Source organism: Halohasta litchfieldiae (assembly GCF_002788215.1).
Classification (GTDB): domain Archaea; phylum Halobacteriota; class Halobacteria; order Halobacteriales; family Haloferacaceae; genus Halohasta; species Halohasta litchfieldiae.
In genome coordinates this window covers 1,463,324-1,520,522 of sequence record NZ_CP024845.1, presented here as the reverse complement: position 1 = coordinate 1,520,522, position 57,199 = coordinate 1,463,324, and the positions used below count along the sequence as shown (strand labels likewise).

The following is a 57,199-nucleotide window of genomic DNA, read 5'->3' as shown; positions in this document are numbered from 1 at the left end:
CCTCTGAACACAGCTGGGTAAGACTGTCGGCGGTTTCAATAACTGATTCGAGGGCTTCACGAGTCTGTTCGTTTTCTGCAGACTCGACGGCATGCTTACTGTAGGCAGTGATGATGTTCACGTCGTTGCGTAAGTTGTGACGGAGGACACGCTGAAGGACATCGAGGTATCGTTCCCGACGGAGCTTATCAGTAATATCACTGTAGATTGCAAATCCATGCTCCTCCCCTGTTGGGACGCCTCGGTACAGGAACTTTCGGGGACCATTGGAAGTCATCCGTTCAATAACCGCTCGGTTCGGCTTCCCATCGGCTGTTCGCTGATCAAAGGTTTTGGCCTCATCACGCTGGTCGTCCGGTACTATCAGTTCGTTGAGCGGCAGACCTGTGACCGACTCATCCGCACAGAACACCTCACGGAACGCCGCGTTCGCCTGGACGATGATCGGCTCGTCATCTTCTAATTTGAACTCCACAGTGGGGTCATTTAATTGATTGAATAGCGATTCGAAGTGATTCGTGGTCGTTGTCAATTGCTGGGCTGTCATAGGAATGGGATCAACACTCGATCGTATCTTTTTGGGTGCTGAGGGTATCCGCCTCGTGTTTCGAAGACGGAGTTGTCGTACTTGTTGAACAGATCATGACAATACTGACTGCCTTCCTACTTGGTCGGTGGTCTTCGATAGTGACGTCAAAACGGCTGGTTAGTGTCTTAACCGTCTTGATGTCACACATTGTGTCTTATTGACTAGCTTCGAACTCGGTGTCCCAGTCGTCGCTGAATGTATCGACAAGCTGGGCAATCTCGGTTACTTCGGCAGTCTGTTCTTCATTGGCGGCGGCGAGTTCCTCGATAGTGGCACTCAGATCAGAGGCCTCATCCGCAACCTCTGTCATATTATTCGCCTGTTCGCTAGCAACACCGCTTATCTCATCGGTGCTTTCGGCAATCTGTTCGGCAGCCGCAGTAAGTTCGTGGGTGGACGTTTGAAGTTCTTCGAGCCGATCACGCTCGATTACAACCTTATCACTATCGGCACGAGCACTTTGAGGCTGCGAAGATTGTTGGGTTCCGACAGGGGACTGTTGATTGGCGACCTGTGGTGCGGTTTCGGATTGAACTCCTCCATCTGATCTCATCTGCTGTGAAGGGGGATCTGTCACACCTAATCTGGAATTCATCTTTTGACCCACACAGCCTATTTTACTCGTGTTTGTCGATCTAGAACTGTCTTCAGGTTGGTCTTCGACACTACTTTTGCTACTATTCGGGACAAATGTTCGAATTATGCTTTTGAGCATATCTATGCCAAGACAGCAAATGATAATAAGATTACCTATTGGCAAATTATTCATTACAATAGTCATATTGAATCCTATGTATCTCAGTTTGTACATTGGTCTCTACAACTCACCTAGTCGAAATAAGAGCCATAGAGACTCGATCTGTTCTCACATCGCACCTGCACTTGGTATCGCTAAGACTGCTCGCTCTTATGTAGAAACGTGGAACGTTCCTATAGCTACGGTCTACGATCCCAAATGAGGAGATGCGCCCTCCTCAGATCCAGCCTTCGGCCGGATACTTCGCCAGCTCATTGATCTCGGCGTGATCACCATCACCACGGAGTCGCTCGATGCGCCTCATCAGCCATGACTATCGGCTGTCTTGATGGGAATCTCTGACAGTAAGTGTATAGAGACGTTTGCGGGCGTCCTGCAGTGATGTTCTCGATTCGACGACGTCGACTTGTTGTAACTCATTGAGACCGTACCGTACGGTTCGTTCTGAGAGGTGTGACTTTGTGGCGATTTCTCGTTGGGAGAGTGTTCCTTCATGTTTGAGAATAAGAGCAACTAACTTGGCACTTGGTGGGAGATCTTGAATCGCATCTCGTAACTCTGTAAACGATGCTATCTGGAGTTCCCCCTGTGTGGTCATTAGGTGAGGTTGTCGGCTTGATTGTATAATATTACTGACTTACAGCACTCGCGTGTGCGACTGTTCAAACAGTATGAAACAGGTCACTCGGTACCTCGCCTATTGCGAACTTTATCGGAGCCTCCGAAAGGTGTTCAACAGTTTTGGGACCTTGACACGGAGTCGACAGCTCGTCGGTCAGGGGGTGATGGGTAGACAGTCGCCACCCAACGAGAGACGACCAAGTCGAATCCTCAGATTCCAGCTGAGGGCACGATAGTCAAGAGATAGTCACTCGGTCGATTCCTCGAATTTCGCACACTGTAACTCGGTGATGAATAACAGATCGTCGACTTTGTAGAGCCAACCGTGGTTGTGTAGGTAATTGAGGGCGTGGTCGATATCGGTATCCCGAAAGTCTGGATTGGCTTCAGCGATGAGTTCTGTTGCTTGGTGGTGTGTAAATGCGTCTTGATCTGACTGTTCACAGAGATACCGCTCAAGAGGGAGATACGCATTTTCGATCCAGTCCGGGAGTGCTGGGTCTCCTTCGGATGGCATTTGTGAGCGTTCGTTTGAGATACTTTCTCCGGCTATTTAAAAATCTGATCAGAAAACTATCGAACAATCTCTTCTGAACACACGACAGAACTACCAGCCACAGAGAGCCGTTCAGTTCTCACATCGGATCTGCCTCTGGTATCGCCGGGACTGCTCGCTCTTGTGTAGAGCTCTGGAAACAGGTTGGTCGCTGACGAGAGATACTGCTTGAAGTGCTGCGTGAAAGACAATATCGACAGATTAGTACACTGCGCCACTGTCGGGGTATACCATCAGATGAGAGGAGTACCCATTGTACCGACCGAGACAACAGTAGCGAGTATTCTGTGTTGGTCCCCGGAACGAACCGGATCCCTGGTCAGTCTGACGATGAACTGGCGAGAGTAACCTGATCAGCCTCCAGTAGATCGGACACATACTGATTTTCCCATTTCAAGCGATCTGTGAGAAGTTGTTCACCACTCTCAGTAACTTCATAATAGTTGGTTCGCTGATCTTGGCTCCCTTTCTCGACCAGCGAGTGTTCGACCAACACATCGAGGTTTGGATACAGGCGACCGTGGTTGACGTTGTCGACATACTGTTCCATCTCTCGGCGGACCGTCTGACCCGAGGGCTGGTCAGAGCCTGCGACGACATACAGGAGGTCACGCTGGAAGCCAGTCAGTTCGAATGACTGTGTCTGAGACATTCTACTTCAAAATATATCTGACCACCTATTAGTTAGATACAAATTAATTGTTATCAAGACACCCCAGACTACACACAGGCGAGTAGGCAGAGCCTACCACCCGCTAAACCGGTAGTAGGATATTTATAATATAGACGATATCCATCTCGTAGCCTCTATGGATACTCTCCAAATCGAGAACAATCGTAATAAACATCACTCTCGGCAGCGTGTGTGTCAGAACTGTGGTGAGTACGTCACCAAACAGTTCGTTCGTGTCTTCGGTACAAATGACGGCTCGCTGTACGGCTGTATGAACTGTTCGACAGGCCGTGAGCTTCGTAATGGTGGCGGCAAGCGACCGTCACAGTAGCTAACTGCCAAACTGATAGCTTTCAAAAATGCCCAGAAGCGATAGGGAGACGTGAGTTGATCCCATCAGGCTAGAGGACGGCCATCTCTGAGATGAAAGAAGACAAATCTGGTTTCACACGGTATCTCAAGCAGTATCTCTCGTCAGCGATCAACCTGTTTCCGCAGTTCTACACAAGAGTGAGTCAGTTATTGAGACCGTTGGTGAGCCTGATCGCGTTGTTGAACAACTCGGTTATAACACACACCACTGCTTCCGCTGTTCTTCTCTATAATCGGAGGATTCTTATTGAGGCTGTTGACGGCAAAATTGAGCAGATGCTCTTCCTTGATCTGGTTGTCTACTTGGTTTGGTTTCTTACTACGTCCAAGCAGACACTTCCTCTAACCCTATGTGATCGACTGAGCCTAGGTATCCAACTATCTTTGAGGGAATGTGCAAGACATAGTGGATAGATCTATCAACACTGTCCAGTTTAAAATCCAAACAGTCTGATTGATCGTGTTTCTGGTGGCTATTTCCATCATTTCAGTTCTTCATCGAACTCATTCTCACAAGTATCACATCGGTAGCGATACATCGCATACGGTCGCCCAGTTTCTTCGTCAATAATGAAGTCCGCCATAAGGATGAGTTCAATATTATTTTCTTCGCCACAGTGAGTACAGGCAACCATTATGATAGTCAACGGTCTGAATACAGTTTGTTGTGTTGCTACCCCAGTACTGACTGTCGATAACACGTACGACTTCTGTCAACCCCCAGAGAGTGTACCATAGCGGCCAGTTAGTACGAAATCCGTCGTAACGGGTTTTATAATCCCGCTTACTGTCGGGGGCCAATATGGTCGTTGTCGAAAAGGTTACCCGATTAAGCGAGCGCCGCAATCAGACCTCGTCCGAGGCGTTTCCGGACGAAGCACTTGCATTGATTCGATCAGCGGTCGATGCCGTCCCATCAAGTGTATTCGATGGATCGGCGAAACACACGGAAGTCGGGGGGTTTGATGCCACAATCGCCAACGGCATCCCCCAGTACGAATACGAAGGGGACGCTGCTGGCGGCTACAACCCAAACTGTAAGCTCTGGTCGCACCTAGGATTTAATTACAGTGTCGACCTCTACGACGCCGACGCCCGGATTGCCATCGAAGTCGAGAAGACCGAACGGAAGAGCGTCAGCGACGATCTGATTAAGTTCCAGAAGGGGTATAGAACCCAGAAAGATGGTCGACCGAAGATCGAGTTCGGGTGCCTGGTCGTGCCAGTGAACTACCGGGGATCGGATAACCTCTACCAGCATAGCCTGACCAAACTCGACTTCATGAAAAGCGTCCTGTTCATTGATGATGTCGCCGTCATCGGTTATCGCGATCCACGACCGGACTGATGCCGTCCCCAGACCAAGTCGGTTGTAGGCGGAACGTGACTCACGTCTGTTGACGTAGAATGTGTGTGGAAGACTATAGGTGGGAGTCTCACACTTTATGTTTTTAGTGACAGAAATGTGGGAAATTGGCACTATAAATAAATAAGATTATATCTTATAGAAACAATCATTAAGAATGGGGGGTAATACAACCAAGTGTATTAAATGTTACAGAGTCTACAATACTACCGTGAATAATCACTGTCCACGCTGCAAAACCCCGCGACACCCTCCAACAGACAAAGGAATGATGGGGTGAGATAAGGCGACAAATTCAAGCTCTAAATATAATATGGCCGTCATGACTGCACTTCATGTGCCGAGTGAAATACACACCGGGTTTCCGCTGTTATCTCACACCCCACGTTCAAAGTGAAGACACACTCCGTTATCGATCCTGACACAGGAAGGTCAAGATTTCCACGATAACCAGACATCCTGGTTATCCGTTTTTCGTTGCTCGATCTGGCCGGTATTGGCCATCAGATGCAGTTGTTCTTGGACGATCTCTGTATCAGCCTCAACGACAGAGGCAACGTCGTCTGTAGAGAGGGCTCTGTGATCCACGAGTGCTGAAACAATAGCTCCTCGAAGTTGGATTCTGTCGTCTGTGAAATCTGGTGAGCTATCGTCCATACCTTGAGTTGCCAGTCGTAAAAATATCTGTATCGGTCCAAATATCAGTATCTGATAGACCAAAATATCGATACGTACGTTTGCAGCCTTGTATGTCAGCGTTTGATAAAATATCGCGTTGCGAGTGTGGTCAGTTCTGCTGTGACTCCATGAATTCTATCGCGGTCCAAATATCTATGATTCGAACTCTCCCCTCGTAGTATGTGTTCTCAATCACTCCAGAGATCGCTTTTTCGGCGTTTCTATCATCCATCAAAATCCCGACTGACTCATGTGATGTCGACCCGAGCAACATCACAGCGACTGCAGGCAGTTCTGAATCTGTCTTTCGTAACACATCTGGGTCGGTTTGTTCGAATTTAGCCAGCCGCTCGTGGACTCGGTCCATGACTTCTCCAGCACGAGGCCCATCGTGAACTCGCACCCCCAGTTGCACGTCGTCGACGGTAGTGATCCACTCTGTCGTTGCTGCTCGGTCGACCCAATCAATGCTAATGTATCCACGCTGTTCGGTCAGTTCTTCGACGACACCACGACTCAGGTAGAGCTGACGGTCCTCGGCCTGGACGTACTCGATAAACGTCTGGTACGGATCGCTATCTGTCCCACCAATTGTTCGCAGGAAACTCGTATCACAGATGAGTGCAGTCGGAAACGGCGATGGGTGGACCTCACTCATCGGCACGCTGGTATGGCCCCTGGTCGAGTGCCCGGTCGTGGACGTCGACGTCGAAGGAAACCCCGGTTAGTGTCGGATCGTGGTCTTTGACTACAGTGATGATACGTTCAATCACCTGGGTGACTGCAATTGCTTCTACGGCAGGGATATCAAGGTCATCTGCAACACCACGACGGGTAGTTTCACCTTTCAGATACTCGATTGTCGACATAACCACAGGAGCGAGGGCCGCCTTGCCGTGTCGGTCGACAAAGAGTTCCAGATCGTCGTCGACACTCGTCGCCCCATAGACGGCGATAAGGACGGGGCCGAGTTCGATGGTTGTTTGATCCGTCCAGTTACCGCTTACCGGTTCAGCACGCCACAGTGACGATCCGTTTTCGTACGTGTCTAGTTCCGTTGCGATGCCTAGCTCTGCTAGTGTGTTGGCGTATTTGTAGGCTGTACTCTTTGAGAACCCTTGTCGATCACGAGCTGCAACGACGGTCGTTGGCGAGTTGATCAGCAGATCAGTGTAAAACCGTGCGAGTTCGGGAATTCTCAATAGCTCCTGGACAACAAAGAACTGATGTGCTGTCTGTCCAGCATCCGGTGACGGTGTGGAGGGCGGAGCTTTCGACATAGTGCATAGTTCGCGGACTATAGACTAAAAGGTTTGCACGAGAGATTGCCAGTCAGTAGATGTCTTCAGTAGACGTTCCGGATTGGATCACAACCGCTATCGAATTCACCGCCCTGAGAATAGTTCATTGCTTGCCATTCAACGATAATTAGCCCCTTAATTTCGGTACAGCACAGTTTAGACTATGATCGCTTTATTGAATAACTCGGTTACGGTCGCTCTGGCTGTCTTTGAACACCGGTGAGGAAAGAGACCTGAGCAGGCACTGTCTAGTTAAGCTAGTTTGAGAAGTGAGCAGGTCGTTGCGATAATTGGTCAAAATGCTCGCAGACCTGCTCAGCGAGTCGTTAGCGGTGGATTATCAAGAATGTTGGGAGCGTGAGCGGACGGCGACACCCGTTAGGGTGTTCGCCGTCCAGCTCCACGCGACCGGCTGTTCACTTAGAGAAACAAAAGAGATTCTTCGATTGTTAGGCGTTCAACGCTCTCATCAAGCAATTTGGCAGTGGGTACATCAGATAGCTGACAGCGGTCACAATCCGCCTGAGGCGCAGCCGAAGCGGGTTGCCGTAGACGAGACCGCTGTCAAAATCAATGGAGAGTGGTCTTGGCTGTATGCTGCAATAGACATCGAGACAAAATTGATTCTTGATGTCGAGTTGTTCGGACGACATGGTACCGATCCGGCTGCGGCGTTCCTCCATCGACTGACCGAGAAACACGACCTCTCCGAGGCCGTTTTTCTCGTCGATGGCTACGGGTACCAGACAGCCCTCGCTCGATTAGGCTTAAGCGGTCGGCTTGACTACGTCAAGCGAAACCTCATCGAAAAATGGTTTCACACGCTCAAAATGAGGATCGACCGCTTCCATAATTCATGGGTGGGCAGTCATGGATGCGTCCGTGAGTGGTTAATGCAGTTTGCACAATACTACAACTTTCAGCGACCGCATCAAGCTCTTGATGGACGAACACCAGTTGAGGAGGTTATCTAGACAGTGCCCCTGAGCAAATTGTATACTCGATCTGTCATGCAAGACTGCGAGCGTGAGCTGATCAATGGCGAGACACAGTTAGCAAAGCTGGTTCTTTCTGCACTTGTACTGCAGGTCGAACAGCAAGATGGCACTGTACCTACCTAGGCGGTATACAATCAGTACACAGAAATCATCAAGTCGACCGAGTCAACCCCTGTCTCGGAACGACGTGTCTCTGAAATTCTCAAGCAGTTTAATTTCCATTCGGTAATCCGTTCAGCACGGATTGGTCGAGGAAGAGGCAAAGGAATTACCAATACTCACCGAATTCTCGAAGATCTCGATATCGTCAACCAAACACTCGCGGCAGATTCAGAGATTGACTACTTTTCATCGTGAGGAACACTTCGTAATCGAAGAGTATCGGTCAATGTATATTAAGATGTGAGGTGGCTTCTTTCGATTGCGGGCAAAATATCTTTGATATAGGCCTCTCTTCATGGCATATATCAATCTTTTTCGGGTACTTCTTCAGGAATAAGCTCATAAATTCCACTCCCGATATTTGTAATTATTCCTTCATCAGATAGTCGCTTAAATCGCTCCCGTATGTATTGTTTTGAATACCCTGTTCGATCACCGATGTTCGGAGCATTATTTCTCCCTTCACGGAGAACTTCTATAATTTCCCAGTCGGCATCGCGTAGATCGTCCGCATTCATATACGTAGGTGTCTACTCAATCATGTTAAGATGATTGGCTTGTGTCTATAGCCAGTAACCAAATACCAATAGCCTATTACCCATAGGTTTATGTTCTATCAAGATTTAATGCTAATCAGAAGCACGGACTGCCTCAGAAAGTGAGGCCGGTGCGACAACACCGACCCCGTGCTTCGCAGGACGAAGCATGAAAGACTCCGAATCTACGCCAGATGAATCTGTCGAACAGCACAGCGACCAACCGCAACTCCAAGCCTGTCCGAACTACGATGTGGTTGGCCTCCCAGAACGGATTGCAGCCCACGACTACCGTCCGAATCAAGCACGTAACTCAGCCTCCCACAAGCACACCAACACGGACACCACCACAACCCAAGGCCCAGCACTCAAACTCAACACATCCATCGCCCGCCAACGAGAAGCCGACTACACCACCGGCAGCCTCGAAATTACACGAGCTGCAACCACCGAGCCAACACTGACCCTCGGGTTAATCACCAATCGAGAGTCGACCACAATCGAACTGACCCCACAACAGGCACTCCAGGTCGCCGACACACTCCAGACCACGGCCACCGAAATAGTGGCCGCCGAACTCCCAGAAAACACCCCACAGACACCCACTGAGAACACACCCCAACACACCGAGTCCACACCGTCGACAGAGCCCACCCTGGAGGCATTCGAGACCGATGACTGACACAGCTGCCCTCACGGCCCACCTCGAAACCATCCCACCAGAATCGACGGTCGAACTCACCTGGCAGACACCCAACGGCACCGCCCAAACCAAAGGCCAGCTCGTCTCCTACGATCCTCACTCGGCGGCCAGACGCATCGAAGCCACCGGGAGCACGCTGCTGTTGGTCCCGGCCGAAGACGGACGCGAAATTTCGGTTGCCGAACTCACAGACGGTCAAACGACCTACCGTGGTGAGCTCTGTGAACTCTCGGTCAAAGACCACGCCACAGAACCACTCGAAATCACCGAACAGGGTCTCAACGTCCCGGCCTACCTCGTCGGCTACACTGGCTTTCTGGTCGTCGAAACCGACACCGAAAGTCACGAACTCCGGATTCCTGATCCGGGACTCGAAGCCTACGATGACCGCTTGCTAGCTCCCTGCAACGACCCCACAACAACTGAACTTCTCGTGCGCCCACGGGCAGGCCCACACCGACAATACGAGCTAGTCGACACTCGCCCAGACACCAACTCGACCACCACCGACCAACCGCTGGCCGAGTATGAGGGCCTCGACACAGCGATCCATACGGTCGCTGCACTCAACGAGACGGTCGCCACCGACGACGACCTCACCGACACTACACAGACAGAAGCCAGACGCCGTCTCCAAAACATCCAAACGACGCTGCTCGATGCTCACAACATGCTGTGTGATCCTCCAGCAGATCCCGACTGGCAGCCGACCGCCGACGAGGCCGATCCCATCACGGCCTACCACACAACACTCGACCACCTACAAAGCAACCTCGAACAACTGGAAACACAGGCCACCGACGAGACCGGGAGTTTGGATCGCCAACAGTGTGCCCTCAAATTCAGCAGCGCCCAACATGAAGTCGACAAACTGCGCTCGGTGTTGTGTACCTCTACCGACGTCCCACCACGGACCGACACGGACGGCCGCCAAAATGGCGATGGACGGTGGCTCGAATATCAACTGAGTAACTCACTGCAGCGGTGGGGCTACCGGACCCAACTCCGAGAACCGATCTACGGACTGGAGGTCGATGTCGTCGCGCGCCGCGATCCCAAACAAAACGACCCCACCGACTGGATCGTCTCCCAGTGCAAAGACTGGGAAAATCGACCGATCACCCCAGATGTGATCTTCCGGCTGTGTATGCTTGCCTTCAGCGCCAAAGCAATGCCCGTGTTGTGTCATACAACTCAGCTGACAGACCGTGCTAAAGAAATTGCCAACACGTGGGAAGTGCGAGTCTTAGAACTCGACGACCTCAACCGAGGAGCACTCCCAGCGCCAACCTCCTTGGCACTCAGCGACGATCTCATCTCGTTCCCAACTACCTCTACGGCCCGCGAAAAACGGAACCCGCTTCCTCTCTTGTTCCACGGTGAGCCAGACAAGCACTTCACCTATGTGCCGGGCTATGAGCCTGTTGGCCTGACCCACGAGTATCGACCCGTCGACGGGCAAGACTGAACACCAAATCGATAGAATATATAAATAGGGGGCTTTGTTGAAATCCTATTGAACTAACACTTTTAGCAGTGACACAGCTGCTACGTAGATGTGGGAATTGGCTGTTTCTTGAGCGATTACTCACTTACAACCCGTTTTTTATAGACTAGATATGCTAATGGAAGCATTAGAACATAGATGACGGTAGTCATGGCTAAAAATAGCTCACTAGAATCTACTGCTAAACTGTAGAATAGACCGAGTCCAACGAGACCATATGCTACAGCAAGTGTCCAAATTACTTTTGACATACATAATGGGTTAATGCCTGATGAGATAACGATTGTGGGACCTTTGCTCTGTACTGATCTTAGAGGGCTCGGTCGATATTGTGGACAAGACATCTAAGAACGAGTTCACGGAACTGTTTCCACCATTGTCGGGAGCGAACGAAGGCACCGTACTTTCGTTTGAGCGTTGAGTTGACCGTCTCTGATTGACTTCTCTGTCCGTAGAGATCAGCGTCTAAGCGTGCGTTCCATGCCTTGTGGAGAGATGTGAACTCACGATGCTTAATCAGTGGCCGAACCTCGTGGTGACGGGCAAGTCGTCTGATCTTCTGGTCGTCGTAGCCTTTGTCACCGAGCAGAATGTCGATGGTCTCGGGGTTGCGTTTGATCAACGATGGAGCGATCTGACTATCGTGTTTTCGTGTCGTCGTCACGTGCAGATCGAGAATTGCGTTCACTTTCGTATCTACCAACAGCGTCACTTTGAGCTGCTGAATCGTGAGTTCAGCCCGTTTCGTGTAATGTTTTGAGGCGTGACTGCGGTCGAACCCTGACGCATCAACTCCAACGATTCCACTCGTCGGAAGTAGCGTCGCTGAGAGAGTCAATACAACACGCCATACAGCCATATCAAGCCGATTGAACGCCTTACAGAGCGTTGATGGCGTAGGTAGTTCAGTTAATCCAAGAGCTTGACGAATGCGTGGCATCTCGATCAGTTCGTCAAGCAGACCACGATAGGTCGTGTTCTTCCGAACTTTGAGACACAGTAGAACAACGTGCTGCGGGAGTGTATAGCGGTGTTTAGAAAACTTCGAGGAGTATCGAGAGACTGCTCGGCGTGCTAGGTGGATCGCCTTCTCAGTAAAACGGAGAATCTGCGACTTCGGGAGGGTCTTCATCTCATGGAATTACACGACAAACATGTAAATCTTCAAGGATTTCAACAGAGCCTAGGGATTCTTAATTCTAAGTTGGGCGAATTTTGGGCAGAAAATAAATTGTCAAGTGTACGTGGTGGTTACTTGGAGTATCGTACTGTCCATCTATCTGAATTTCCTGTTATAACAGAGGACTCCTCAAGGCTCAATCAGCACATTGGCGACATAATTGACTATATAAGTACCCGACGTGAATTAAACACGTCACTCCTAGACCACCTTGGAAACTACGACGACGATCAAACCCTCGCCGACATTGGCCTCACTCAACCCCCACGTGGGGCCGCCGGGTCAGTCCTCCAGGAGACGGCCAAACAGAAACCTAACCTCCGAGTCGGAACCGTTCGCGTCGACCGCGACTCGGAGACCAGCGTCGAGATCCAGTTGAGTGCCCGCTACAAACCAGACGACGAGGACGCCTATGAGACTGACCAGTGGGGCTACACCGAAACCGATCTCGAACCGGCGTTGCAGATCACCGATCTCACACCCACGGAGGCTGACCTGATCGAGGCGTTCGTCCCGGTCGCCGTCGACGAAGCCGGTGGCTTTGCAGGCTTCCGTGAGACCGCAACCAAGACAAATTCGCTTGTCGACCGGCTCCGAAAACTCACACTCCCGGCCCTCAATGATGTCGAGGCGGGGCTGGAAAGCTACACCGAGACGAAACAGCGAGCTGACGAGCTCGAAGCGAAGATCGAACATACTGACGAGTTGATCGACGAAATCGTGTACGACCTCTACGGGCTGACGGACGAGGAAATCAAGATCGTTGAGGAAGCTGTCTCCGAGTGAAAATGCTGCCTCTGGTGCGTAATCGAGTTATGCTAGAACTCGATTGGAATCTCGGGAGACTGGCGTCCATGGCTGCTACATCAAATCTAATTAGCTCATTCTTAATCACGTTCTCTCGATTATCCGCCTATGACAACGGATTCAGTCGACGCTCTTGAGGCACTCACTGCCAAGGTCGACGATGAATTTACATCACACAGGCAGTCTGATGAGTTCAAAGCGATCTCACTCATGATTGACTTCTGTATTCTGAGCGTCCCACGCTGATCGTCCACGTTGATGGGGAAGATACCAGCTCGTTAGCTGCCGTGTTGAGGAATTCCTTACTAAACATGGTGCACATACTCAACGCGAATTCCATTCTGAGACCAATATCCGGGTATTGGCGACAGTTGAGTGAGGACTAGATCTCCTGCATAACACATCGATAGAGGAGTGTAGTCGACCAACGAATTCCATTTTCATACACTCACATAAAAATCGAAAAGATGGATAGCTGGCCTAGGCATCAGCAGAGCACAGCAAATCATGCTAACTATTCTATTTCTACATGAAGTAATGTGGCTACATCTAATACACTAATTAAGTCAACAACATTCGTGACTCTCAAACTATTATATAACGTAGTGAATGTGGTTCACTTCTTTAGATTACTTCCTTTATTCACATCCTGAACACTCACTACATTTTATACGGTGAGAGAATGATGGAGTACTATGGCTACAGAGACCGTCGGTGAAAAAGAACCCCGGGCAGTCGCCGTCAACGTTCTCAAGGGAGGATTTGGTAAGTCAACAACCGCCATAAATCTTGCACGAGAACTTGCAGAACGCAATGAACGCGTGCTTCTAATCGATTTAGATGACAACGGTCACACTACGTTCAATCTTGGTCATCAAGATCAATATGAAGCCGAGAACCACCTACAACAAGTCCTTATAGATGGCGAGGATCCGATTGACCACGTTGTATCGATCACAGACAATTTAGATCTGTTGCCATCTCATGAATCACTCGAAGACGTAGAGACTAATCTGAAATCAGCTATGGCTTCAAGCCAACGACTACACCGAAATGTCATTGACCCACTCCTTGGAGATACTTACTCATATATCGTTGTCGACACGCCCGCAAACCGAGGGAAACTAAACGACAACGCACTGTTCGCCACGAAGAATCTGATCATTCCACTGCGGCCCGAGAGCGGCTGGGAATCGGGTATCACCCAAACGAATAAGCGATTGATTAAGGAAGCACAGCAGTACTTCGACCTCCAGCTGCTTGCGTTAGTCCCGACTGATCTAAGCGAACGATTAGACCAGGATACTCGAGATAGGAATCTTCTCTATGCGATAAACAGTCGGGACGGGCTCGCGCCGTGCGTGCCAAACTTTGCCCGATTGACGTCTTCCGACTGGGAAGACATTGATAACGGCACCTACAGCAAAGAGCTACCAGGTATCCGCCACCGCGCTAGTATTGATAAAGCACACCGGGCTCACAAAACATTACGCGACTATGATCCCGAGTGTGATCAGCTCCATTGTTATGATGAACTGGCTCAGATCGTTGAGTACGGAGAGGTGAGGCGATAATGGCCTTCGATGATTTGGAGGACGAAGAAAGCGAAGAAGAATCCAGTCCAGGAGATGAGGCTCTTGATGATCTCGCTGGTACACTATCTGGCGACCAAAGTTCTGAGTCGAATAATACAACTGAAAAAACAAGCGAGGAAAATAATTCAGAGTACGATCTGCAGAATGATCCAGCGTTCCCGACGGCTAAGGCCCAGACGCAGCATTCAGTCTATTGTCTTCCAGACACGTGGGACACCATAGACGGGTCATCAGGACTCTTATTCGAAGCCGAGATCAAACTACGGCGTAGCGGATATGGCTCGGTTCAAAAACGCGAGCTACACAATGCTTTGCTACTGGCAGCAGCGAAGCAACTGACCGTAGAGGATATATCTGAAGCATTTATCCAGACGAGAGAAAACCGGAAATCTGGAGAGCTTATCGAGACAAAACAGTAGTCGGCGTATCAGATTCTGTCTGAAATCAGGGCAGACAGAAGTTGAGACCAGCCTTCTCAATGCATATGGGATTCCGACGTAGTTCATAAATAGTATGAATGCGTAGTTAGGGATAGAACAATGGCACGAATCACCGGCTCCTATCCAGACGACCTTGACCTTCTGATCGAAGGTGCTGTTGAGGCAGGGGTGTTTGGTGGCAAGAGCGATGCATTACGTGAGTTCGTCCGTAAATATTTCGAGGACCACGAAAACGAGCGTATTGCTGCTGCGGTCGCCCTCTACAAGCGCGAGCAGATCACGCTCGGTGATGCAGCAAGACTCGCTGATGTCGACCGCTGGACAATGCGTGATATCCTCCGTGAGCACGGCGTTGAACTCCGCCTCGGACTCGTTGATGAAGACGATGCAGCTTACGAGGTAGAGGCGGCGAGTGGACTCGAATTCAGTGATGAGGATTCAGGCGACGAGGAATCGCGTACGAAATGAGAGATGACGAGATACCAGCGAATCCAAGCGTCCTGAACACGACTGTCCTCTCGAATTTTGCGTATGTAGACCAGCTGTGGGTGGTTGCAGGACTCTCTGGAATCTGTGCGGTTCCAGTCGTTCGCAAGGAACTCAAACACGGCGTTGACGATCACCCGTATCTTCAGTCGGCACTCGATGTACTCGTCGACGAAATTCCAGTCGCGACGGTTTCGGACACTGTCGCAAACAGAGAAGCCATTGTTGGTGAGCATCTCGATCCCGGGGAAGCACAGGCGTTCGCCCTTGCCGACGCACACGACGGTCGACTACTGACAGACGACGGAGATGCCCGGTCGTTTGCGAAAGACCAAGGTGTGACCGTTATCGGGTCGGTCGGCGTTCTGTTGGCCGCAATCGATGCTGGAAAGATCGATGAAGCGACTGCTGACGAGTGGCTGTCGACGTGGATCGATGAGATCGGCTACTACGTCCCCTACCGAACCATCTCGGATTACCGATGAAGAATTGCTCGGAGTTCGAAACGATTGATTGGCGTGACTGTGAACACGTGTATAACCCATGACTGAGACCGACAGACGGCTGTCCGAGGAGAGCGAACAACGGTTTCTAGACCTGTACGCCCATCTGTTGGTGTATGTCAACGACCGATTCGAGGTCATCGGAGAAATCGAAACGGTCGCTGATCTTGAACAGCACTACACTGACGAGCTTCTCCCGCTCCGAAACACGCTGTACAACGAGTCGACGACAGACCTGATAGAGGACTTCGTTGAAGAGAACCCTCCCGACCTGTCGGAGGCTGATCTCGAACAGGTCACAGCGTGGACTGATTTTGTCGCCGGAGAGTTCGTCGTCGTCCGCTATCGAGAGGACGATGCGATCTTCCTCGATTGGACAGAACCACCGAAAGCATATGCAGTCCGCCCGGCTCGACTTCCGTTCGCCGAAGTGTGGGACGAGTCCGCACTTCCAGTCCCAGTTTCGAGTGTCGTCCTATTGCCGTTCGAGGACCAGATCGTCTACGACGGGTGGATCGGGGTCAAGAACATCATTTTCGGGGGGTCCCTCAGTACTGACATCGGTGACGAGTACGAAGAGGCCAAACATCGCTTCGGCATCATTGACTCGCTTCCAGTACCTGAGGAAGACGAAAAGACGGACGCCGAGGAATTGCGCTTCTACATGAAGAACAAGCGCAACCGAGAACGATACGCATCGGAGATCGAGCAGTTGCGGGAGAAAACCAACGAACTGGAGCGGATTTACCACCAGGAAATGGGGAAGGCCCGAGCCCGCAGCTTGGGTCGCGAACTGCGCGAGTTGGAACTTAACGAAGCCTATGTAGCGATCTACGATGATCGGATTATCACCAGTGCACCCTCCGAATCCGAGGTTCGCAAGCTACTCGAAGAGATTATGCCCGCTGGTAAAACTGACCACCCCTACATCTACCACTTCGATCCCTGAACGAGAGTCCACAGCCTATGACTGGAGTTGCGTGACAGTCGATGCGATTTCGCTTTTGGTCGGTTCGCTTGAGAACTCAAACACTCTGTCCCCGACACCGAAGGCGTATCTCCGGTAGGAGACGTCGACGTGAATCCAGCATTCGACATCGCTGTCTGTCGGGTCATACTCGGCTTTACCTGTATTCTCTCCGTGCTTCAGCACGTCGAGCAGGTACTCTTCGATACGTGGCGCATTTGCGATTCGTAAGAGATGATCGGCAGCGACGTTGTCCAACACGTCTGCTGGGGTCCCGTACCCTTCGCCAACGAGATAGAACTCGCCGTCGTATTCATGTGACTCGACCTGGACACGGATTGCGTACGTCTCAGCCATATCGGTAGTTCCGAAGTACCACGTATCAGACTGTCTGTTGAAGAGACGACCCGCTAGTGGCCGTGTCGTGAACAAGATTTAGTCGGAATGGCTCGCAACTACTGTATATGTCTTTCACTGCCAGCTGGCACACGCTTCTCGACGAACTTGACGACCTCCCCGAGAGTGCGACGCTCATCACGCCGCTCTCCCATCAGCGATTTCGTATTACTGACGTGCAGGACGCTCGCGTCATCATTCAGTTTGAAGACAGAGACGAGACGCGGCCGCTCCAGCGCGACCAGTTCGAAACGCTCTATCGACGAATCGAGGACGCTCCCGACGGGTTTGACCTTGACCGTCTCCCGCCGGATGCCGATCCGTACCCGACGGTGTGGAGTGTCCATCCACGATTCGAGGTCGATGAGGACGCTGGCATCATCACACAATCAGCGGTTGCGACGGCAACGCAGGTGATGGGTGTAGAGCAGGAACCAACGGACGATGAACGAACTGAGCCCGACGGACTTGATGTCTACTCGGACGCGCTCCTCCTCATCGACGCACTCGAACGCCACGATGTGACTACTCTCTCCGAACTGGAGACAGACGCGTTGGTGAATCTCTACACCCTGGTTTCGGATGTCCAGCGAGATGCTAACGAATTCCGCAAGGAGGTCGCGGATGTCCTCCTCGCCCGGCTCCATCACGACCGTCCGGTTTCTGGGCAGTATGGCTCTGTCCAACGGACGAGTCGCCGCAATCGCTCGCTCAAAGACGACGACGAGGTGCTGAAACACCTCGAGAACGCTGGCATCGACCGCGAACGTGTACTGAGTGTCGACCGCTCGAAAGTCGATGAAGCACTTGAGGTCACCACGCTCTCCGAATCCGATGTGTACGAGATCCAAGAAAGCGAGTACGTCCGCAAGGCAGAGGTCGATGAAGACGTGAAAGAGTCCCGGCTCCAGGGGTTGAAAGACCGCCTTGCTGCCAGCGAGGACGATGAGGCGAACCAGCTCCAAACGGAGATAGAGGAGCTCGAGCAGCGTATCGACGACCTCACCAGTTTCCGCACTGGAGCGGAGATATAAAAATGACTGCCTACCGCTTTCGCGTCAAATTCGACCCCGATCCGACGTCACTGTGGCGGGATATCGTCGTCGGCGCGGACAGGACGATCGCCGAGTTCCAGTCGGCGATCAACCCCGCATTCGGCCTTGATCAGAGCCACCTCTGGTTCGTCGGCGACGACGAGGACTACTGGGACAGCGCCATCAAATACCAGTGTCCGCAGGAATACGAGGAGTCGCTTGGTGGCGATCCGGTATTGCGTACGGAACGGATTGAGAACGCTGACGAGGTGACGATCGGCGAGATGACCCGACAGCTTGGACTCGAACAGTACGATCGCATCTGCTATCTCTACGACTACGGCGACGAATGGCGGTTCTACGCCATCTTGAAAGAGATTCTCAGCGATGAGACGAGCGACAAACTACCGGAGCTAGTGAGAGAGAAAGGCGAGTCTATCGGCGACCAGTACGACGCGCTGGGAACCACTGAAAGCGATTCGGCGCTCCCTGATCCACTCTATCTTTAATCAGCGAGAGAATCCCGCCGTTCACGGCGGGCGTGAATCGCGTCCGTTCCGTGACGCAACCGCCGCCAGTGGCACGGCCGGAACCCCCACCGAAACCGCTAAGTCGTCCGCAAACGTGTGTTTCGATAGGGTTACGCCACATCCCATTGCGAACGAGCGCGGGATGTGGGCCGCACTCCACCCATGTTTGCGGCGCGCGGGAAGCCCGGTTGATGGCCTTTGGCCGACAAGGTGTGAACCGTGCCGACACAGAACCGCGAGGTTCGACCGATTGGGTGAGAGCGGTCGGTTGAAAATCGACCGCGATGACACGCTTTCGGATGGGAGCGCCCGTGACAGCGCCACAAGACGCTCCCGGCCGAGGGTCGAAACCCGCCCCATCGACGCCGGGAGAGCCAGTCTTGAAACCGAACCGGACGACCGGGTTCCCCGCTGTGGAAGGGAAGCCCCGCCGTTTACGGCGGGCGAGGATGTCACTACTACTGAAACAACTTATTGATAAATAAGCACCCATCAGTGACTGGCTGTTTCAGGCAATAATATGTCTGAAGAATAGGGTTTCAACAGAGCCCGCCAGGACGATTCCGATAATCGCAAAGGTGGTTCGCAGCCGATTGCGCGTGAGCTGTGCGAGGACGATCCCTGCGGTCCCCCGGGCCCGTCGACCCCACCGAACTACGCTCACCGGCCTACCTCCCTCGCCCGCCCGACACGCGACAGCAACACGGCCAGATATGGCAACACAAGCAGACCAATCACACCAGAAATCACGAACCCGAAGCCGATCACGATGGGATCGGCTGATGCAACATCGCCACTCGTCAAGGTCTGCTGGGCGACGATATTCGTCACACGAATCCCGCCCGCCCCGAGAACGACACCGACGACACCACCAACCGCCGTAATCGTGAGAATCTCACTGGCCAACAGCCCGAATCGCGTCCGCCGAGAAATCCCAATTGCTGCAAGCGTTGCGATTTTCCCACGATCCGAAGCCACTGACAGTCCAGTTGTCGTCATCACAAACAGTGTCCCAATGACGATTGCGATGATAGCGGAAGTTACCGATAGTGCCAGTGGAAGCTCCTCTTCGAAGACAGCCTGTGCATTCAATCCTGCCCGCGTCGAGACAGTAGATCGTGGATAGATATTTGCCAACATCGGCTCAATATCCGGATCGGTCGAACTCACAACAATCTGTCCGGCTTCATCATTCACATTTCCTCCCGTGATCGCTTGTAGTTCGCTCAACTGCATCACAGCAATGGGAAACTGACTGCCCGACTGGGTGCCGGGGTCGACCGTGACGACCGAAAAGTTCCGCTCAGACCCGGCCTGTGGCCGTGTCACGTTCACTCGGTCGCCCTCGCTTGCCGATAATAACTCCGCGGCACCCGCCGATAGCACGACTTCACCAGTCCAGGTTCCATTCGCGTAGTAGGGATCTCCGGGGGTCAGCCCCGCTGTCATCGTGTCGGCGATTTCAGTGAACTCGGGGTGGCCGACGATCCCGACCGCAAGGACGTACTCGGCCCCCCCGGAGTCCGTTTCGAGACGGATCGGTTGTTGTAACACCGGCGATGCATACTTGATCGAGTCCATTGCAGTGAGATCGGCGGCCGTCGGATGGACTGAGCCGAACTGTGGGCTGTCGGCATCGACGAGTGCGGACGAACCGCCGTCGGTTTCGGGCGTGATCCAGTAGTCGACGTTCTCGCTGTAGACTGTCGACTGGGTTGCGATCCCGACACCGATCCCTGTGACGACGACCATCAGGCCGACCGCGAGAGCCACACCTCCGACACTCAGCCACGTCCGACCGGGAGCCGTTTGTGTCGCACGGACGTACGTGCGACGGAAACTGACACCGAGGAGTCCGACGACCCGTTGAAAGAGACTAGCCAGACCCATCTCGTTATCGCCCCTGATTCAGCTGTGCAGACTTCTTAGCTGGGCGATCGTCTTGCGGCCCATCGTCCTCAGAGAGTATCTCTATGTCTTCGATTCGACCATCACGCATCCGGACGAGTCGATCGGCGATCGCCAGCGTCGGCTCGTCGTGTGAGGCGATCACGACCGCAGCGTCGAGTTCGGTTGCGACCTCTCGAAACCGCGAAAGAACACGCTTGCCGGTCTGGGTATCGAGCTCGCCGGTCGGTTCGTCGGCGATCACGAGATCCGGCTCAGTCACCAACGCCCGCGCGATCGCAACGCGTTGTTGTTCGCCGCCGCTGAGCTGTGTCGGTCGGTGTGTCACCCGGTCGCCAAGCCCCATCGCTTCTAGGAGCTCTGTCGCCCGCTCGCGGCGTTCTGATTTCGGTCGACCAAGTTCGACAAGCGGGAGGGCGACGTTGGCGCGAGCCGACAGCGACTCAAGGAGATGAAAATGCTGAAAAACGATCCCGACGTGGTCGAGTCGGTGGCGGGTTCGGGCCCGGTCGGACAGCGAACTCAGGTCGGTCCCGTCGAACGAGACGGTTCCCGTGGTCGGCATATCGAGACCGGCCAACAGATGCAAGAGCGTCGATTTGCCACTCCCACTTGGACCTGCACAGCCGACGATCTCGCCGCGTTCGATCTGTAGATCGATATTCGAGAGGGCAGTGACAGTCGGCGTTTCAGTATTTCCCCTCCGAAACCAACGACTTCGACTACCACCACGTCCGTAGGACCGACTCAGATTCACACAGTCAATAAGTGGCAAGCGTGTCATGCGAATTCAATCAGTTATCTGTTATACAGAATGTCACAGATGAAAGTGTTTCGACACTGGAGTACTCCGCCGTGAACGGGGAGTCGACTGACGAGTCACCGTCACTCGACAGGGGATCGGTGTCAATCGGCGGGCTTTGTTTGTGTGTGCTCCGTCTCGGTGGGCTCTTCGGATGCGGCTGAGTGCTGAGTGGGGAGTTCGTCGGTGACTTCTTCGAGACCCCGACCCGGCAGTTGCTCGTGGAGTCGACGCCCGATCCCACGGGCCTCTGTGAGTTCGACTTCTCCGAGTGCTTGGATGAGCGTAACTGCGCGGTCGACCTTGGTCTGCTGCCAGGACTCCTCGCGGGCTTCGTAGGTCCGAATGCCACGGAGGAAATCGACTTTCGAAAACTCCGGCCAGTAAGGCGCACAGAAATAGACCGCGGCCTCGTTGCCGTTGGCGTGCCACGGCAGGAAGTTCGAGGTCCGCTCGTCGCCGCCGGTTCGGATAATGAGGTCGACATCCCGGATCGGCTGACGGTAGAGATGGGATTCGACTGTTTCGACGTCGATCTCTTCCAGGGCGAGCTCACCCGCGTCGACGGCGGCGGTCGCCTCGCGGGTCGCCCGGAGCAGTTCGTTGCGGCCGCCGTAGGCCAGCGCGACGTTGAGTCGGAAGCGGTCGTAGTCGGCCGTTTCGGCCTCCGCGTAGGTGATTGCCTCCTGAACGCGGTCGGGAAGCCTATCAATCTCGCCGATGGCCCGAATACGGACCTCAGTGTCGTGAACTCGTTTGCTGTCGGCGAGTTCGTACAGTTTCGATTCGATGATGTCGAACAGTGGTTCACGCTCTTCGGGCGGCCGATCGAAGTTCTCGGTCGAAAACGCATACAGTGTCAGCTCCGCGATATCGAGTTGCTCACACCAATTAAGCACCTGTTCGGAGGTACTGGCCCCCGCCCGGTGGCCCTCTGGCGTCTCGTCGCCTTGCTTGCGGGCATATCGCCGATTCCCATCTTGAATAATTCCGACGTGGGTCGGCCCCTCGCCGATCTCACGGCGGAGCACCTGCTCATATGCCCGCCGTAGTTGTCGACTCAGCCACGAATACATCTACTCGTGATTGTCTTCATATCGTATAATATACTTTCTCAATGAAATCAGTCGACTTCACTGGCGGAGCTAAAGCTGGTGAGGTCTTCAATGCGGGCTTCGAGCTCTTCGATTTCGTCTTGGAGTTCCTCTGTTTCTGGTTCGTCGACAGCGGCGAGTTGGTCTTTGAGACCCCGGAGGCGAGATTCTTTGCGCTCTTCGTCGACATCGGCTTTGCGGACGTACTGGCTTTCGTCGATCTCGTAGAGCTCAGACTCCGAGAGATCGGTGACTTCGAGTGCCTCGTCGACTTTGGCGGTGTCGAGAGTAGTGACACATTCGCGGTCAATACCTTGACCTTTGAGTAGTTTAATGACGGTTTCGTCATCTTTGAGGGTTCGATTGCGTCGACTGGTAGGCAGAACGGTGCCGTACTGGCCGTAGACGGGTTGGTTGTGGTGGAAGCGATCTAAGAGAAGCGAGCGGATCTGTTGGCGGAGACCATCGGCATTGCGCTGGATATCCGAGCAGAGCGTATAGAGATAGACGACCCCAGCGGTCTCCATTGTTTCGAGGTCGGGCGGCTCATAGCGTTCGAGGGTATTGATCAAAAAAAGGAATGGTTGGGCAGAGTACTGGAACCGGTTTTGAAACCACACGTTATTGAATACAATTATGTTCTCCGAGTTTGAAAGTTGAGATGCGCTTCGTCTTGGAGGGCCGAAGCGCAGCGGGGACCCGACTGACTACCATATCGTCGTGCCCCGTTCGTGGGACACTACTATGTTCATTCCCCTTTATTTCTCGTGTCCGACTACGCTCAGAATTCTTTCTCTGTGTATTGTGTGATCATCCCTGAATATTTATGATGGTTGGCGATGTCATCAGTCGACAATGAATGTCGACGCTGTGGGTCGACAGTAGAAGCAGAAACGAGTATGTATCGACACTGCGGGCAACGGTCTGTGGCTCATTATAGATTGAATTGATAACAGTAGTTCCATACTTATCAATCTCTCTCGTCGATGAGTTCTACAGTCGTCTATAATATTCTCTGAGCCGACTCAAAAAATAGCGAGAGTATGTTGAGAGGCTCTACAGGCTCACAGCGCTTTTGTCAACTAACGAGTCGGGGACTCGGAGTTCGGCAACTGTCGAAGCTCCAGCAGCAGTTGTGAGAGTTACCCGAACCGATTCGCCGCCTTGGAGAGCAGTGCCAATAATCTCTTGATCAGGGTACGTAGGAGCTCCACCGACAGTACTGATATTGAATTGGACCTCATACCGGTCTGATCGATCAGTGATCACGTTATCAGGGGTTTCAGATGTGATAGCCCCAATTACAGTTGCGTTACCACTGAGTACACCGGTTTTGACCGCCCCATCTGTGACGATCTGGTAGCTAGTCTCATTGAGTTGAATATCACCCGCGCCCGCAGATTTCGTTAGGGTGAGATTGAACTGGTCAATATCACCACTATCAGTTACATTTCCTGTTGCACTCTGGATATTGATTCGGTCACTGACCTGCTCGGTGGATTCTTCACCAGTTGCTTCAGCCTGCGTTTGGAGGAGTCCAGCAGTATTAATCAGGACGCCCGCTGCGATCGCGGCGACAAGGACCATCGCGATGAACACGATGAGCGTCCCGATACCGACCTGACCGCGATCCTCGTTATTGAATAGTTTACTGAACATTGTTCTATAGACTCACCGCCGAGCGGCTCACCAGCGAATCCGGAACTCGGAGTTCCGTCACCGTTGAGGCACCTGGGGCCGTTGTGAGGGTTACACTAACTGACTCTCCACCTACCAGACCCTGACCTGTGATGTTGGTACTACTTTGATTCAGATCGAACTTGATATTGTAGCGATCTGATCGCTCAGTGATGACGTTATCGTTGGTGGCTGAGGTGACATTTGCAATAGTCACTTCACTCGAATTTAGAATCCCCGTTTCAACTGCCCCATCTGTGACTATTTGGTAGCTTGTCTCATTAAGTTGAATATCGCCTGCACCGGGTGATTTCGTCACAGTGAGGTTGAAATAGTTGATTTCTGTAGGGGTAACAGAACTGTCAACATTTCCAGTTGCACTCTGAATCTGGAGTCGGTCAGCAACCTGCTCTGTAGATTCCTCACCAGTGGCTTCAGCCTGCGTTTGAAGGAGTCCAGCTGTATTAATCAGTACGCCTGCTGCAATCGCGGCTACGAGGACCATCGCGATGAACACGATCAGTGTTCCAATCCCGACTTGACCTCTGTCATTGTCTATATTCATTGTCTTGTGACTGTCTGTGAGTTCACACTCCAGACCTATGTTGTCGAACGTATAGTCACAAATTAAAACTGTCTCTCTAAATATCAGAACCAATAATAAGATAGTCTTTTAACCTGTTAGAACAAAAGCGTAATTGAGGCACCTGCCTCGACCGACTTGGCCTCGGTCTGTTGAACATTAGGGTGATCTCCCACCCTATCTTTGCGATCTTGCCTACCCTTACTCGAGTAAACTTGAGTATCAAAGGATGGACCACGAACGTGTTGCCACTGTCGACATCTCTAAACTTGATGAGGAACTCGAAGTCACCGACCTTTCTAAGTCAGACCTCTACGAAAACGAGATGCGAGTGCTGGTAAGATTTCTACAGGCGGAGCAGGCCGAGTGCCTCGGGGCTTGACCCCGAGGCGGTTCACGAGATCGAAAAAGCCCGGAAGTGGTGAAAGGGTGACGAGACGACGGGATACCCCCAGAAGTGGTCGATCCATTAGGGCTAGAGGATCAACCAGTTGCTACTATTCGTGTTTCTAACTAAAATCTATTGACTGAATGCACCGGCTACAAAACGGATTCCAAAAGTCGTACTCGTAAGCTCAGTCGGAGCTCTCTGTCTCTGTAGTCCCTGATTTTCGGCTATAGAGAGTAGCCATAATCGCTGCCACAGTAACAACCACGAGGAGTTTCTTTCGTCCCATATCTCGATATTCATCCGAATCCACTAATCTCTACTGTTAGACAGAGATGGATTCACACACAGTGAGACTCTGTTGATCCACAGATTCAGGCAACTTCCCAATTCGGACCGCAGTCTCCGAAGTTGTGGCAACTTCAGCGGTCGCTATCTCGTCTCTATCTGCATATGCCCCCCACAAGAACGCCCACTACCTCGATAACCGACGATGCCTTCCAAACAATGCCTCTATATGATCTTCTGGAGCGATCGGATACAACCCACTCATATACAATACACCTCTTCTAACTCTGGGAGATCGTAGTGTATAATGTAGTGACACATCACACGACTCCCTACGTCACGGGCGAACTCTGCGTCGATGATTGCGGTATCCGGATCTGGATCGCCGAACAGTTCTTCGCGATGACTCTGGGGGCTCCACCATGGCTCTAAGTGGCCTTCCCAGCGCCGTCGACCCTCCGATTCGGTCGGCTCGATGATGTCTCATGCCGCTAGCTCGTTGATATGGCGGTCGTAACTGCTCCCAGAGATCCCAGCGGCCTCAATAATGTCGGAGCGCCCCATCGGCTCGTCTGCATCCAGCATTGTTTTCAGCAGTTTCATCGCTGTCGGCGGCAGCTCAGGTAACAATCGCTCTGCTGGCAGTTGCGACAACCCGTAGGCGATATCTCGAATACTGATGAAATCGAAGCTCTGAGTCGAGCGAGCGATATACAACATTACTTCGGTAACGTCCGATGGATACGCTCGGTGGGCCGATCAGCAGTCCCTAACCGGAGGAAGAGCCGAACCAAACGCTCTAGGTACACGATAGAACGCTCTTCGCAATAAGAACCGGTGCAGAGTCACTCCTCTCAGAACGGACTGTCCGCCTAGGTCTCAATAAGTTACAACAAGTAGACGCCGTCAAATCGAGAATATCGCTGCAAGACGCCGGAAAACACCTCTATACACTTACTGTGGAGTCAACCTCTGAGAGTAGTGAATGATAGCTACTAATGACCTTACATTTGTCTACTTCACGTCAATCGGTACAAAGAGAACAGCGGACATGGTGGTGTACCAAGCGTTTTATATCAATTTAACAACGGACATAGTGGTGTAAAACTGTGTATATCAGTTATTATTGAGACATATCACACACCACTATGTCCGCAGTAATTCAGATGAGAAGCCTGCCGATTCAAAGAACGGCGGACATAGTGGTGTATTGTTCATCGAAAGAAACGGTAGTGTGATTTAGAGAATACCGAGCTCGGCACTCTTTGTGGCACATTAGTCGATCTACCTGAATTCAAACGTTCTGATGAAGGGTCAAACACTCTCCCCCCACTTTGTCCGCTGTTCCGTATGAAATACCCTATAATAGAGAGGAACAACGATGAGTAGACAGCACCTCTGTATGCCGCTATCGCAAATAGAGATACCTAAGACGGTCTCTTCCCGTGAATGTGGTAGTATCCACACACATTCACGTTAGTTAGATCTACTGCGGACTAGTACAGACAAATATAATATAAATCTTTCTTTATGAAGAAGACCATTTGAGCTGTAGAGCCTGTCCACCCTTTCGATGGTTAAAGAACAGCGGACAAAGTGGTGGGGGTGTGACCGTGCTTTATTTAAATACTCTCAGAACAGCGGAAACTCCGGACGCAGTGGTTTTATAAAGAATGCGTGTCTACTGCTGCACAATCAGACTACGTCCATGGGAATCTTCGAACGAGATACAGACATCTACCGTGACCGAGACGCCCTTCGCGAAGATTATCAGCCGGAAGAACTCGTCGGTCGAGACGAGGAACTCCGAGCTTATCAGACTGCACTTCAACCCGTGATCAACGCCGAACAACCGAACAATATCTTCCTCTACGGTAAAACAGGGGTCGGGAAGACTGCCGCAACACGGTATCTCTTGTCTCACCTCAAAGAGGACGTTAAACAGTACGAAGACATTGATTTCAATCTCGTTTTCCTGAACTGCGACGGATTGATTTCCTCGTACCAAATCGCGACACGGCTCGTCAACGAACTTCGTGACGATTCGAATCAGATCAGTACCACCGGATATCCACGCTCGAGCGTCTACGAGATGTTGTGGGAGGAACTTGACGAGCTCGGTGGCACCGTTCTTGTCGTACTTGATGAAGTCGACCATGTCCAGGACGATTCGATCCTGTATCAGCTCCCACGCGCTCGGGCAAATGGGAATCTCTCGTCGACAAAGATAGGAATCATTGGGATTTCCAATGATTTCTCCTTCCGTGACGATCTTTCGCCGAAAGTTAAAAGTTCCCTTTGCGAACAGGAGATTCATTTCCCCGCCTACGACGCAGATGACCTACAGAAGATACTCACCCAGCGAGCTACGGTTGCCTTCTACGATGATGTCCTCGACGATGCTGTCATCCCACTCTGTGCAGCATACGGTGCGAAAGATGCCGGAGACGCCAGACAGTCAATCGATCTGCTCATGAAGACCGGTGACATTGCTCGCGATGATAACAGCGAAATCGTTACTGAGGAGCACGTGGAACGAGGTCGGCGTAATCTCGAACGCGGTCGTATCGAGGAGGGGATTAATGGTCTCACCCAGCATGGCCACCTCGTGTTGTATGCATTGTTGACGCTCGATCTCGAACAGGAGACACCGGTTCGTTCGCGGGACATCCGGCCACGGTACTCTTTATTTGCGGAACGGGCGGGACGTGATCCACTCGTACCACGCCGAATGCGTGATCACCTATCGGAGCTTGCGATGCTTGGACTGATCTCGGTCACCGAACGAAACGAAGGGCGCCGTGGAGGAACGTACCGTGAATACGACATGGACATGAGTCCAGAACTGATTCTCAGCGCGTTAGATGACGTTCTCAATGATGTTGGTGTTCACGAATCGGTGAAGCAGCACCTCATTTCGGATACTGAATCCGAAGAAACGACCGCGTTAACCGATTTCTCTTAGGCAAAACAGGCTACGTCGTTATTACCTGCTACCCCTCCGTGTCCGCTGTTCTAATTCCTGCTTCGCGCACCATTTTACCACACTCGAACACCACTCTGTCCGGAGTAAATCTCGGACTGAAGCTCTCTACTCCGTATTCTAGTAGGGTAAGTTAATCGACATTTGAGCACACCACACTGTCTGCTGTTCTGGTATTCACTTTGCACATGGTGTGTTCTCCCGGGATGCCGATAGTTCTCAATCTACTCGTCGGGATTGACTGGTGATTTATATTTTGACTTGACCTTCTCTCCCTCTCTCCACTGCCAGTAGTAGTAGCGATTGTCGTTGATCTCCTTGATGGTAATCGTGGCTTTTGTCGGAACATCATCTGGGAGGTCGTCCAGCCGTTCCTCGATCTCGTCGTCATCCGACTCCTCCTTGAGGCGGGCCTTGCGAGCTTTGTGTTCGGCTAGTGCCTCGGCGTAGCGGGCAACGTCTTGGAGTTGGTCTGGAGAGAACCTGTTGAGTGTGTCGACAGTTTCTGTCGGAAGCTCTGCTGGTGGCGTCGGTGGCTCGTAGGACATCAGCGGTCGCCTCGTGTTAACCAACAGTATGGCCGACTGCATAGTTTTGTTGGTTAAGCAATCTCTCACAGAACTTGATCCGACTTGGCTACAAATCGTAACACTACTCGAAACTTCTTTATAAATATGTTTCTTATTATGTTACACTGTGCTCCGGCGTATCGAACTTGAAGTCCTCGCCATCGTCGAACGCGGCGACACAATCTCCGAGCTTGCAACGAAGCTCGACCACAGCGAGAGCTATCTCTCTCGTGCCGTGACGGACCTCGTCGAAAAAGGGTTGCTCTACACGGAACGGGACGGCCGTCGGAAGCGAGTCGTTCCCTCGGATGCCCGGGCTGTAGAAATCTACCAGGATCTCGTCCGGCAGCACTCCCACATCGACTTCTCGGAACTGTTGACGGGGAAGACCTTCGAGGTCCTCTATTATCTCGATCAGCCGCGAACCGTCACGGACCTCGCTGCACGGACTGATAACTACCGTAACACCGTTAATCGGGTACTCAAACGGCTCCGTAACCGCGGCCTCGTCGGGACGACCGACAGTCTGTACCAGTTCAACGGTGACTTCGACCGACTCCACGAGTTCGCACGTGAACTCGCACACCGTCTCCATCGTCGACGGCTTGAATCCGTCGCCCCGAACGGGACCATTCTTTGGGAAGACCACAGCGAATTTCTCGCACAGACCCAAACAGAGGTCGACGCAGAGGGATTCCACGAAACTGGACTCGCTCGATTCGCGGCCTTCGATCTTCAGTTTCTGTTAACCAGTCACCGCTACTACGTCTATTCTGAGGATCACAGCTCAGTCTCGCCAGCAGAGTTATGTTGTCACACGTTGCTGATTGACGACGATACTCGCCATCGCTCGTACTGTCTCCTGTTGTTCAGTCATGTCGACGTCGACGGGAGCGACCTTCGTGAGCGAGCGGCGAAATACGGGCTCGTCGACGAAATCGACGCCTTGGTCCGCTACCTCGATACGCATGGTGAAGTCGACGACGACCGCTTCCCGGAGTGGGACGAGTTCCAGGAGCTGGCGGCTGATTACGAGGTTGACCTACCACAATGAGACCAACATTCGGACGAGAATATATCGAGAACGAGTTCCAGCGAATCACAGAAGAGCTGTCTAACCCGCTTACAGTCTACTTAATTGGTGGGGGCGCGATGTCGCTGCGCGATCTCAAGGGGGCGACGAAGGATATCGACCTAGTCGTCGCTGACGGCGATACGTACGGCCAGCTGTGGGCTGTTCTGATGGATCTCGGGTATGCGGAGGTGCAACCGCTGGATGCTGATTATCGGGCCCTAGGTGCGACCAGCTGCGTTGAGAACGACGATAGATGCCGCCTCGACATCTTCAACCAGCAGGTAGCGAATAAGCTCGTGCTCACCGACGGTATGCAGGAGCGTAGCGAGCCGTTCCTCAACACGGACCGATTGACGGTTCGGCTGGTCAGCAACGAGGATATCTTCCTGTTCAAACTGATCGCAGGCCGCGACGACGACATTGAGGATATGAATATGCTTGTACAGGCTGGCCTCGACTATGACGTCGTCCGGGATGAACTCGAAGCCCAGATCGAACGCCTAGACGACGATCAGTTCGCCACGTTCGCGAACGAAGCCTTGGTCGAACTTGAGGAGCGGTACGGGGTGACCACGCCAATTGAGGCCCGCGTTCAGGAGCTCACGAATAGGTATTACCGGGGGCTTGAAGTTCTACAGGCACTCGACGAACCGATGACCGTCGACGAACTGGTCGTTGAACTGGAGCTGGATACGAATGAGGTTCACGATCGGATCGCGTATCTTGCAAAATTTGACCGGGTACGCCGAGATGGTGACACAGTCAGTCTGGTTGAGTAATTTTGTTTTCGACTCTTGTGTTGAGGGAAGTCGACCATCCGGCCGGAGAATGTATTCCTGCTTGATCTCATGGTCGACGCGGCGCAGGTGCTTGTAGTCACTCTCTGGTGCTCGCTGTTGTCAATCGGAACAGGTACAGGATTCGCCGATGATGTCGACTTCGTACACCTACAAGTCGACGATTGGACCTCCACTAGTTTATATTTTGACAATACGCGAACTTCCAATATATGCTATACATCATTATAACAATGATCGACCGAACCAAGCGTTAGATAGTCGAACTCCTGTTGGAGAGGTGCTCAAATAGACAGTGCCTCTAATCGCATGATTCGATCCTTTGTTGGTGGTGAATATATTGATAGCACAGGGGGCGAACAGAATAATTCAAGATAACCCCACCACCCTTGGTCGATTTCAGCTTTTATTTTTGACTTATCGTTGGTTTGCTTCAATGACTCTGCCTTTCGAAGTGCATCTATGACCGTCTCAGCACTGACCTGCTGGGCAGCAAACTCATCTGCACGGTACTCATCGTTATAGATTTTCTCAAGATTTGTGAATAAAAAGAACAACAGGGTTCCAATTATTGGGGTCTCAATTCGAGTCTGGTACCTGATTGAGTCGTGGTTGACGTGGTACAATTCGTGATAACAGATTGCTTTCATTTCGTCATCGGACAGTTTATTACAGAGTTGTTGGTCTACTATAATCACTGGTTTGCCCGAATTCGGTAACACAAACGCTAATTTTCCTTTTTTAATAATATCTTTGACTACTACGGGAATGCTCTCAATTTCAAACTGATGATTACCCACGTCAATATCATTGATTGCTGTACGATCGCTGCGATGTCGATACCACACGGCAATGCCTGCTGGGAGAATTATACCTAATGGCCAGAAAATCAATATTCCACTGGTCACTGCACCGATTGGAATGAATGGATACCCAAACAGCTGTGAAAGTAAAATCCCAAGCGAAGTCATGATATATACGCATAATATCAGTGACATACCGATTCGTAAATATTTTTTATCGGTAATATTTGGTGGGTGAGTGTACATCCCGAACGGGTCGCTCGGCGAATCAAGATTTTGTTTGAGGTGGGTCAAAACATATAATATCAGCAAATTTGTTATAATGAGTCCTACTAGCGGAGTTTGAGATATTGCTGCGAGTAACTCACTCACAAACCGCAAACTTGCTATCAAATTTCTGGTAAATTCAGCTATTATTTTGCCTTGGTCTGTATTGAGGCCTATCAGCGAGACCTGGACTATCTTGGCCACCAACTCATTGGTTAACTGTATAGTTCTCACCCAGACATCAATAACATCGATTATCATCCTTTCCCACTGTGAATAGATTAGAAGATTCAGTGTTGTGATTCCATACGGGAATAATGCGAATACTGATAAAAATACGGTTTTGTCCGTTGCTGGGTCATGGGCGTTTTTTTGAAGTAAAATAATGGCTCCGATTCCGAGAAAGTAAACAGGGCTAAGAATGTGTATGCTATTAAATATTTCACTATGCAATAATATCCCTGCGGAAATATAATTCAGATAGACCAGTTTTGAGAATGTAACCTTGTTCAGAAATGCAACTGGTTGCATATCCGGTAATTTATTATCTGGATAATTCGCAGTTCGGAACCCGTTGGGCTGCCTATTAATTATCATTTCTGGTACAAACGCAACTATTATTGCTGAAACCGGTAGTACTGTAGCGAACAACTCTCCAAAGAGATCGGCTAGACTTGTTTCAAATCCAGTCAACAAGAGGATTGCTGCATAACTCACTAACAACACTGAACTAAGCGTGTAGAGTGGATGTGCTACGTATATTTCTATAATTTCGTTAGTGTCAGTATCAAGTATGTATGCTTTTCCTCCATAGTAACTGTAGTCTTTGGTGAAGATCTCTAAGGCACCTTGTGTTTGTAACTGTTCACACTCGTATTCTAGAGCCGGTTTGGGCCCGAGTCCTTCTTGGGTCTCGTAGTGTGCTTGGTAAATTTTCACACAAACTCTGGAACCCGTAGGTAATCGTATGATTGGTCCTTGTTTCCGCCTATGAGTATCTCTTCCATACGTTCTAATGTCCAAAATAATACTGCAGAGATTGGATACTCTCCATCTGACATTCCAATAAAGTATACATCATCTCCTTCCTCATTATTCTCTTCCTTATCTTCCGCATTCTCTATGTTGAGCAAATTCCGAACCCTTTCTGGGATTACGACACTTGTCTCTGTTTCATTTATTTTGGTAAAATCTTTGACTATTGTAGTATTCTCCTCCATGTCTTCCGTTGATATCACAACATCCTTATTGTCTTCATTGAGGTTCCAACGTGCTTGCAGTGCCTCTCCCTTTTGATCAGCACTCAGACGGTCTGCAACCTTGTTTGGTAGAGTCACCTTGTATTGACTACGAACTGTATTCTGCTGTATGAAGTCTATCTGTGGTGGCATAGGTTCATTCTATATAGTATAGATATAACGTTTTTGATTAATGGGTATCAACATAAAAACAAAATATTTAACATTAAATTAAGTATATTCTAATAATATTCTAATAATCAAAAAATCTGCATAATTTATCCAAATATGCAGGAACGTAACAAAAATCAGAAATGAATTATATAAAATTATGGTTTGTGCTTATGATATTATAAATATATGTGGTGTTGCCATCAGAAATAATATTCAAATATCAATAACATCACCACATATCTTATATCAAAATTTTAACTACATATAATACAACAAAATCACGACACAGGGGTATGCACTTCGAGAAAATCACGGAATGCATAGAGGGGTTCAAAATATAATGAGAGTCGACATACCCACTCTCCGAATCGCTGTAGGGTCGAACCTACGCGCCTACGTCTCGGCCTTCGTCCAGCTCGTCAGGAGTATAAAAAGTATATATAATACGAAACACCTTACCCTGGACATCACACCTATAACTTAGGGATTTATGAAATGTAGAAAGATAGAACACAATGCGGTGTTCCAGCACCGCAGATTATGTTCGGTTCTATCTCTCTGTATGTGGCGGCGATGGCCGTAACCATCGCAAGTGTAGTCCTAATGCTACACCTGACACCTAACGAATGGAACTACCTGAAAATAAAATTTTGGGTCTTCTCGTTCGAGGCCGACAAGTCGACTGACGAGTGATCGTTGGCTTGGCTGTCGTACAATACTCGCTATTTTTTGGTAGTCGTCTGATCTGGGTCGACAGGGTTTGGACTCACTAACCAACATTACTACCTGAAAACACCTCTTTTTCGTTAGTAAACTCAGAGGTCGGATTGACCCATCCGTCGACTACGACTGGCCAGCCGAATGTTCTGTTGCGCGCTCTTGAATTGTGCTGAGATCGCGATCATATGTCTTTTTGCGTTTTCCAACACCGATACAGTACAGTGTAGCACCATCTCGAATCAGGTAGCTCCGGAGATCGCCTGCCCGGCGGCGGTAAACTGTAACCGACTCAAATCCGCGAAGTTGGTCGACGCATTTGTGCAACGACCGATCCCACGTAACGAGCTTTTCTTCCATTTCGTCAAGGTCATCTAGTACGCGCCGCTTTTCGTCTGTGCTAAATGCCGAAGAAGACAGGTCGCGGAATACCCACTTTTCGACGAGTTCAACATTCTCGATCTCGCCCATCAATCAAAAAACCGTTATAGGCCGAGGCGCTCGCGCATCTCGTCTGTTGAGCACGTCTCGTCTTCTTCGAGGTCGAGCTTTTCCAATCGGTCTTGAATAGTGTCGCCGTTGGCTAACTCGCCTTCTTCTGTGTGCTCGACTGCCATATTCGTAGGTTAAGGCTCTATAGACATAAGTCATTAGGTCGTGTTGCAGCTCTAATCTCACTTACCAAGATTCGTCTGCTAAAGTGCTGTTTTCAAGGGTTATTTAGTTAGTCAGGTTAATCACCTCTACCCTCTAAATTCCATGTCTAAACCTGTCAGAATCTACTTTTTAAAATCTCAAATCACCATACAGCGAGCACTTGCCAGCACAAGGATTAATATGCTGAATGAAAATTAATCTAATAAGTTCGTCGCAGGCGACCGCACACGCGGATATAACAGCAGGGTCGTGGGATGGAACCGCCACTCCGACGCTGCTGTGAAACCACATATCGTGGTTCTCGCATTGGATCCCGGTTTCGACCGGCGCGGCGGTATAGTCTAGACACCAGCGTCTGCTCTATACCGCCACCTGCGACACCTTCTCTACTTCACACCCATGTCCCAATCAGCACCCAACAGCCGTGTAGCTGAAGCACTGTCCGACGACCAAGACCTCGGCAGCCGCGAGGATTGGTGGGGCGACCCTCGAACAGAGGACGAACGCCGCAAGGAAGTCGACTGTGCTGATCCAAACGATCCAGCAGAGATCATCGCCCATAAGCTCCTCCGAGAGACAGCGACAGTGATCTGTGCGGCAACTCTACAAGATGACACATGGAATGGTGGTCGGATGGCCGAACTATTCGCGTTCCATCTCGGTCAGGAAGATGATTTCGAACGCAATCATGCCATCCACCACCAAAACGAAGCCATCGAGCTCACCGATCCGGCGATTCGGCTCGGGAACCACGACCCTAACTCATCGGTAGTTGGTGAGTCTCAGTACCTCACAAAGCATCCTCGGCTAGCTGTTTCTGCGGCCTGAGTTCTGTGTCGAAGCGGTTGTACTGACGGTCTCGACGAGAGAATTACGGACGGATCGACGGAGAGCTGTCGCTGTCGGCGGCGGTCAGCCGCCGACGCGACAGCGTCGCCACTCACTCCGCTGGCTTGCTCGGTCGGTGGTTAGCGGTGGAATCGGTCGTCAGGTGGCCGATTCGCGGGGACGGCCCGACGCACCGCGAGGGCCGTCCACGCAGCTCGTCGAATCATATTGACGAACTCCTTGTACGGCCACCACCAGAGGCGACGCCCGCCTCGGCGGGGCGTCGCCACATACTCGTAGTGAAGGTACCGCCAGACGTTCTGTAAGAGGAGACTCACCACCACGTACAGCAGCCGTACCGTTGGATCTCGTGTTGTCGTTGTCGCTATCGCTTGCTCAAACAAGCGATAGCTTGACTCGATACCGAAGCGTTTCGAGTAGTGGTATCGAGCGTCCCGTGGTGAGTCGATGAACGGCGCGTCAGCGGCGTAGCCGTGACGCGCCACACCGTTCTCGTCATACTTCCCATTTAGGTACGTACAGTCGATGTAGACGGGAAAATCGACGGTCCAGCTGTGACCGTCGAGTTTCCCCGTCAGATCATGCTGAATGACGCGACTCCATCCTTCCGAGAGCTCTTGCTGAATCGCCTCACCCCACCGGATGATCGGGATCACGTACGCGTAATTGTGCGCCTGAAGCAGCGTGAGACACTTACTGTCGTAGAATCCGCGATCAAGGTAGACGGCCTTGACCCCGGCGTCAAGGCCGTCGAGGACACCGAAGAACTCAGCGAGGACACTACTTGCGGTATCGCCGTCTTTGAGACGGCGTACCGCCAGCGTGTAGCGTTTGTTCTTCACACGCGCGTAGAGTGTGGCATAGGCGTGGAACGCAGTGGTTCCACGCTTCGCTACCGAGTGATAGAGGCCGTCTGTGTCGTCTTCGTCACCGTAGTAGGGCCGCAGGTGGAGGTCTGCGCAGACCTCCACCTGTTCGGGGAGCAATTCATCGAGATCCTTTCGCAGGAGCGTGTTAGCGACTCGTTCGAGCCGTTCCGGCTCGAACTTCGTCCGAAGATGGTAGAGGACCGTGTTCCCAGCGGGTGAGTTCTGGCTCGACGCACAGAGCGTAGAGACAGAGGTCCCGTCGGCGCAAGCGCCGACGAGGACCTCATAGATGTCTTCAGCAGTGATTTCAGCGTTATTGGCTAACGAGAGCGAAACTTCCTCGTCAAGGCGGTTGACGAGAAAGTTAAGAAGCTGGTCCTCGTGGATCTCACCGTCTGCTTGTTTGGTTTTAGACACACCTTCAGCAAGCAGACGTTCTAACTAAGCGGCTTTGTGAAGTACTGAGGATAGCTGCCTCGCCCCTCTCGGGGGCGACAAACTCCACCGCGGATCGCATCGTCAGCCAATGAGTGAATCCTGATATATCGGTTAAAGACACTCGTCGTTTGATGGCCCCTCTGCCGGAGAGAGCCAGCGGCGTTTGCACCTGTGTACCCTAGCCTTCCTTTGGATGGTTTTGGAGGTGCAGAGTGAACTGAAACAGGCTTAGATTTGGTAAGAGTTCCGTCGGGCTGTTCTCAGTCGTTACTAATGTCCTCGACGAGTTCAAAGATCGGTAATTGGATAGAATTGTGTTCGACGGGGTAGTGAAAACCTCGAAATCCACTGTCTGAGGGTAACGTGGTAGTTGATATTGATAAACCGTTGCTGACAATGAGCGTTCGAAACAGTGTCGATATTCGTGTATTCTCCTCCGATTTTAACCAAAATCAGTAGTTCAGGGTCTAAAAACTGCGCGACGGAGGTCTCTAATGTCACCAGTTGAGCTATCTGGATTGACTCTAATTTAATGTGGGAATTCGGACACAGTCCGATATAGATACCGTCCGTAAGTATATCTCCAAGAGAAGAAATCCATGTTCGCGACCTATAGTTTCTTTCCGGTGATCTCTTTGTTCTTCGAATCTCCTGATGTGAACGGTGAATTGCCAGTGTGACTTCGACCGATGTTTTGACCAGTTGAACCCAGACTCAGGTATCCATTCACTTTGCCGAGGATTTGTTTCGCGGTCACGGAAACTAGCCTCACTCTTACATCGGCCGCTTTCTTTGCCTGTTCAACTAGGTCTATTCTGTAATTTCCTTTGTCGGCATGAGCAACGGTGAAATTATTACTATCTACTTTTGCCCTAACAGTTTCTCCTTCCTGAAGGGTGGGGTAATCGATTAGCTCTGCCCGTACTGGGGGACCTACATCAAGGACTCTAAGTCGAGATTTTAATTCTCCAACTAAGCTTGGTGGTGAGAACTGGACCGGGACACCATCGATAGTAACTTGCGATGTCCCACGATCGACACGACAGTCAATTATCTCTCCGACATCTGGTAGTCCGTGATACTCAGTAATCTGTCCGATGAACGGAAGGCCTCCTTCAACGATTTCTAGAGATACTTTCCCATTGATTTCAGATTGTGATTCCAGTTCAATTGGAACGCCGTCAATAATCACGAAATCCTGTCCCTGACGCATTGTTACCATTTTGGAGGTCCCTACGTCAGGAAGACCGTGGTATTCGGTGATTCGGCCAGCACGCGGCACCTCACCGCCAGTCACTTCGATTGTTGCTTCTCCCGTGACCTCCGATTTAGACACTAATTGGATTGGGATTCCATCGAGAAATACAGTCTTTTGGCTACGTTCTACCGGAAGCCGATGGTAAGTGCCTACCTCCGGCACATTCTGGTACTCGGTAACTTTTCCAGTAACAGAATCTTCTACTTCCGTAAGCTCAACCGTCGCTGTTGTGGAAGCAGCTGACGGTTCATTCAAAGCTACGGATTCTACTCCGATAGCCTCATCCCATGAAGGAATGGCCTCACTTATCCCTCGGTTGACCATCATTTCGTATCGATCACCGATTTGAAGCTGGCACACCGTTTCCTCCAGATCACATTCGGTACCTTGGGTTGAATATCCAGTCACACGAGCGACTCCAGGGCCACCCGCTGTAGGTTCCCTGTCCAGCCTGCACCCAAATGGTGCAAGATTATCGTCAATAAACTCAGCAATCGAAGATCCACGTGTAAGTTGAACATCAACGCGGTCGTTGACATTAACACCTGGGTCAAGTATTGATACCACATCTGCATAGGCAGTTGAGTTAGAAATCTGAAAAATCTGAACCTGTAAGGCAGCACCTAGATTGCGATGAGATATGGGGTAAACGCAGTTGATATTGGCTGCTGTAGAGACGTCTGCAACAAGCGTATCCCTTGATGTGATGGTGTCGATTGTTACAGAGAGTTCATCGCCAGGGAGAACCAAACGCTGTCCCTGAGGTGAAACTTTCTCTGCTCGGATTTTCCCGTTCGATATGGTCGTGACCTCCGCGATGAAAGAATTAGTGAGAGCGCCGTCCTCGTGATGCGTTACAGAAATGGTTTTAGCTTCAGGCCAACGTGACGCATTCACTTTGACTTGCCCTTTCGAAATCTGAATGGGTTCTGCTAGAAATAGATTGCCGACATCGAGGAATTCAGATCCTGTCATACCCTGCTCACTCCAACTCGTCACAGTGTAAAAACAGTTGCCCCGACGAAATATTGGCACCTCGTGTGTCACGGAGAGACTAGCCAGCGCCTTGCGGGAAGGACTGCATGATCAATTTCGTCCCCTGATTTTATACACTGAGAACTTCAATACAGGCTTCGTCAGTCCTAACTCCTGATGATTCCCCCAGAAGGATTAGAATTCTTCCCCCGTAGAGCCGTCTTTATCCAATTGGTCATACATCTCATCCGGGAATGGAAGGCTCCCCCAGATCGAGTAGGGGCACTGCTCCTGACCGATGCAGTACCGCTGTATATCGTCGTTGTCGCAGTTCATCGGAAGCGGGGTGTCGCCCCAAATCGTATTCGAGAACTCGTAGCGAATCTGGTAATCGGTGACCTGCTCGTCGTACCAAGGCCATCGCGAGAAGACGTCCTTGAGGTCTGTGACAATCGTTTCGAGTTCACTATCCTGGTACTGGGGAAGCCACATCACCATCCGGGCGAAGTTGTACAGGTCCTTTCGGACTGGCTTTTTCTCGTGGAGGCGTTCGGCCATATTCGCCATACAGGGGAGTTCGAATAGGTCTTCGATTGCCTCGACGTCGAGGGGCTGGACGCCACGCGAAGACTCCTGAATCCGGTAGTGGTTCGTATTTCCGTGCTGTCGGATAGTGAGATTCCGGTGATCGCGTTGAGATGCAAGGAGATTCCCGAGACTTCGAGGACTTGAGATGCGATTACACACGTCTCGCTTCCAGCCCGCTTCTGGATCGTACGCCTCCACTGCTTCAAACAGCTCCTTCGCCGAGTGGAACTCCCCTAGTGAGACGACCTCGTCTGGAGCGTCTCGAATCGCGTCCCGGAGCACACGGATGGTCCGTTCACCGGGGTTCCAATCTCTCCAGATTCGTTCGTGGTGTCCCGTCTCGATGAAGCGATCGATACGCTCTGTGATGGCCGACTCATTCGTCGTTAGCCACGTCAGCTGGTCTTCAGAGAGGTTCTCCTCCTGGACCCGCAGGAGCTTCTTGAACGCACGTCTGGCGTACTCGCGATACTTCGTGTCGAAATCACCGACGGGCACATAGAGGCAGTTGTTCTTGACGCGAGTGAGCAGTTCCCCGGCTTCTCCGGTCTCAGTATCGGCGTGAACGAGGCACTTCCTCGATGCTGCGGCCATCGGGATTTCGAGATACAATCCGTCACCGAACTCGGGCATCTCTTTGATCCCCGTACAAACGCGACCGGGGTGTGGTCCGTCCTCTCCAGGGTCTTTCGCGTACAGCACCTCTGCGATATCCTGTTGGAGACTCCCGTCACCGAATTCTCGAAGGAGAGAGGCGAGATTGTTGACGTAGAGCTCGCGAATATCGTAGAGGACCTGCACCGTTCGCGGTGGGGCGTGCTCGAACTTCGGGTGCGCCTTGACGCAGACTGCGCTCAACGTCGCGAGAACGGCGAGTGTTCCAGGTTCGTCGACGAAGGGTCAGTACCTCACAAAGCATCCTCGGCTAGCTGTTTCTGCGGCCTGAGTTCTGTGTCGAAGCGGTTGTACTGACGGTCTCGACGAGAGAATTACGGACGGATCGACGGAGAGCTGTCGCTGTCGGCGGCGGTCAGCCGCCGACGCGACAGCGTCGCCACTCACTCCGCTGGCTTGCTCGGTCGGTGGTTAGCGGTGGAATCGGTCGTCAGGTGGCCGATTCGCGGGGACGGCCCGACGCACCGCGAGGGCCGTCCACGCAGCTCGTCGAATCATATTGACGAACTCCTTGTACGGCCACCACCAGAGGCGACGCCCGCCTCGGCGGGGCGTCGCCACATACTCGTAGTGAAGGTACCGCCAGACGTTCTGTAAGAGGAGACTCACCACCACGTACAGCAGCCGTACCGTTGGATCTCGTGTTGTCGTTGTCGCTATCGCTTGCTCAAACAAGCGATAGCTTGACTCGATACCGAAGCGTTTCGAGTAGTGGTATCGAGCGTCCCGTGGTGAGTCGATGAACGGCGCGTCAGCGGCGTAGCCGTGACGCGCCACACCGTTCTCGTCATACTTCCCATTTAGGTACGTACAGTCGATGTAGACGGGAAAATCGACGGTCCAGCTGTGACCGTCGAGTTTCCCCGTCAGATCATGCTGAATGACGCGACTCCATCCTTCCGAGAGCTCTTGCTGAATCGCCTCACCCCACCGGATGATCGGGATCACGTACGCGTAATTGTGCGCCTGAAGCAGCGTGAGACACTTACTGTCGTAGAATCCGCGATCAAGGTAGACGGCCTTGACCCCGGCGTCAAGGCCGTCGAGGACACCGAAGAACTCAGCGAGGACACTACTTGCGGTATCGCCGTCTTTGAGACGGCGTACCGCCAGCGTGTAGCGTTTGTTCTTCACACGCGCGTAGAGTGTGGCATAGGCGTGGAACGCAGTGGTTCCACGCTTCGCTACCGAGTGATAGAGGCCGTCTGTGTCGTCTTCGTCACCGTAGTAGGGCCGCAGGTGGAGGTCTGCGCAGACCTCCACCTGTTCGGGGAGCAATTCATCGAGATCCTTTCGCAGGAGCGTGTTAGCGACTCGTTCGAGCCGTTCCGGCTCGAACTTCGTCCGAAGATGGTAGAGGACCGTGTTCCCAGCGGGTGAGTTCTGGCTCGACGCACAGAGCGTAGAGACAGAGGTCCCGTCGGCGCAAGCGCCGACGAGGACCTCATAGATGTCTTCAGCAGTGATTTCAGCGTTATTGGCTAACGAGAGCGAAACTTCCTCGTCAAGGCGGTTGACGAGAAAGTTAAGAAGCTGGTCCTCGTGGATCTCACCGTCTGCTTGTTTGGTTTTAGACACACCTTCAGCAAGCAGACGTTCTAACTAAGCGGCTTTGTGAAGTACTGAGTCTGTGCTGCTGTCGGTGCGTCACCCTCAAGTCGGGCGGCGCTCGTATCTTCGATTGCTGTCATACGTGGCAGCGCGTCGTCCGAGCCTCAACTCGGGCGGCTTTCTCTGGAAGCCGATCTCCGCGCTTACTAACCAGTCTATACTCTGGGGTCTTTAGTGTTTTCCTACTTGTATAAGAAGTCGGCACGAACAGAGCTAAAATAGGGGTCTATTCGGCGTGATCGGCATGGAGAAGTATGCTTTTAATGCAAACTTGTACGTAGAAGGTTACATGAGAAAGGAAGCGACCCAGAAAGAGGACCAATACAAGATCTGGATGACTGACGACGAGCTCGAGGAACTCCGTCGACATGCCAAGAACCACAGGGACGATATCATTCTCCAACTGGGCGGTTATGTCGGCCTCCGTGCTTTCGAGATACCGCAGGTGCAACCTCAGCACGTCAAACGGACCTCTGACGGCGACCACTATCGGCTCCGGATCCCCGAGGGGAAAGATACGACTGGCAACGGTGGAAAGCCGAGAGACGCCTATCTTCCCGGTCCTGTCGAGTCTGACATCCATCGGTTCATCAACTCTGAAGGGATTGATCGTTCTGAGCCGATTGTCGATCTCACACCGCGGGCTGTCCGCGCGATCGTGAAACGGACGGCTCGACGAGCTGCCGAACAGACCGGAGTCGAAGATTTCAATTATGTATCAGCGCACGATCTCCGTCGTCGGTATGCACAGCGTTTGCTCGTCGACAATCAGATGAACCCCCGCGTGGTGATGTCGGTCGGTGGGTGGGACTCTTTCCAGGCCATTGAGCCGTATTTGAACAGCCCCAGCGAGGACGTCGTGAACCGCGCTTTCGAGGAGGCAGATCTATGACCGACGATGTCGACCCGGAGAACCCACGTCCCAAGGGACATTATCCCCGGTTCAGGGACAACGAATGGCACTACATTCCGGACGAACTCGCACAGACGATATCGCTGGGTCCTGGAGGTGACGGCGAGGAGGGCCAAGACTGGGTCCTGACGTACACGCCGGAGAAACGAGACTCAGAGGACCGGGAGAAGGTTCTCGTCCGCCTGACGCCCCGTGCGTTGCACGAGCTATACATCGAGGTGAAGGACATCGGTACACAAGATCGGCAGATGGGACACCGCGCTGAATGTGACCTCTGCGGTGAGTTTGTCGACATGGAACGTGCAATTCCCAACCCTCGCGGTGAGCCGTGTCACAAACGTTGTTGGGCGGAGTACACCGGCGCTCCGGATTGGTTCACCGATTATGAATAAGACCCATCTTCAACAGTCAAGATAATCGTATCAGTGGGAGTATCAGCCACTCAGTCCTCGAAAAAGCTCATAGCAACCTCTCCAGGACTGACGACGATCCACACGACAATGACACCCACCACGGGCATGAGAAGAAAACTGATCTCTGAGAACGGCCCCTCTTTTGGCAGACGTGGCCATGTGAACAAAAATAAGACAACAATCAGACAAGCGCCTACACTACTCGCCAAAATTTTTTTGGCCCAAACCATACTGAACTGTTCTCCCCATCGAAAATAAATACCCACGCGCAACGAGAATCTTAGAAGTCGGTGAGTTTCTGAATCTCTCAGTTCTCAACGCCCAACCGATCGGCGAGCTCGTCTTCGTGTTCTATGGCGAAGTCGACCAACTCGGCCATGAAATCCCGGTGTTTCTCGATCCCACCGTTCCCCGCGATCTTCGATCTTGCGTCGAGCTGCTCATACAGATTGTTGAGCTCCTCGGCTCGCTCGTCGGAGAGATACATTGGCACTTGTCGGCGGTGCCGAGTCGCGTCTTCGTCTCGGTCGGGGCCGGGCTTGCTACCTGCGTCACTTGTGTCACTCGTAGTTTGCATGTTATCTGTATTATCCGTGTTATGCGGTTTGTCGGTGTCGTCTTTCGGCTTCTTTTCCCCGGGTTTGCGGTCGCCGAACCGGGCCCCAAGTTCGTCTTTCGGGTCGCTCATGCTATTTCCTCCACGTGCTTCGCAATCTCAGTATACTTGTCGCGTAGTGCTTCCGTCTTATCCGCATCCCACGGGTAACCCGCATCATCCGGGTTATACGCAAACACTGATGTACGATATTCGATCACGTGCTCGATCACCGCCCAGTCGGGGATCTCGAATACGTACTCCTCGCCAAATGTGTCGACAAACCATTGCTGCACTTCTGAACTCAGCCCATCGTGGCTGACCTCGTTCAACACCGCCGCGACCGTAGTGATCTGGACGTCGTCGAACTTGTCTTCGAGCGTATCGATCTCGTCGAAGAGGATCTCCAACGACTCGCGGGCGATAGTATTCGGATGACTCGGGAACACGACGTTCTCTGCGGCGAGCAGAGCGCCGTCAGCGAGTGGCCCGAGGTTCGGAGGCGAGTCAATGACGACGTAGTCATACTCTTCTTCGAGGCGGTCTAACGCGATCCCCAGGGCTTCGACGCCGCGTGCCTCTGAGTAGAGGTGCTTCTCAAGCCGGAAGTTGCGTAAATGAGAGGGGACTATATCAAATTCAGAACCCTCAACGATCAATTGGTCCAGGTCGTTCAACGTGAGCTGCCCGATGTCAGAGAGGACATCGTAAAGCGCGAACTCTGCTTCTCGGTAATGATCGCGATAGCCGAGCTTCAGTGTGAGGCCGCCTTGTGGGTCAGCGTCGACTGCCAGTACGTCGTGGCCTCGATCGGCGAGCGCACCGGCGAGGTTGATGCTTGTGGTGGTTTTACCGACACCTCCTTTCTGCATCGCGACGTTGATCCGCATCAGGTCACCACCTGTGCAATGCGGGTTTTATGAATCATACGTGTTATACAGGTTATCCGGGTCAAATAAATCTACGTCAGACAATAACAACTCCGACCTACGAGGGTTGGTCTGAAACGTGACTGACTGTATTATAACCCCTTCGGCTGTTCATCCTCCGGCCCCACGAGGGTTGGTCTGAAACGCAGCTTGCTCCACAATTGTTTTGTGGCTGGGATCCTCCGACCCCACGAGGGTTGGTCTGAAACAGTGGTAGCCCGTTGGTAGTTATGTAGCAATGGACCCTCCGACCCCACGAGGGTTGGTCTGAAACGATCAGGGCCTTTTCCCAGTCTTGGTAATGATCCCTCCGACCCCACGAGGGTTGGTCTGAAACATTTCTACCGAGTGGCAAATGACTCCAATTCGACCCCTCCGACCCCACGAGGGTTGGTCTGAAACCGACGACGGACGCCGACGTCGCAACGCGGTGGTCCCCTCCGACCCCACGAGGGTTGGTCTGAAACGGGGATGCAGCCGACGTCGCCGGCAACCCATTGCACCTCCGACCCCACGAGGGTTGGTCTGAAACGCGTCGGTACGTCACTCGGTTTGACGATATCATGCAGCCTCCGACCCCACGAGGGTTGGTCTGAAACTCGATTGCGGTGATGGGCGACGTCGACGGTGCGATGCCTCCGACCCCACGAGGGTTGGTCTGAAACAATTGGGTAACGCTACCACGGACGCAACACTCACCCCTCCGACCCCACGAGGGTTGGTCTGAAACCGGCGACGGCCCCGCGAAGTACCACAAACTCCCGGTCCTCCGACCCCACGAGGGTTGGTCTGAAACAAGACGGTGGACCTTGCTGTTAGTGTCTATTATTCCCTCCGACCCCACGAGGGTTGGTCTGAAACTATTACGCCACTTGTGCCATCACCATCGGAATCTCCTCCGACCCCACGAGGGTTGGTCTGAAACCCACTGATGGTTGCGTAGTTGGCGGCTTTGTTCACCCTCCGACCCCACGAGGGTTGGTCTGAAACTACCAGCGACCCGTCGTGAAACCCCGCAGGAAGCGCCTCCGACCCCACGAGGGTTGGTCTGAAACTTCATATCATTGATTATCTCGTTGACGGTAACTTACCTCCGACCCCACGAGGGTTGGTCTGAAACTAACGCGGGTCATATCGCAGTCCGAAGCTCGGAGCCTCCGACCCCACGAGGGTTGGTCTGAAACCATGCCTAAAGTGGCGGTTTCAACCTCTCTACCAGGGAGTAATAGGTTGACAACTCAGTCGACCATCAATACACCTCAAAGGTGTGGGGGTCGACTACAGAGTTTGTATGAGTATGATTTTCTTTTTCCGTTTTTCGGCCGGTTGAAGTACCAGCCTGTAATACGGTGGGGTGCCTGCTCATGGCGTGACGTGTTCCTTCCCCCCAGGAGAACTGGGCACACGGTTTGTAATTTCCGAGGCCGCGTTGGGTTGTGATCCCTGTGCCTCAACCGTTGTTGGTATAGTACTACCTTGAGCCGACTGCTGTCTATGCAGTTCTTTTCGCCTATCTCGGCGTGGCAACGCGGACAAATGATCCGTGTCCATGCATTCAAGCCAGTCGCGCACTGGCCGAGCTTGACGGCGGGCAGGCTTCATCCGGTAACATCAACCGGACTGCGGGGCGAAGTGCCCCGTTGCGAAGTGTGAGATATACCCACTTCCGCTTGCTCTCATTGTATTGGAGCACCTACAATAAACTTTTCCATATGTTGACTCAATAACAAGCAATGACTGACGGACAGAGATCAATAAACAGTTTCTCTGCGGATACACATACTGAAACGGTCGTTCAGACAGTGGTATTGGATCTCGAAACGAGTGAGGCGAAAAACAAGAAAGTCACAATTGGCATTGAGGAATTTCAGAGAATCGCGGGGTTCTTTGGAGATATCATGCCGTCTATCCCGGAGTACGAACGGACACGGAACAATCCAGCATTCTACAACCTTGTCAAGCGTGAATTTGCCGACTCAGCAATCAAGAGTAGCGTAGCCCGGGATGCGGCTTACCATGCAATCGCAATGTACGATTCCCACAGCTCAAACGGATCGGCGGGTGACCGGCCCGACCTCGGTAATGGGTCGTTCATGCAGTTGTGTAGCCAAGATTTCGAGATTGCCGATAATGGATCTGGATACGGCCTGAAAGCGAGTTTCATCCCATATGACGCAGTCTGGTTTGGTATCTCATTGAACCCACACACCGAGAAATACCTTCGACGGGTGTTCGAGGATGAAGCAGAAACAGGATCGTGCGAGTTGCACTTGTCCGATGATGGCGACCTCCGCGCCCACGTTGCTATCAAGTGGGAGGTTGAGGTGTATGAGGCAGAGGACGTGTCGACAGTGATCGGCGTGGACATCGGTGAGAACGTGCTATACAGCGTTGCAGCAGTCGACGGCGACAGTGATGTAGAAAGCGTTGAAATGGAGTCTGGTGCTGAGTTCCGACACTACCGCGAGCAATTCAAGCAGAAACGTACCAGCCTCATGGAAAAAGGTGATCTCCGCGCTCTCAGCCAGTGTCGGGATGAACATCGTAGATACACCGAACAGACACTCGATACGGCCTCTCGGCGTGTCGTTGAGTTTGCCGTCGAGCACGAACCTTCGGTGTTGGTTCTTGAGGATCTCACTCACTACCGCGAGACGGCCGACGATCCGATTCACGATTGGCCGTTTGCTGACCTGCAGGAGAAAATCTGCTACAAGGCAACTGCCGAAGGGATTCCCGTCGAGACCGTCGACCCCAAGGACACGAGCATCACCTGTCGGAAGTGTGGTCAAGCAATACCGGAATTTCGAGATGGAACTGAGTTTTCTTGTCGACGATGTGGATATGAAGTCCACGCCGATGTGAACGCCGCGATCAACATCGCGAAGAGATACGCCGAATAAGCATCATCGTGGTCGAGGCGAGTTCGTCAGAGGATATCGTCGACGTCGATACTGAACCCACGATCTCGCTTTTCTTTTCCCGACAGCATCTGAGCCTTCACGTCTGGGTGCCAGCCATTGCCCCGCTGCTCAATCCACTCGTCTTCCTGGAGCTGGTGAAGCACTCGGTAGACGGTCGCCCTCGAGGGCGGATCGTCGACGCCGCGGCGGACGTCGTCGGCAGTGAACGGTTCCCGCTGCAGTGCGAGCTCTATTCCACGACTGGCTACAGCGGCAGCCCGGTGTTCCATAATCGTTGTAGGACGTGGAGATGCTTCAATATTGCTTAGTCATTATACAGACAGGACAGATAGAATAGCAAAATAAATCAACCATTCGTGTTAATAATCTAATCGCCGGTCAGAGGCATTCTACGGCCCCTTTTGAGATTACTTGGATCGAGAGTCTAGTATAGGACTCACGAATAAGCAAAAACATTATAAAATTGTAAGATAGTCTCTCTGTACTGAAAATGAGAGATTTAGAATTACCCCGGAACACAGCGAGTGGCCTTCTATGAGCCAAAATCGTCACAATTGGAGTCAGATGTCTCTCGACGAGTTCCTCGGCTTCTATCGCGGGACGATCTACCCGGAGATGCTTCAGGACGATCTCGACCCCACTGAAACGACTCCAACCTACGAATGGCTCACTGAGCAAGGCTACTCCGGTATGGCGTACGCCCTTCGCGAGCATCACGACCTCTCGCTCAACGAGTTCTTTGTCGAGGTCGTCGGAGACGTTGATGACGACGAAGGAGACGGCTACGACTGGGGTATTTGCCACGAGCCAACCGTCGACGCGATTCAAGAGTTCCTCGAAGCGAAGGCCGATCGGCGAAACCTCGCCGACAGCACCACCCGCAGCCGGAAGTACAAGCTGGCCCAGTTCGCTCGAAAGTACGAGAAACATCACGGGTCGGCCGATCTCTTGGAACACCTGGACGATCCAGATAACGAGTCAGACGAACTCCGCCGCTGTATGCAGGTGTTCGATGAGTTCAACGATGAGCTCTCAACCAACGGTACGAAACTCAAGTACTGCGACGTGGTCCGGCAGTTCTACGAGCATCTCGTGGAGTTCTTCGGGGCGGAGTTCAACCCGATTGATCGCGTCTCGAAGCAGTACGACTGGGAGCGAAAGGACAGCGACAACCTCACGGTTGATCGGGCTGGTATGCGTGATATCTACGAGTCGACCGGCTCGAACGAGGATCGACTGCTGGTTCTCGCGCTCGGAGCATGGGGTTTACGTCCTAATGAGGTGGGGTCTGCCCACGTATCTCAGTTCGTTCTCGGCTCCGGCGACCTCTCCCTGGATGCAACACTGGATAACGGAATCGTGCTGCTGGCTGTGACCACCGACGGTACGGCTGTCGAGAACGCGACGGTATCGGTTGACGGAGAAGAGATCGGGACCACAGACTACGATGGCCGGCTCCGTTTTCCCCTCGACGGTCGCCCTGCAGTAGAGGTCCAAGTGACGGCCGACCGAACCACCCAGACTGTCGTGTACGCAGCTGAAGATGGAGACCTCGACGCAGTAGATGATGCCGTCGACCCGCACATCACCTTCGATGAGCGGAAGAATGGGCCGGGATCTGTCTCGCTGCTATTCGGTCAAGATGTCCTCGAACAGCGTATCGAGACTCTTGCCACGGAGGACTGGAACGGATATCTATTCCCCTCGAAGCGATCCAGCAGTGGGCATATAACCGCCGAGACAGTCAATAACCGGTTCAAGAAACTGGCAGAGGATGCTGGTGCGACCGTCGACGGAGCGACACCGACGGCGAAGATGGGCCGTAGGTTTTGGTATTCGATCTACAGTGACGCGACGGAAGCGTTCGTCGAACAACTGGGCGGCATTGCTTCTGATCAGGGCTCGTCGAGCGCCGAGATTGTCTACTCGAATTACCTCTCCGAAGAAGACCGCCGAAAGGGTCGCCGTGCCATGCGAGAGGAGTTGGCACAAGTATTCGGAAACTGACTCCGTTCTAATCATCGGAAACCACCACACGCTCAACGTGTCGTAGAGGTTGTCTACCTCGCGTTCAGGTGCTTTTTGGAGATTGTATATTGTATGTTGCTATACGGAGATCTGGAGTTAAGTTGCGAACGACAGGAAACGTTCATGACCTCTTTTCGAGATGCAGTTTGTGTGGAATTATCTCAGAGGACTCAGTCTACCATTCGTTGGTAATGTCAACCGTCTCGACATCTTATGTATGGTCGGTTCTAAGTCCTGATATGGGGAATTTCGACCAACACCTCTCGGCTGGTAAAAAGTACGCACTGTTTGTTATTGTCATCAGTAGCTTTACCGCGTTCCAACTACGTGCGCCCACTGACTATATCATACTTACAGCACTTGTAGCATCGGCTTACGCGTTGTTAACATCGTTGGTCCCAGATATAGATCATCAAGACTCGATACCACGACAGACTGCTGGAAAGTACGCTAGTATAGGTATTATTGCGTTGATCTTACTACTTCCTACGGTAGCTCCTCGTTTTGTTGATGGGATTGGAAGGGTTGTCGGTATTGCTATTTCAGGGGACCCCAGCGTATTAGGGAGTGGTGTTATCCTTATCGGAGGAGTCGTAGCACTTCTTTTCGGAGGAGATCTGTTCGATAATTCTTTGACTCATAGAGGATTCACACACTCACCAGCTTTTGCGTTCTTTGTCGGCATTGTATCCTATTTTTCTCTTGGCCTGCTCAAGGGATTTGTCCCCCAGTTGAGCTTCTTATCTGGTGAGCTTGGTGTGATCGTTGCATTGGCTGCTGTAGGCGGTATATTCGTCCACCTGTCTGTTGATGACATAATCTAAAACCAACAATATAAGACTTTCTTCCAGCCTCTCAAAATGCTGTCTAAGGTCATGAATGTGAAACCCACCATTCGCAACTCCTCTGGACGCTCGAAATTTTGTTAGCTACAAACTGGTTCTATTCAGAGTCCCCTTTCGGATCGTCGATACGGCTCACACTCGCTTCATTTCCTCGGAAGTTGACCACCCATTGCGTGTGATACTCCATTGTCAGCGAGTCTCCGTATATAATCGATCCTGACGTTCCTGCGAGAATCAGATTGATGACCGCCATCTGAGCGCAGACACGGCTTATGTCGACGCCCGTCACGAAGACCGGTGCTGTAGGGTCTCTCTTGTGAATGGCCTTCGCGTGGGCTATCAGCATCCGACCGCTCCCGCAGGTTGGGTCGTGAGACTCGATTGGGTTGTCAGGAGTGGCCGCCTCTATATCGGACGATTTGATATCAAGCCCAGCCGTCAATTCACAGAGCCTCCACGGTGTGAAATGCTGTCCCAACCGATCCGAGTTCGCTCCTACGGCCTCATAGATGTCCCCTATCACTGGTCTCTGCTTGTCGCAGGTTACCGACAGTAGATGCCCAAACGCTTTGGCGAACTCCATCGCAACCATCTCTCGATCCTCATCGCTACAGTGATCCGGGACAATATCGTCGAGAGCCTCCACATACTCGCCACTGTTTCCTTGGAAGGATAGTAGGACCATATCGACCCACCCGATGAAGATCTTCGGCAATCCGTACCCTGTAACGCGACTTGCGGATTTTAGACACCCTACAATCGGTTCTATGCTTTCACTGTCGCTGCTCGAACTAGAATTTGCTTTGCTCACCTGTTTTACTCTCCGGCGATTGAATAGCTGGCACTACCGCTCGCCGCACATATCAGGGCAAAAATGGAACCAGTGATTGGTTTTAGAACTTCAGTCGAAGTGCGACACCGAGCGCCACACACTACGCAATAAAATTTCTGTGAATTCGCATCACTGTAGAGGCATTTTTATTTTCCCCTTGCGAAGCGTTTGGGAGTCGACAACCTGCTTGTATGGAAATGCGGGAGAAAAAACTTATACATAGTGGTGATATATTACGACAGTAAGACTACTTTAATCAAATTAGATGTAGTCAAACGGAGATCGTAAAATCACAATGTCACAAAAGACAAGCGAGATTGAAGTCCACAGTATTGAAATGCCCTATGTAATTGTGCCTTTTGAGGGGCATCATCAGCGCAAAGAAAAATTACTGGAAATCCTGGATAATTCTATTGCTGCACAAGATGCGATGGATGGTTCAAACCTCCTTTCTACAGATTATCATATAGCTGACCAGCATAAGGGAGAATATATGGATTTCATAGGTGAGGATTTAGCCAAGTGTCTTGCTGCAGGACTTGAAAAAATAGTCTTACATGAGGACAGCGATCAGGACGTAGAGCTTGAAATCAAAGATTCGTGGTTTCAACGGTACAGTAAAAATAACGCCCACGATTGGCATATCCACAAAAAGTGCGGTTGGGCCGCTGTATATTATGTCGAACTGCCAGAGGATTCTAAACCGACACTATTCCAAACGAATGATGGAGCTGTTATAGAGCCAAACGCCACTGAGGGAGATGTGATTATATTCCCGGCCTATCTCTGGCATTGTTCGCCTAAAAACAAAGATGAGGATACGAAGACGGTAATCGCACTAAATATCGAGTGACTTCCTCTCAGCTGTAAACGGCGTGGTTCTTTCTCGCAGAATATATAGAGAAGCGCATTGGTATTGGTCCGACGCCAACTACCTATCCTAGAAAATGGAATTGAAGGTGTAACGGCCTTCTACGGTGATTTTAGTCGCAGTGCGACACCGAGTGACGACAGCGCGATGATGGCGGCCACGAATCCGAACCCTGGTGTGTCGTCGTTAGTCTCTTCTTCTTCTTGACTGGTCTCGGTTTCCTCTACGATTTCGCCTTCCTCTGCAAGAGCGTTTGTCACTGCAAAGTGCGAGAACCCGTCAGTTTCAGCTTCGACTACGAAACTGTCCTCGGTGTCCTCGACCACCGTTGTCTCCAGTGCGCTCCACTCACCGTCTTCTTCGTACCACACAGTCAGCGTATCTCGATCCAGTTCGTCCAGATCGAACCCTGGATTTTCGAGCTTCATCAGATTGAATCTGAGTGTTGCTTGCTTGTCTCTGAGCGAGTACGGAACCATGACCTCATTGGCAGAGATGATGTCTCCCGGCGGCCGACCTGCTCTGGATGGTACATCACTGTAGTCTCGTACTTCGATCACTCCGGCCAGACCCGGCTCATTGAAGATCACGGTCTCGATGACAGGGTTGGTGACGAAATCACCCGGTTCAGAGACGCTGACCTCTTCGCCGCCATTGATCTTGCCTTTGGCTCTGACGATGGTGTGGACGTCGTCCGGGATCGGCGTTGGCCGTGCAGACGGAACACCACTGCCTCCGCCGCCTCCGCCGCCCCCACCGCCTCCGCTGGCACTTCCGCCACTGCCACCGCCACCCCCATTGTTGTTGCTGGCAACCTCAATGGTCACTTCTTGCTCTTTCGAGTTCCCGGCTGTGTCGGCTACGGTCAGTGTGACGACGATCGTTTCACCGGCCGATAGGCCACTCACGTTGAACGTTCCCTTTCCGGCGGTGATACTCGTCGTATAACGGCTGTTGCTAACGTCGGCAGAGATGCTTGTCTCGCTGACGTTGATCGACGAGTGCTGATCAGTGTACTCGAAACTGATGTTCACTGGACCCTCGTTGGCTTCAACGGAGGTACTTGGTGAAACGTCGATGGTGTCGACTGTTGGTGCAGTGGTATCCACTCCACCCGCACCGAATTGGCTGAATCCATCAACGACTGCAACGAGTTCGTTTGAGGTCGCGTTGTATTCGGTATTGATCTCGCGGTAATCTGAGCTACCGTCTTCGGATTTCAGGATCACCAGCTCGTTTTTGTCGAAGCCGCTGATGGTGTTCTGGTTGAGTTCGGAGACTGGGATTGTGATAGTCGCGTTCTCAAGCTCCGAGTCACTGAGGCCGATATCGTTGACGTTGACGAACCCGCCACTGAATTGATTCGCTGCGAGCTCTGTTCCAATGGGTGACGTTCGGCTGCTACTGACTGTTGCATCTCGACTCGTCGTACTACCAATCTGCGTTGTATTGCCGAGTACATCGATCTGACTCGTAGTACCGGGGTTGACTGTTCCCTCCCCGTTGATGATCTGGTAGTTGTCGATGGTGGCGTTGAGCGTTTCTGTGACGGTATTATTGTTGCCGTCTTTCGCATCGACTGTAACGTTGAAGATACTGATTCCGGCAGTCGCCGACTGGCTACTGTCGAAGGTGATTCTGACCGTATTCTCTTTAGCGTTGAGCCCATCGGGGACCGCACTGGCCGACGGGCTTCGGTCTGTCTGATCGTCTGCTTCGATCACGACATCCGTGATCTCGAAGGCTTCGTTAGCTTCGATTAGCAGGTCTCCGTTGCCTGTCGAAAGACTGTCTGTGTCGAGTTGCACCTTCGGTGGGGTGGTATCGACGGCGACTTCCGATCCAGAGGCTGTGACTTCGTAACTGACGTTGTCGACTGCCATCGCGATAGCCGTGTAATTGCCGTCGCCTACGAGGTCGCTTGTTGGGATCTGAGTGCTGAACTCTCCGCCATCGCTCACATCACCATTGACAGCCTTTTCGGTGCTGTAGGATGTGAATGTCGCCTCTACTCCGAGAAGTACACTGTCGACCGGGAGACTCCCCGGTTCGACCGTTCCATTGACCACGACTACATCGTTTGCGGTGTCCTGTTCGGCTTCGACAGCTGTGATCGTCGCCGGGTTCGGATCGTTGACCGTGACGGTCTTGGAGACGCTTGTGTAGTCAGTAGCGGCCGTGAGCTTCACGTCGCCAATGTCATTGATACCAGTCTCTCGCTCGAACGTGAGGGTACTGTTGTCTCCGGCTGCGAGTGTCACATCTTCCGACTCAAGGACTCCGCTCGTTTCATCCGAGAACGAGACGGTCTGTGTATCGGAGACGTCCCCGATATTCTCGACATCAATCTCTGCGACAATGGTTTCTCCGGCGCTCACAGAGGTATTGATGCTCTCAACCTTGGCATCGAACGTTGCCTGTCGGTCGATGATCAGTGGGAGTGAATCGGTGCTGTTCGGCGTTGAAGCGTTGACTGTATAGCTTCCATAGTCACCCGTGCTGGTCGGGATCGTAAGCGAGACCACAGCAGAATCTCTCCCTGCAACATCGACGAGCGTTGAGTTCGACCCAATCCCGTCTACGCTGACCGTAGCGTTCTGTGATAGCTCGAAGTCGCCCCGGTTGGAGACCTCGACGGTCACGTTGACATCCTCAGATTCAACGGGCGTGTTTACTGAGGTGATCTTAGTGACTGACTCCGCTGGTCGCAATACGTCGATCATCGTCTCATTTTGAGCCGATGGCGTACTCGCAGTGACGTTCAGAACAGGGTAATCATCGTCGGTCACCTTGTAGGTGAAGTTCACTGTCGACGTTGCACCAGCGTCGGTTTCAGGGATGTTTGAAGATCCATCCACGATTCGAGTCTCGTTGATGTAGAGGTCGAGATCACCAGTTCCGGCGACTCCACCGGTATTGAGAACATCAACGCTGACCGTTGCGTTGTCACCGGCAATGAAGTCGCTTGTGGCTACCGTATTGACTGTTGGCTCGAACGCCGCAGGTTTGGCTACCTCGACCCACTGCTCGGATTGTCTCGTGTCGGTTGCTGCTGTAACGTTTATTTGTGGTTGGTCTGCCTCGATTGGCGTGTAATCAAACTCGATATCTGTGCTTTCTCCAGGAGCAAGTGAAGGGATATTCGAATTACCACTCACGACGAGCGAATCGTTGATGTAGAGGCTGAGGTTGCCCGTATCAGCGATATCTCCGACGTTCTCGACCGAGACGTTGAACTCAGCTATTTCGCCGATGACAAACGGACCAGCGACATCTGAAGTATTGAGAGTCGGTTCGAACTCGGCTGGCCCTGCGACCGTTACGTTGACCGTTCTAGTTACGTCCCCTGTCTCAATGACGACTTCGTTGACGCCGGTATCCGCCTCACTGGTCTGATATTCAAAGATCAGTTCCTTGTATTCTTCAGAACCGAGATTGACGTTTTCCGATCCGATTTGAGTTCCATTGACGGAGTAGGTCACCGTCCGACTCGCTGCATCCCCGACGATGTTCACGTTAGTCACATTGGCCTTCGTAACGATTGTGTCTCCATACTCGACAGTATCGTTCGTATTGACTGATTCGACTCCCACGAAGCCATCTGGATTACTGAGTGCTAGTGAGGTGTATGCATTGGCTACTCCGTATCCAGATCGAGTGTTTCTCCCATCGGGCACTCCGACTGCGTCAATGGCCCCCCGTCGTAGTACTTCCTGGACCTGTGCAGGAGTGAGATTGGGGTTGTTTGAGAGCATGAGGCTGATGATTCCACTAACGTGTGGTGCGGCCATGCTCGTCCCGGACTTCAGTGTGAGGCTGTTCGGGTTCTGGTAATCCGCACTGTAAACACCATCCCCTGGTGCGACAACGTAAGGGGTCAGTTGAGTGTCGTCCCATTCACCGACCTTCGCGGCTGTTTTCTCATACTCACTGAGTTGGTATGTTCCACCGCTCGAAAAGTACGGAATCTGCCCTGAGCTATCCGTTGCGCCCACTGCAATGGCTGTTTCGTACCCTGCAGGGAAACCTATGTGGCCGTTCCCACTGTTGCCGGACGACGAAACTACTGTAATACCCAACGATCGGAGTGTGTCGATTGCTTCAATGTGAGTACTTATTGGGCTATCTAGGCCCAGACTCATACTGACGATATCGGGTTCCTCCTCAGCCATCCACTGCAATGACTTACGCACATTGAACGCATATCCATCACCGTTGTACAGCGCGGTTGAATGAATGAGCTTAGCATCGGGTGCAACTCCGATTGCAGTTCCGGTCTGATTCCCACCGACAACCGTGCCTGAGACGTGAGTGCCGTGACCACTACTGTCGAATGGGGCAGGTGCAGACACGCCTTCACGTTCACCAAGACTAGTAAACGATCCATTGGGGTAATAGAGCGTGTGCCATCCGCCCTCGTAGTTGTTCGCCGAATTGCCTCCATTGAGTTCAATCGCGACGTGATCTGGGGTGACACCACCGTCGATAACTCCGATAGTCACTCCATCTCCTCTCGTATCGAACCGCTCCCACGTCTCGGGGGCATTGATTTGATCGAGACCATAGGTAGTCTCTGCATCTGGTGTACTTTGCGAGCTCACTGTCGGGATGGGGTCTCCACCGCTGACCTTCTCATCCAGTTCGACGCTTTCGACATCGGGGATCTGGCGGAGTTGGTCAAGTGACACCCGATCTGTGTCGACAGTCACTAGGATCGTATTCGTGATCCACAATCGATCTTGGACGGTCACCCCGTCGACGGTCTCGAGGTGATCTAGAACCGGCTCCTGACGATCTCTTGTTTGTTGT

Annotated in this window: 54 protein-coding genes, 6 pseudogenes and 1 CRISPR repeat array (2 of these 61 cut by a window edge); of the genes and pseudogenes, 27 read left to right on the top strand and 33 right to left on the bottom strand. The window is 52.0% G+C overall.

Going from position 1 to position 57,199, the window contains the following annotated elements; genetic code table 11:
- From HALTADL_RS07700 to HALTADL_RS07680, 5 genes are all read right to left on the bottom strand, one after another.
- Positions 1-547 carry the 5' portion of a sensor histidine kinase gene (locus HALTADL_RS07700; protein WP_089673633.1) on the bottom strand. Its footprint begins 476 nt before the window's first position, so only the first 547 of its 1,023 coding nucleotides appear in the window; the start codon lies at positions 545-547; its stop codon lies beyond the left edge, outside the window.
- 196 nt (positions 548-743) lie between these two features.
- Positions 744-1,358 (bottom strand): methyl-accepting chemotaxis protein, encoded by a 615-nt coding sequence (locus HALTADL_RS17305; protein ID WP_143054186.1) that lies wholly within the window; start codon positions 1,356-1,358, stop codon positions 744-746.
- A 301-nt stretch (positions 1,359-1,659) separates the two neighbouring features.
- On the bottom strand, positions 1,660-1,944 hold the full coding sequence (locus HALTADL_RS07690) for a winged helix-turn-helix transcriptional regulator (protein WP_012660307.1): 285 nt from the start codon (positions 1,942-1,944) through the stop codon (positions 1,660-1,662).
- 270 nt (positions 1,945-2,214) lie between these two features.
- Entirely contained in the window at positions 2,215-2,484 is a 270-nt protein-coding gene (locus HALTADL_RS07685) for a hypothetical protein (RefSeq protein WP_012660308.1), read from the bottom strand.
- 358 nt (positions 2,485-2,842) lie between these two features.
- Positions 2,843-3,175, bottom strand: a complete 333-nt coding sequence (locus tag HALTADL_RS07680) for a PadR family transcriptional regulator (protein ID WP_012660309.1) — start codon at positions 3,173-3,175, stop codon at positions 2,843-2,845.
- Between the two features lie 157 nt (positions 3,176-3,332).
- Here HALTADL_RS07680 and HALTADL_RS18095 point away from each other — a divergent pair, with 157 nt between their 5' ends.
- Complete coding sequence (locus HALTADL_RS18095; protein ID WP_079892148.1) at positions 3,333-3,527, top strand: DUF7563 family protein; 195 nt, start codon at positions 3,333-3,335, stop codon at positions 3,525-3,527.
- Between the two features lie 843 nt (positions 3,528-4,370).
- Complete coding sequence (locus tag HALTADL_RS07665; RefSeq protein WP_012660311.1) at positions 4,371-4,916, top strand: hypothetical protein; 546 nt, start codon at positions 4,371-4,373, stop codon at positions 4,914-4,916.
- A gap of 450 nt (positions 4,917-5,366) precedes the next feature.
- On the opposite strand, the gene HALTADL_RS07660 is transcribed toward HALTADL_RS07665, so the two are convergent.
- The 3 genes from HALTADL_RS07660 to HALTADL_RS07650 form a co-directional block, all read right to left on the bottom strand.
- Positions 5,367-5,591 carry a hypothetical protein gene (locus HALTADL_RS07660; protein ID WP_089673636.1) on the bottom strand — a complete coding sequence of 75 codons (225 nt, stop codon included), beginning with the start codon at positions 5,589-5,591 and terminating at the stop codon, positions 5,367-5,369.
- Positions 5,592-5,721: 130 nt separating this feature from the next.
- Positions 5,722-6,270 carry a hypothetical protein gene (locus HALTADL_RS07655; protein WP_012660312.1) on the bottom strand — a complete coding sequence of 183 codons (549 nt, stop codon included), beginning with the start codon at positions 6,268-6,270 and terminating at the stop codon, positions 5,722-5,724.
- Positions 6,263-6,892 (bottom strand): DUF7437 domain-containing protein, encoded by a 630-nt coding sequence (locus HALTADL_RS07650; RefSeq protein ID WP_012660313.1) that lies wholly within the window; start codon positions 6,890-6,892, stop codon positions 6,263-6,265. Before HALTADL_RS07650 ends, HALTADL_RS07655 begins: the two co-directional genes overlap by 8 nt.
- 320 nt (positions 6,893-7,212) lie before the next feature.
- Between HALTADL_RS07650 and HALTADL_RS07645 the strand changes: the two genes are divergently transcribed.
- Together HALTADL_RS07645 and HALTADL_RS18025 are read left to right on the top strand one after the other, a co-directional pair.
- Complete coding sequence (locus HALTADL_RS07645) at positions 7,213-7,887, top strand: IS6-like element ISHli9 family transposase (protein ID WP_076611602.1); 675 nt, start codon at positions 7,213-7,215, stop codon at positions 7,885-7,887.
- A 162-nt stretch (positions 7,888-8,049) separates the two neighbouring features.
- Positions 8,050-8,268: pseudogene (locus HALTADL_RS18025) on the top strand (cell division control protein Cdc6); the annotation flags it as partial.
- A 110-nt stretch (positions 8,269-8,378) separates the two neighbouring features.
- Here the strand turns inward: HALTADL_RS18025 and HALTADL_RS07635 are convergent.
- Positions 8,379-8,591, bottom strand: coding sequence for a winged helix-turn-helix domain-containing protein (locus HALTADL_RS07635; RefSeq protein WP_079892149.1), 213 nt, complete (start codon positions 8,589-8,591; stop codon positions 8,379-8,381).
- 187 nt (positions 8,592-8,778) lie between these two features.
- Between HALTADL_RS07635 and HALTADL_RS07630 the strand changes: the two genes are divergently transcribed.
- Both HALTADL_RS07630 and HALTADL_RS17725 read left to right on the top strand, forming a co-directional pair.
- Positions 8,779-9,291, top strand: a complete 513-nt coding sequence (locus tag HALTADL_RS07630) for a hypothetical protein (protein WP_012660314.1) — start codon at positions 8,779-8,781, stop codon at positions 9,289-9,291.
- Positions 9,284-10,780: a restriction endonuclease gene (locus HALTADL_RS17725; RefSeq protein ID WP_012660315.1), complete on the top strand. Its 1,497-nt coding sequence runs from the start codon at positions 9,284-9,286 to the stop codon at positions 10,778-10,780. The genes HALTADL_RS07630 and HALTADL_RS17725 overlap by 8 nt, the downstream gene beginning before the upstream one ends.
- Before the next feature lie 349 nt (positions 10,781-11,129).
- Here HALTADL_RS17725 and HALTADL_RS07620 read toward each other — a convergent pair whose 3' ends face one another.
- Complete coding sequence (locus HALTADL_RS07620; RefSeq protein WP_012660244.1) at positions 11,130-11,951, bottom strand: IS5-like element ISHla2 family transposase; 822 nt, start codon at positions 11,949-11,951, stop codon at positions 11,130-11,132.
- 228 nt (positions 11,952-12,179) lie between these two features.
- On the opposite strand from HALTADL_RS07620, the pseudogene HALTADL_RS07615 reads away from it, so the two are divergent.
- The 7 genes and pseudogenes from HALTADL_RS07615 to HALTADL_RS07585 all read left to right on the top strand — a co-directional run.
- A pseudogene (locus HALTADL_RS07615) lies at positions 12,180-12,785 on the top strand (Eco57I restriction-modification methylase domain-containing protein); the annotation flags it as partial.
- 129 nt (positions 12,786-12,914) lie between these two features.
- Positions 12,915-13,052 (top strand): hypothetical protein, encoded by a 138-nt coding sequence (locus HALTADL_RS17720; RefSeq protein ID WP_218143711.1) that lies wholly within the window; start codon positions 12,915-12,917, stop codon positions 13,050-13,052.
- 449 nt (positions 13,053-13,501) lie between these two features.
- Positions 13,502-14,380 (top strand): ParA family protein, encoded by an 879-nt coding sequence (locus tag HALTADL_RS07605; protein ID WP_088901367.1) that lies wholly within the window; start codon positions 13,502-13,504, stop codon positions 14,378-14,380.
- Positions 14,380-14,820, top strand: a complete 441-nt coding sequence (locus HALTADL_RS07600; RefSeq protein WP_089673662.1) for a hypothetical protein — start codon at positions 14,380-14,382, stop codon at positions 14,818-14,820. The genes HALTADL_RS07605 and HALTADL_RS07600 overlap by 1 nt, the downstream gene beginning before the upstream one ends.
- A 120-nt stretch (positions 14,821-14,940) precedes the next feature.
- The gene (locus HALTADL_RS07595; RefSeq protein ID WP_088901368.1) at positions 14,941-15,309 is read left to right on the top strand and encodes a UPF0175 family protein; all 369 of its coding nucleotides are present in this window, start codon (positions 14,941-14,943) and stop codon (positions 15,307-15,309) included.
- Positions 15,306-15,812: a twitching motility protein PilT gene (locus HALTADL_RS07590; protein ID WP_088901369.1), complete on the top strand. Its 507-nt coding sequence runs from the start codon at positions 15,306-15,308 to the stop codon at positions 15,810-15,812. The genes HALTADL_RS07595 and HALTADL_RS07590 overlap by 4 nt, the downstream gene beginning before the upstream one ends.
- Positions 15,813-15,870: 58 nt before the next feature.
- Positions 15,871-16,779: a hypothetical protein gene (locus tag HALTADL_RS07585; protein ID WP_088901370.1), complete on the top strand. Its 909-nt coding sequence runs from the start codon at positions 15,871-15,873 to the stop codon at positions 16,777-16,779.
- A 15-nt stretch (positions 16,780-16,794) separates the two neighbouring features.
- On the opposite strand, the gene HALTADL_RS07580 is transcribed toward HALTADL_RS07585, so the two are convergent.
- Positions 16,795-17,154, bottom strand: a complete 360-nt coding sequence (locus HALTADL_RS07580) for a hypothetical protein (RefSeq protein ID WP_088901371.1) — start codon at positions 17,152-17,154, stop codon at positions 16,795-16,797.
- Positions 17,155-17,261: 107 nt separating this feature from the next.
- Between HALTADL_RS07580 and HALTADL_RS07575 the strand changes: the two genes are divergently transcribed.
- The 3 genes and pseudogenes from HALTADL_RS07575 to HALTADL_RS17300 all read left to right on the top strand — a co-directional run bounded on the left by HALTADL_RS07575 (position 17,262) and on the right by HALTADL_RS17300 (position 19,235).
- On the top strand, positions 17,262-18,227 hold the full coding sequence (locus HALTADL_RS07575) for a hypothetical protein (protein WP_088901372.1): 966 nt from the start codon (positions 17,262-17,264) through the stop codon (positions 18,225-18,227).
- 2 nt (positions 18,228-18,229) lie between these two features.
- Positions 18,230-18,730 (top strand): annotated as a pseudogene (locus HALTADL_RS07570) (IS1096 element passenger TnpR family protein); the annotation flags it as partial.
- 277 nt (positions 18,731-19,007) lie between these two features.
- Positions 19,008-19,235 (top strand): hypothetical protein, encoded by a 228-nt coding sequence (locus tag HALTADL_RS17300; RefSeq protein ID WP_143054188.1) that lies wholly within the window; start codon positions 19,008-19,010, stop codon positions 19,233-19,235.
- Positions 19,236-19,265: 30 nt separating this feature from the next.
- Here the strand turns inward: HALTADL_RS17300 and HALTADL_RS17295 are convergent, their stop codons facing one another.
- The 7 genes and pseudogenes from HALTADL_RS17295 to HALTADL_RS07540 all read right to left on the bottom strand — a co-directional run bounded on the left by HALTADL_RS17295 (position 19,266) and on the right by HALTADL_RS07540 (position 24,803).
- Positions 19,266-19,421 (bottom strand): hypothetical protein, encoded by a 156-nt coding sequence (locus HALTADL_RS17295; RefSeq protein ID WP_162551694.1) that lies wholly within the window; start codon positions 19,419-19,421, stop codon positions 19,266-19,268.
- Positions 19,418-20,647, bottom strand: coding sequence for an FtsX-like permease family protein (locus HALTADL_RS07565; RefSeq protein ID WP_089673663.1), 1,230 nt, complete (start codon positions 20,645-20,647; stop codon positions 19,418-19,420). The genes HALTADL_RS17295 and HALTADL_RS07565 overlap by 4 nt, the downstream gene beginning before the upstream one ends.
- A gap of 4 nt (positions 20,648-20,651) precedes the next feature.
- Positions 20,652-21,449 (bottom strand): ABC transporter ATP-binding protein, encoded by a 798-nt coding sequence (locus tag HALTADL_RS07560; protein ID WP_089673664.1) that lies wholly within the window; start codon positions 21,447-21,449, stop codon positions 20,652-20,654.
- Between the two features lie 122 nt (positions 21,450-21,571).
- On the bottom strand, positions 21,572-22,543 hold the full coding sequence (gene uppS / locus HALTADL_RS07555) for a polyprenyl diphosphate synthase (protein ID WP_089673665.1): 972 nt from the start codon (positions 22,541-22,543) through the stop codon (positions 21,572-21,574).
- A 47-nt stretch (positions 22,544-22,590) separates the two neighbouring features.
- Positions 22,591-23,139, bottom strand: a pseudogene (locus HALTADL_RS07550) (hypothetical protein); the annotation flags it as partial.
- Positions 23,140-23,617: 478 nt separating this feature from the next.
- Positions 23,618-24,220 (bottom strand): archaellin/type IV pilin N-terminal domain-containing protein, encoded by a 603-nt coding sequence (locus HALTADL_RS07545; RefSeq protein ID WP_089673666.1) that lies wholly within the window; start codon positions 24,218-24,220, stop codon positions 23,618-23,620.
- A gap of 4 nt (positions 24,221-24,224) precedes the next feature.
- Positions 24,225-24,803 (bottom strand): archaellin/type IV pilin N-terminal domain-containing protein, encoded by a 579-nt coding sequence (locus HALTADL_RS07540; RefSeq protein WP_089673667.1) that lies wholly within the window; start codon positions 24,801-24,803, stop codon positions 24,225-24,227.
- Positions 24,804-25,050: 247 nt separating this feature from the next.
- On the opposite strand from HALTADL_RS07540, the gene HALTADL_RS17290 reads away from it, so the two are divergent.
- Complete coding sequence (locus HALTADL_RS17290) at positions 25,051-25,203, top strand: hypothetical protein (RefSeq protein ID WP_162551693.1); 153 nt, start codon at positions 25,051-25,053, stop codon at positions 25,201-25,203.
- A 777-nt stretch (positions 25,204-25,980) separates the two neighbouring features.
- Here HALTADL_RS17290 and HALTADL_RS17715 read toward each other — a convergent pair.
- Complete coding sequence (locus HALTADL_RS17715; protein WP_245708514.1) at positions 25,981-26,217, bottom strand: hypothetical protein; 237 nt, start codon at positions 26,215-26,217, stop codon at positions 25,981-25,983.
- Positions 26,218-27,205: 988 nt separating this feature from the next.
- Here HALTADL_RS17715 and HALTADL_RS07525 point away from each other — a divergent pair.
- Positions 27,206-28,462 carry an orc1/cdc6 family replication initiation protein gene (locus HALTADL_RS07525; RefSeq protein WP_089673668.1) on the top strand — a complete coding sequence of 419 codons (1,257 nt, stop codon included), beginning with the start codon at positions 27,206-27,208 and terminating at the stop codon, positions 28,460-28,462.
- Between the two features lie 242 nt (positions 28,463-28,704).
- Here the strand turns inward: HALTADL_RS07525 and HALTADL_RS07520 are convergent, their stop codons facing one another.
- A complete protein-coding gene (locus HALTADL_RS07520; RefSeq protein WP_089673669.1) occupies positions 28,705-29,028 on the bottom strand; it encodes a hypothetical protein in 324 nt (107 codons plus the stop codon).
- 148 nt (positions 29,029-29,176) lie between these two features.
- Between HALTADL_RS07520 and HALTADL_RS07515 the strand changes: the two genes are divergently transcribed.
- Together HALTADL_RS07515 and HALTADL_RS07510 are read left to right on the top strand one after the other, a co-directional pair.
- Complete coding sequence (locus tag HALTADL_RS07515) at positions 29,177-30,103, top strand: MarR family transcriptional regulator (protein WP_089673670.1); 927 nt, start codon at positions 29,177-29,179, stop codon at positions 30,101-30,103.
- Entirely contained in the window at positions 30,100-30,903 is an 804-nt protein-coding gene (locus tag HALTADL_RS07510; RefSeq protein ID WP_089673671.1) for a DUF6036 family nucleotidyltransferase, read from the top strand. Before HALTADL_RS07515 ends, HALTADL_RS07510 begins: the two co-directional genes overlap by 4 nt.
- A gap of 21 nt (positions 30,904-30,924) precedes the next feature.
- On the opposite strand, the pseudogene HALTADL_RS18020 reads toward HALTADL_RS07510, so the two are convergent.
- From HALTADL_RS18020 to HALTADL_RS17710, 4 genes and pseudogenes are all read right to left on the bottom strand, one after another.
- Positions 30,925-31,130 (bottom strand): annotated as a pseudogene (locus HALTADL_RS18020) (hypothetical protein); the annotation flags it as partial.
- A 75-nt stretch (positions 31,131-31,205) separates the two neighbouring features.
- A complete protein-coding gene (locus HALTADL_RS07505) occupies positions 31,206-32,930 on the bottom strand; it encodes a M48 family metalloprotease (RefSeq protein ID WP_089673672.1) in 1,725 nt (574 codons plus the stop codon).
- Positions 32,927-33,382 carry a hypothetical protein gene (locus HALTADL_RS07500; protein ID WP_089673673.1) on the bottom strand — a complete coding sequence of 152 codons (456 nt, stop codon included), beginning with the start codon at positions 33,380-33,382 and terminating at the stop codon, positions 32,927-32,929. Before HALTADL_RS07500 ends, HALTADL_RS07505 begins: the two co-directional genes overlap by 4 nt.
- Positions 33,383-34,605: 1,223 nt before the next feature.
- Entirely contained in the window at positions 34,606-34,737 is a 132-nt protein-coding gene (locus HALTADL_RS17710; RefSeq protein WP_265472946.1) for a hypothetical protein, read from the bottom strand.
- A gap of 439 nt (positions 34,738-35,176) precedes the next feature.
- On the opposite strand from HALTADL_RS17710, the gene HALTADL_RS07490 reads away from it, so the two are divergent.
- Positions 35,177-35,605, top strand: coding sequence for a hypothetical protein (locus tag HALTADL_RS07490; RefSeq protein ID WP_089673675.1), 429 nt, complete (start codon positions 35,177-35,179; stop codon positions 35,603-35,605).
- A gap of 140 nt (positions 35,606-35,745) precedes the next feature.
- Here the strand turns inward: HALTADL_RS07490 and HALTADL_RS07485 are convergent, their stop codons facing one another.
- The 4 genes and pseudogenes from HALTADL_RS07485 to HALTADL_RS07465 form a co-directional block, all read right to left on the bottom strand.
- A complete protein-coding gene (locus HALTADL_RS07485) occupies positions 35,746-36,912 on the bottom strand; it encodes an ISH3-like element ISHla1 family transposase (RefSeq protein WP_009486633.1) in 1,167 nt (388 codons plus the stop codon).
- Between the two features lie 631 nt (positions 36,913-37,543).
- Positions 37,544-39,166, bottom strand: coding sequence for a hypothetical protein (locus tag HALTADL_RS17285; protein ID WP_143054210.1), 1,623 nt, complete (start codon positions 39,164-39,166; stop codon positions 37,544-37,546).
- A 195-nt stretch (positions 39,167-39,361) separates the two neighbouring features.
- A pseudogene (locus HALTADL_RS07475) lies at positions 39,362-40,654 on the bottom strand (primase-associated protein); the annotation flags it as partial.
- A 186-nt stretch (positions 40,655-40,840) separates the two neighbouring features.
- Complete coding sequence (locus HALTADL_RS07465) at positions 40,841-42,007, bottom strand: ISH3-like element ISHla1 family transposase (RefSeq protein WP_009486633.1); 1,167 nt, start codon at positions 42,005-42,007, stop codon at positions 40,841-40,843.
- A 322-nt stretch (positions 42,008-42,329) separates the two neighbouring features.
- Here HALTADL_RS07465 and HALTADL_RS07460 point away from each other — a divergent pair, with 322 nt between their 5' ends.
- Entirely contained in the window at positions 42,330-42,932 is a 603-nt protein-coding gene (locus HALTADL_RS07460; protein ID WP_089673874.1) for a site-specific integrase, read from the top strand.
- Entirely contained in the window at positions 42,929-43,345 is a 417-nt protein-coding gene (locus HALTADL_RS07455) for a hypothetical protein (protein WP_089673863.1), read from the top strand. Before HALTADL_RS07460 ends, HALTADL_RS07455 begins: the two co-directional genes overlap by 4 nt.
- Positions 43,346-43,673: 328 nt before the next feature.
- Here the strand turns inward: HALTADL_RS07455 and HALTADL_RS07445 are convergent, their stop codons facing one another.
- Positions 43,674-44,054, bottom strand: coding sequence for a hypothetical protein (locus HALTADL_RS07445; RefSeq protein WP_089673865.1), 381 nt, complete (start codon positions 44,052-44,054; stop codon positions 43,674-43,676).
- The gene (locus tag HALTADL_RS07440) at positions 44,051-44,851 is read right to left on the bottom strand and encodes a ParA family protein (protein ID WP_089673866.1); all 801 of its coding nucleotides are present in this window, start codon (positions 44,849-44,851) and stop codon (positions 44,051-44,053) included. The genes HALTADL_RS07445 and HALTADL_RS07440 overlap by 4 nt, the downstream gene beginning before the upstream one ends.
- 154 nt (positions 44,852-45,005) lie before the next feature.
- Positions 45,006-46,074: direct repeats of the CRISPR family, unit length 30 nt; unit sequence CCTCCGACCCCACGAGGGTTGGTCTGAAAC.
- A 549-nt stretch (positions 46,075-46,623) separates the two neighbouring features.
- Here HALTADL_RS07440 and HALTADL_RS07435 point away from each other — a divergent pair.
- Positions 46,624-47,793 carry an RNA-guided endonuclease InsQ/TnpB family protein gene (locus tag HALTADL_RS07435; RefSeq protein WP_089673867.1) on the top strand — a complete coding sequence of 390 codons (1,170 nt, stop codon included), beginning with the start codon at positions 46,624-46,626 and terminating at the stop codon, positions 47,791-47,793.
- A gap of 26 nt (positions 47,794-47,819) precedes the next feature.
- On the opposite strand, the gene HALTADL_RS07430 is transcribed toward HALTADL_RS07435, so the two are convergent.
- On the bottom strand, positions 47,820-48,083 hold the full coding sequence (locus HALTADL_RS07430) for a hypothetical protein (protein ID WP_089673868.1): 264 nt from the start codon (positions 48,081-48,083) through the stop codon (positions 47,820-47,822).
- A gap of 295 nt (positions 48,084-48,378) precedes the next feature.
- On the opposite strand from HALTADL_RS07430, the gene HALTADL_RS07425 reads away from it, so the two are divergent.
- Both HALTADL_RS07425 and HALTADL_RS07420 read left to right on the top strand, forming a co-directional pair.
- Complete coding sequence (locus tag HALTADL_RS07425; protein WP_089673869.1) at positions 48,379-49,821, top strand: hypothetical protein; 1,443 nt, start codon at positions 48,379-48,381, stop codon at positions 49,819-49,821.
- A 260-nt stretch (positions 49,822-50,081) separates the two neighbouring features.
- Entirely contained in the window at positions 50,082-50,666 is a 585-nt protein-coding gene (locus tag HALTADL_RS07420) for a metal-dependent hydrolase (protein ID WP_162551692.1), read from the top strand.
- Positions 50,667-50,784: 118 nt separating this feature from the next.
- Here the strand turns inward: HALTADL_RS07420 and HALTADL_RS07415 are convergent, their stop codons facing one another.
- Positions 50,785-51,372 (bottom strand): N-6 DNA methylase, encoded by a 588-nt coding sequence (locus HALTADL_RS07415; protein WP_089673871.1) that lies wholly within the window; start codon positions 51,370-51,372, stop codon positions 50,785-50,787.
- Positions 51,373-51,814: 442 nt separating this feature from the next.
- On the opposite strand from HALTADL_RS07415, the gene HALTADL_RS07410 reads away from it, so the two are divergent.
- On the top strand, positions 51,815-52,372 hold the full coding sequence (locus HALTADL_RS07410; protein ID WP_089673872.1) for a putative 2OG-Fe(II) oxygenase: 558 nt from the start codon (positions 51,815-51,817) through the stop codon (positions 52,370-52,372).
- 119 nt (positions 52,373-52,491) lie between these two features.
- On the opposite strand, the gene HALTADL_RS07405 is transcribed toward HALTADL_RS07410, so the two are convergent.
- Positions 52,492-57,199 carry the 3' portion of a S8 family serine peptidase gene (locus HALTADL_RS07405; RefSeq protein ID WP_162551691.1) on the bottom strand. It continues 5 nt past the right edge of the window, so only the last 4,708 of its 4,713 coding nucleotides appear in the window; the start codon falls outside the window, past its right edge; it ends in the stop codon at positions 52,492-52,494.

Excerpts from the sequence above, each read along its gene's own strand:
- HALTADL_RS17305 (WP_143054186.1), bottom strand. The coding sequence starts at position 1,358 with ATGAATAATTTGCCAATAGGTAATCTTATTATCATTTGCTGTCTTGGC.
- HALTADL_RS07690 (WP_012660307.1), bottom strand. The coding sequence starts at position 1,944 with ATGACCACACAGGGGGAACTCCAGATAGCATCGTTTACAGAGTTACGA.
- HALTADL_RS07685 (WP_012660308.1), bottom strand. The coding sequence starts at position 2,484 with ATGCCATCCGAAGGAGACCCAGCACTCCCGGACTGGATCGAAAATGCG.
- HALTADL_RS07680 (WP_012660309.1), bottom strand. The coding sequence starts at position 3,175 with ATGTCTCAGACACAGTCATTCGAACTGACTGGCTTCCAGCGTGACCTC.
- HALTADL_RS18095 (WP_079892148.1), top strand. The coding sequence starts at position 3,333 with ATGGATACTCTCCAAATCGAGAACAATCGTAATAAACATCACTCTCGG.
- HALTADL_RS07665 (WP_012660311.1), top strand. The coding sequence starts at position 4,371 with ATGGTCGTTGTCGAAAAGGTTACCCGATTAAGCGAGCGCCGCAATCAG.
- HALTADL_RS07660 (WP_089673636.1), bottom strand. The coding sequence starts at position 5,591 with ATGGACGATAGCTCACCAGATTTCACAGACGACAGAATCCAACTTCGA.
- HALTADL_RS07655 (WP_012660312.1), bottom strand. The coding sequence starts at position 6,270 with ATGAGTGAGGTCCACCCATCGCCGTTTCCGACTGCACTCATCTGTGAT.
- HALTADL_RS07650 (WP_012660313.1), bottom strand. The coding sequence starts at position 6,892 with ATGTCGAAAGCTCCGCCCTCCACACCGTCACCGGATGCTGGACAGACA.
- HALTADL_RS07645 (WP_076611602.1), top strand. The coding sequence starts at position 7,213 with ATGCTCGCAGACCTGCTCAGCGAGTCGTTAGCGGTGGATTATCAAGAA.
- HALTADL_RS07635 (WP_079892149.1), bottom strand. The coding sequence starts at position 8,591 with ATGAATGCGGACGATCTACGCGATGCCGACTGGGAAATTATAGAAGTT.
- HALTADL_RS07630 (WP_012660314.1), top strand. The coding sequence starts at position 8,779 with ATGAAAGACTCCGAATCTACGCCAGATGAATCTGTCGAACAGCACAGC.
- HALTADL_RS17725 (WP_012660315.1), top strand. The coding sequence starts at position 9,284 with ATGACTGACACAGCTGCCCTCACGGCCCACCTCGAAACCATCCCACCA.
- HALTADL_RS07620 (WP_012660244.1), bottom strand. The coding sequence starts at position 11,951 with ATGAAGACCCTCCCGAAGTCGCAGATTCTCCGTTTTACTGAGAAGGCG.
- HALTADL_RS17720 (WP_218143711.1), top strand. The coding sequence starts at position 12,915 with ATGACAACGGATTCAGTCGACGCTCTTGAGGCACTCACTGCCAAGGTC.
- HALTADL_RS07605 (WP_088901367.1), top strand. The coding sequence starts at position 13,502 with ATGGCTACAGAGACCGTCGGTGAAAAAGAACCCCGGGCAGTCGCCGTC.
- HALTADL_RS07600 (WP_089673662.1), top strand. The coding sequence starts at position 14,380 with ATGGCCTTCGATGATTTGGAGGACGAAGAAAGCGAAGAAGAATCCAGT.
- HALTADL_RS07595 (WP_088901368.1), top strand. The coding sequence starts at position 14,941 with ATGGCACGAATCACCGGCTCCTATCCAGACGACCTTGACCTTCTGATC.
- HALTADL_RS07590 (WP_088901369.1), top strand. The coding sequence starts at position 15,306 with ATGAGAGATGACGAGATACCAGCGAATCCAAGCGTCCTGAACACGACT.
- HALTADL_RS07585 (WP_088901370.1), top strand. The coding sequence starts at position 15,871 with ATGACTGAGACCGACAGACGGCTGTCCGAGGAGAGCGAACAACGGTTT.
- HALTADL_RS07580 (WP_088901371.1), bottom strand. The coding sequence starts at position 17,154 with ATGGCTGAGACGTACGCAATCCGTGTCCAGGTCGAGTCACATGAATAC.
- HALTADL_RS07575 (WP_088901372.1), top strand. The coding sequence starts at position 17,262 with ATGTCTTTCACTGCCAGCTGGCACACGCTTCTCGACGAACTTGACGAC.
- HALTADL_RS07565 (WP_089673663.1), bottom strand. The coding sequence starts at position 20,647 with ATGGGTCTGGCTAGTCTCTTTCAACGGGTCGTCGGACTCCTCGGTGTC.
- HALTADL_RS07560 (WP_089673664.1), bottom strand. The coding sequence starts at position 21,449 with ATGACACGCTTGCCACTTATTGACTGTGTGAATCTGAGTCGGTCCTAC.
- uppS (WP_089673665.1), bottom strand. The coding sequence starts at position 22,543 with ATGTATTCGTGGCTGAGTCGACAACTACGGCGGGCATATGAGCAGGTG.
- HALTADL_RS07545 (WP_089673666.1), bottom strand. The coding sequence starts at position 24,220 with ATGTTCAGTAAACTATTCAATAACGAGGATCGCGGTCAGGTCGGTATC.
- HALTADL_RS07540 (WP_089673667.1), bottom strand. The coding sequence starts at position 24,803 with ATGAATATAGACAATGACAGAGGTCAAGTCGGGATTGGAACACTGATC.
- HALTADL_RS17290 (WP_162551693.1), top strand. The coding sequence starts at position 25,051 with ATGGACCACGAACGTGTTGCCACTGTCGACATCTCTAAACTTGATGAG.
- HALTADL_RS17715 (WP_245708514.1), bottom strand. The coding sequence starts at position 26,217 with ATGTTGTATATCGCTCGCTCGACTCAGAGCTTCGATTTCATCAGTATT.
- HALTADL_RS07525 (WP_089673668.1), top strand. The coding sequence starts at position 27,206 with ATGGGAATCTTCGAACGAGATACAGACATCTACCGTGACCGAGACGCC.
- HALTADL_RS07520 (WP_089673669.1), bottom strand. The coding sequence starts at position 29,028 with ATGTCCTACGAGCCACCGACGCCACCAGCAGAGCTTCCGACAGAAACT.
- HALTADL_RS07510 (WP_089673671.1), top strand. The coding sequence starts at position 30,100 with ATGAGACCAACATTCGGACGAGAATATATCGAGAACGAGTTCCAGCGA.
- HALTADL_RS07500 (WP_089673673.1), bottom strand. The coding sequence starts at position 33,382 with ATGCCACCACAGATAGACTTCATACAGCAGAATACAGTTCGTAGTCAA.
- HALTADL_RS17710 (WP_265472946.1), bottom strand. The coding sequence starts at position 34,737 with ATGGCAGTCGAGCACACAGAAGAAGGCGAGTTAGCCAACGGCGACACT.
- HALTADL_RS07490 (WP_089673675.1), top strand. The coding sequence starts at position 35,177 with ATGTCCCAATCAGCACCCAACAGCCGTGTAGCTGAAGCACTGTCCGAC.
- HALTADL_RS17285 (WP_143054210.1), bottom strand. The coding sequence starts at position 39,166 with ATGACAGGATCTGAATTCCTCGATGTCGGCAATCTATTTCTAGCAGAA.
- HALTADL_RS07460 (WP_089673874.1), top strand. The coding sequence starts at position 42,330 with ATGAGAAAGGAAGCGACCCAGAAAGAGGACCAATACAAGATCTGGATG.
- HALTADL_RS07455 (WP_089673863.1), top strand. The coding sequence starts at position 42,929 with ATGACCGACGATGTCGACCCGGAGAACCCACGTCCCAAGGGACATTAT.
- HALTADL_RS07445 (WP_089673865.1), bottom strand. The coding sequence starts at position 44,054 with ATGAGCGACCCGAAAGACGAACTTGGGGCCCGGTTCGGCGACCGCAAA.
- HALTADL_RS07440 (WP_089673866.1), bottom strand. The coding sequence starts at position 44,851 with ATGCGGATCAACGTCGCGATGCAGAAAGGAGGTGTCGGTAAAACCACC.
- HALTADL_RS07435 (WP_089673867.1), top strand. The coding sequence starts at position 46,624 with ATGACTGACGGACAGAGATCAATAAACAGTTTCTCTGCGGATACACAT.
- HALTADL_RS07430 (WP_089673868.1), bottom strand. The coding sequence starts at position 48,083 with ATGGAACACCGGGCTGCCGCTGTAGCCAGTCGTGGAATAGAGCTCGCA.
- HALTADL_RS07425 (WP_089673869.1), top strand. The coding sequence starts at position 48,379 with ATGTCTCTCGACGAGTTCCTCGGCTTCTATCGCGGGACGATCTACCCG.
- HALTADL_RS07420 (WP_162551692.1), top strand. The coding sequence starts at position 50,082 with ATGGGGAATTTCGACCAACACCTCTCGGCTGGTAAAAAGTACGCACTG.
- HALTADL_RS07415 (WP_089673871.1), bottom strand. The coding sequence starts at position 51,372 with ATGGTCCTACTATCCTTCCAAGGAAACAGTGGCGAGTATGTGGAGGCT.
- HALTADL_RS07410 (WP_089673872.1), top strand. The coding sequence starts at position 51,815 with ATGTCACAAAAGACAAGCGAGATTGAAGTCCACAGTATTGAAATGCCC.